Annotated in this window: 52 protein-coding genes and 4 pseudogenes (1 of these 56 only partly in view); 20 read left to right on the top strand and 36 right to left on the bottom strand. The window is 57.1% G+C overall.

What is annotated here, in order from left to right; genetic code table 11:
* Positions 1–245: 245 nt before the first annotated feature.
* The 8 genes and pseudogenes from CGA21_RS07495 to glaH all read right to left on the bottom strand — a co-directional run bounded on the left by CGA21_RS07495 (position 246) and on the right by glaH (position 9,208).
* Positions 246–962: an ABC transporter ATP-binding protein gene (locus tag CGA21_RS07495; RefSeq protein ID WP_024075421.1), complete on the bottom strand. Its 717-nt coding sequence runs from the start codon at positions 960–962 to the stop codon at positions 246–248.
* Complete coding sequence (locus CGA21_RS07490; protein ID WP_023048108.1) at positions 962–1,720, bottom strand: ABC transporter ATP-binding protein; 759 nt, start codon at positions 1,718–1,720, stop codon at positions 962–964. Before CGA21_RS07490 ends, CGA21_RS07495 begins: the two co-directional genes overlap by 1 nt.
* Positions 1,717–2,670: a branched-chain amino acid ABC transporter permease gene (locus CGA21_RS07485; RefSeq protein ID WP_024075422.1), complete on the bottom strand. Its 954-nt coding sequence runs from the start codon at positions 2,668–2,670 to the stop codon at positions 1,717–1,719. Before CGA21_RS07485 ends, CGA21_RS07490 begins: the two co-directional genes overlap by 4 nt.
* Positions 2,652–2,963 (bottom strand): annotated as a pseudogene (locus CGA21_RS29905) (endonuclease); the annotation flags it as partial. The gene CGA21_RS07485 and the pseudogene CGA21_RS29905, both read right to left, overlap by 19 nt.
* A gap of 786 nt (positions 2,964–3,749) precedes the next feature.
* On the bottom strand, positions 3,750–5,201 hold the full coding sequence (gene gabD / locus CGA21_RS07480) for an NADP-dependent succinate-semialdehyde dehydrogenase (protein WP_024075423.1): 1,452 nt from the start codon (positions 5,199–5,201) through the stop codon (positions 3,750–3,752).
* A 109-nt stretch (positions 5,202–5,310) separates the two neighbouring features.
* Entirely contained in the window at positions 5,311–6,678 is a 1,368-nt protein-coding gene (locus tag CGA21_RS07475) for an aspartate aminotransferase family protein (protein ID WP_023048105.1), read from the bottom strand.
* A gap of 238 nt (positions 6,679–6,916) precedes the next feature.
* Positions 6,917–8,146: an L-2-hydroxyglutarate oxidase gene (lhgO, locus tag CGA21_RS07470; protein WP_023048104.1), complete on the bottom strand. Its 1,230-nt coding sequence runs from the start codon at positions 8,144–8,146 to the stop codon at positions 6,917–6,919.
* An 84-nt stretch (positions 8,147–8,230) separates the two neighbouring features.
* Positions 8,231–9,208 (bottom strand): glutarate dioxygenase GlaH, encoded by a 978-nt coding sequence (gene glaH, locus CGA21_RS07465; RefSeq protein WP_023628647.1) that lies wholly within the window; start codon positions 9,206–9,208, stop codon positions 8,231–8,233.
* Between the two features lie 192 nt (positions 9,209–9,400).
* Here glaH and csiR point away from each other — a divergent pair, with 192 nt between their 5' ends.
* On the top strand, positions 9,401–10,120 hold the full coding sequence (gene csiR / locus CGA21_RS07460) for a DNA-binding transcriptional regulator CsiR (protein ID WP_023048102.1): 720 nt from the start codon (positions 9,401–9,403) through the stop codon (positions 10,118–10,120).
* Positions 10,121–10,497: 377 nt separating this feature from the next.
* Here the strand turns inward: csiR and CGA21_RS07455 are convergent, their stop codons facing one another.
* The 12 genes from CGA21_RS07455 to CGA21_RS07400 form a co-directional block, all read right to left on the bottom strand.
* Positions 10,498–11,457: a helix-turn-helix domain-containing protein gene (locus CGA21_RS07455; protein ID WP_033902870.1), complete on the bottom strand. Its 960-nt coding sequence runs from the start codon at positions 11,455–11,457 to the stop codon at positions 10,498–10,500.
* A 97-nt stretch (positions 11,458–11,554) separates the two neighbouring features.
* The gene (locus CGA21_RS07450; protein ID WP_024075426.1) at positions 11,555–13,645 is read right to left on the bottom strand and encodes a hydantoinase/oxoprolinase family protein; all 2,091 of its coding nucleotides are present in this window, start codon (positions 13,643–13,645) and stop codon (positions 11,555–11,557) included.
* A gap of 35 nt (positions 13,646–13,680) precedes the next feature.
* On the bottom strand, positions 13,681–15,426 hold the full coding sequence (locus tag CGA21_RS07445; RefSeq protein ID WP_024075427.1) for a hydantoinase B/oxoprolinase family protein: 1,746 nt from the start codon (positions 15,424–15,426) through the stop codon (positions 13,681–13,683).
* 300 nt (positions 15,427–15,726) lie between these two features.
* Entirely contained in the window at positions 15,727–17,100 is a 1,374-nt protein-coding gene (ltrA, locus tag CGA21_RS07440) for a group II intron reverse transcriptase/maturase (protein ID WP_049950174.1), read from the bottom strand.
* 499 nt (positions 17,101–17,599) lie between these two features.
* Complete coding sequence (locus tag CGA21_RS07435) at positions 17,600–18,772, bottom strand: porin (RefSeq protein WP_031637015.1); 1,173 nt, start codon at positions 18,770–18,772, stop codon at positions 17,600–17,602.
* A gap of 153 nt (positions 18,773–18,925) precedes the next feature.
* Positions 18,926–20,287: a purine-cytosine permease family protein gene (locus tag CGA21_RS07430; RefSeq protein WP_041025104.1), complete on the bottom strand. Its 1,362-nt coding sequence runs from the start codon at positions 20,285–20,287 to the stop codon at positions 18,926–18,928.
* 646 nt (positions 20,288–20,933) lie between these two features.
* Positions 20,934–21,878: an electron transfer flavoprotein subunit alpha/FixB family protein gene (locus tag CGA21_RS07425; protein WP_023662939.1), complete on the bottom strand. Its 945-nt coding sequence runs from the start codon at positions 21,876–21,878 to the stop codon at positions 20,934–20,936.
* Positions 21,879–22,643 carry an electron transfer flavoprotein subunit beta/FixA family protein gene (locus CGA21_RS07420; protein WP_023048095.1) on the bottom strand — a complete coding sequence of 255 codons (765 nt, stop codon included), beginning with the start codon at positions 22,641–22,643 and terminating at the stop codon, positions 21,879–21,881.
* Positions 22,644–22,699: 56 nt separating this feature from the next.
* Positions 22,700–23,938, bottom strand: a complete 1,239-nt coding sequence (locus CGA21_RS07415) for a CaiB/BaiF CoA transferase family protein (protein ID WP_023048094.1) — start codon at positions 23,936–23,938, stop codon at positions 22,700–22,702.
* 26 nt (positions 23,939–23,964) lie between these two features.
* A complete protein-coding gene (locus CGA21_RS07410) occupies positions 23,965–25,167 on the bottom strand; it encodes a 3-oxoadipyl-CoA thiolase (RefSeq protein WP_023048093.1) in 1,203 nt (400 codons plus the stop codon).
* 9 nt (positions 25,168–25,176) lie between these two features.
* Positions 25,177–26,718, bottom strand: a complete 1,542-nt coding sequence (locus CGA21_RS07405; protein ID WP_023048092.1) for a 3-hydroxyacyl-CoA dehydrogenase — start codon at positions 26,716–26,718, stop codon at positions 25,177–25,179.
* A 3-nt stretch (positions 26,719–26,721) separates the two neighbouring features.
* Positions 26,722–27,507 (bottom strand): enoyl-CoA hydratase, encoded by a 786-nt coding sequence (locus CGA21_RS07400; RefSeq protein ID WP_023628973.1) that lies wholly within the window; start codon positions 27,505–27,507, stop codon positions 26,722–26,724.
* Between the two features lie 236 nt (positions 27,508–27,743).
* Here CGA21_RS07400 and CGA21_RS07395 point away from each other — a divergent pair, with 236 nt between their 5' ends.
* The 4 genes and pseudogenes from CGA21_RS07395 to CGA21_RS07380 all read left to right on the top strand — a co-directional run bounded on the left by CGA21_RS07395 (position 27,744) and on the right by CGA21_RS07380 (position 30,927).
* Positions 27,744–28,610 carry an IclR family transcriptional regulator gene (locus CGA21_RS07395; RefSeq protein ID WP_023048090.1) on the top strand — a complete coding sequence of 289 codons (867 nt, stop codon included), beginning with the start codon at positions 27,744–27,746 and terminating at the stop codon, positions 28,608–28,610.
* Between the two features lie 61 nt (positions 28,611–28,671).
* Positions 28,672–29,826: an acyl-CoA dehydrogenase family protein gene (locus CGA21_RS07390; RefSeq protein WP_023048089.1), complete on the top strand. Its 1,155-nt coding sequence runs from the start codon at positions 28,672–28,674 to the stop codon at positions 29,824–29,826.
* A 214-nt stretch (positions 29,827–30,040) separates the two neighbouring features.
* Positions 30,041–30,496, top strand: a pseudogene (locus CGA21_RS07385) (IS5 family transposase); the annotation flags it as partial.
* A 233-nt stretch (positions 30,497–30,729) separates the two neighbouring features.
* Positions 30,730–30,927, top strand: coding sequence for a tautomerase family protein (locus tag CGA21_RS07380; protein ID WP_023048087.1), 198 nt, complete (start codon positions 30,730–30,732; stop codon positions 30,925–30,927).
* A gap of 39 nt (positions 30,928–30,966) precedes the next feature.
* On the opposite strand, the gene CGA21_RS07375 is transcribed toward CGA21_RS07380, so the two are convergent.
* Entirely contained in the window at positions 30,967–31,911 is a 945-nt protein-coding gene (locus tag CGA21_RS07375) for a LysR family transcriptional regulator (RefSeq protein WP_023048086.1), read from the bottom strand.
* Positions 31,912–31,999: 88 nt separating this feature from the next.
* On the opposite strand from CGA21_RS07375, the pseudogene CGA21_RS07370 reads away from it, so the two are divergent.
* The 3 genes and pseudogenes from CGA21_RS07370 to CGA21_RS07360 all read left to right on the top strand — a co-directional run.
* A pseudogene (locus CGA21_RS07370) lies at positions 32,000–32,644 on the top strand (NADPH-dependent F420 reductase); the annotation flags it as partial.
* Positions 32,645–32,727: 83 nt separating this feature from the next.
* Positions 32,728–33,132, top strand: coding sequence for a DoxX family protein (locus CGA21_RS07365; RefSeq protein WP_023048084.1), 405 nt, complete (start codon positions 32,728–32,730; stop codon positions 33,130–33,132).
* A 291-nt stretch (positions 33,133–33,423) separates the two neighbouring features.
* Positions 33,424–33,598: pseudogene (locus tag CGA21_RS07360) on the top strand (transposase); the annotation flags it as partial.
* A gap of 308 nt (positions 33,599–33,906) precedes the next feature.
* On the opposite strand, the gene CGA21_RS07355 reads toward CGA21_RS07360, so the two are convergent.
* Both CGA21_RS07355 and CGA21_RS07350 read right to left on the bottom strand, forming a co-directional pair.
* Positions 33,907–34,701 carry an SDR family NAD(P)-dependent oxidoreductase gene (locus tag CGA21_RS07355; protein ID WP_023628975.1) on the bottom strand — a complete coding sequence of 265 codons (795 nt, stop codon included), beginning with the start codon at positions 34,699–34,701 and terminating at the stop codon, positions 33,907–33,909.
* A 94-nt stretch (positions 34,702–34,795) separates the two neighbouring features.
* Positions 34,796–35,152: a putative quinol monooxygenase gene (locus tag CGA21_RS07350; protein ID WP_023048080.1), complete on the bottom strand. Its 357-nt coding sequence runs from the start codon at positions 35,150–35,152 to the stop codon at positions 34,796–34,798.
* A gap of 162 nt (positions 35,153–35,314) precedes the next feature.
* Here CGA21_RS07350 and CGA21_RS07345 point away from each other — a divergent pair, with 162 nt between their 5' ends.
* From CGA21_RS07345 to CGA21_RS07325, 5 genes are all read left to right on the top strand, one after another.
* Positions 35,315–36,214, top strand: a complete 900-nt coding sequence (locus CGA21_RS07345; RefSeq protein ID WP_023048079.1) for a LysR substrate-binding domain-containing protein — start codon at positions 35,315–35,317, stop codon at positions 36,212–36,214.
* 462 nt (positions 36,215–36,676) lie between these two features.
* Positions 36,677–37,492 (top strand): DODA-type extradiol aromatic ring-opening family dioxygenase, encoded by an 816-nt coding sequence (locus tag CGA21_RS07340; protein ID WP_023048078.1) that lies wholly within the window; start codon positions 36,677–36,679, stop codon positions 37,490–37,492.
* Positions 37,489–38,160, top strand: coding sequence for an alpha/beta hydrolase (locus CGA21_RS07335; RefSeq protein WP_023048077.1), 672 nt, complete (start codon positions 37,489–37,491; stop codon positions 38,158–38,160). Before CGA21_RS07340 ends, CGA21_RS07335 begins: the two co-directional genes overlap by 4 nt.
* A 9-nt stretch (positions 38,161–38,169) precedes the next feature.
* Positions 38,170–38,502, top strand: a complete 333-nt coding sequence (locus CGA21_RS07330) for an ArsR/SmtB family transcription factor (protein WP_223194054.1) — start codon at positions 38,170–38,172, stop codon at positions 38,500–38,502.
* Between the two features lie 10 nt (positions 38,503–38,512).
* Positions 38,513–38,797, top strand: coding sequence for a LysR family transcriptional regulator (locus CGA21_RS07325; RefSeq protein WP_071576115.1), 285 nt, complete (start codon positions 38,513–38,515; stop codon positions 38,795–38,797).
* Between the two features lie 298 nt (positions 38,798–39,095).
* Here the strand turns inward: CGA21_RS07325 and CGA21_RS07320 are convergent, their stop codons facing one another.
* Complete coding sequence (locus CGA21_RS07320; RefSeq protein WP_023628979.1) at positions 39,096–40,085, bottom strand: site-specific integrase; 990 nt, start codon at positions 40,083–40,085, stop codon at positions 39,096–39,098.
* A 117-nt stretch (positions 40,086–40,202) separates the two neighbouring features.
* Between CGA21_RS07320 and CGA21_RS07315 the strand changes: the two genes are divergently transcribed.
* On the top strand, positions 40,203–41,321 hold the full coding sequence (locus CGA21_RS07315) for a site-specific integrase (protein ID WP_028688847.1): 1,119 nt from the start codon (positions 40,203–40,205) through the stop codon (positions 41,319–41,321).
* 329 nt (positions 41,322–41,650) lie between these two features.
* Here CGA21_RS07315 and CGA21_RS07310 read toward each other — a convergent pair whose 3' ends face one another.
* The 4 genes from CGA21_RS07310 to CGA21_RS07295 form a co-directional block, all read right to left on the bottom strand.
* A complete protein-coding gene (locus tag CGA21_RS07310) occupies positions 41,651–41,884 on the bottom strand; it encodes a hypothetical protein (RefSeq protein ID WP_023048074.1) in 234 nt (77 codons plus the stop codon).
* Between the two features lie 232 nt (positions 41,885–42,116).
* Positions 42,117–43,361 (bottom strand): ATP-binding protein, encoded by a 1,245-nt coding sequence (locus CGA21_RS07305; RefSeq protein WP_023628980.1) that lies wholly within the window; start codon positions 43,359–43,361, stop codon positions 42,117–42,119.
* Positions 43,362–43,601: 240 nt separating this feature from the next.
* On the bottom strand, positions 43,602–43,802 hold the full coding sequence (locus CGA21_RS07300; RefSeq protein WP_370694611.1) for a hypothetical protein: 201 nt from the start codon (positions 43,800–43,802) through the stop codon (positions 43,602–43,604).
* A gap of 401 nt (positions 43,803–44,203) precedes the next feature.
* The gene (locus tag CGA21_RS07295; RefSeq protein ID WP_023628983.1) at positions 44,204–44,641 is read right to left on the bottom strand and encodes a hypothetical protein; all 438 of its coding nucleotides are present in this window, start codon (positions 44,639–44,641) and stop codon (positions 44,204–44,206) included.
* Positions 44,642–44,723: 82 nt separating this feature from the next.
* On the opposite strand from CGA21_RS07295, the gene CGA21_RS07290 reads away from it, so the two are divergent.
* The gene (locus CGA21_RS07290) at positions 44,724–45,014 is read left to right on the top strand and encodes a helix-turn-helix domain-containing protein (RefSeq protein ID WP_023628984.1); all 291 of its coding nucleotides are present in this window, start codon (positions 44,724–44,726) and stop codon (positions 45,012–45,014) included.
* A gap of 897 nt (positions 45,015–45,911) precedes the next feature.
* Here CGA21_RS07290 and CGA21_RS07285 read toward each other — a convergent pair.
* The 7 genes from CGA21_RS07285 to CGA21_RS07265 all read right to left on the bottom strand — a co-directional run bounded on the left by CGA21_RS07285 (position 45,912) and on the right by CGA21_RS07265 (position 52,258).
* Entirely contained in the window at positions 45,912–46,229 is a 318-nt protein-coding gene (locus CGA21_RS07285; protein ID WP_024075430.1) for a DUF3325 family protein, read from the bottom strand.
* Positions 46,230–46,325: 96 nt separating this feature from the next.
* Complete coding sequence (locus tag CGA21_RS07280; protein ID WP_196448527.1) at positions 46,326–47,156, bottom strand: PepSY-associated TM helix domain-containing protein; 831 nt, start codon at positions 47,154–47,156, stop codon at positions 46,326–46,328.
* Between the two features lie 11 nt (positions 47,157–47,167).
* On the bottom strand, positions 47,168–47,308 hold the full coding sequence (locus CGA21_RS30115; protein ID WP_196448528.1) for a PepSY domain-containing protein: 141 nt from the start codon (positions 47,306–47,308) through the stop codon (positions 47,168–47,170).
* Entirely contained in the window at positions 47,295–47,684 is a 390-nt protein-coding gene (locus tag CGA21_RS29895) for a PepSY-associated TM helix domain-containing protein (protein WP_090515957.1), read from the bottom strand. The genes CGA21_RS30115 and CGA21_RS29895 overlap by 14 nt, the downstream gene beginning before the upstream one ends.
* 278 nt (positions 47,685–47,962) lie before the next feature.
* Positions 47,963–48,121: a TonB-dependent receptor gene (locus CGA21_RS07275; protein WP_023628987.1), complete on the bottom strand. Its 159-nt coding sequence runs from the start codon at positions 48,119–48,121 to the stop codon at positions 47,963–47,965.
* A 1,462-nt stretch (positions 48,122–49,583) separates the two neighbouring features.
* On the bottom strand, positions 49,584–50,444 hold the full coding sequence (locus CGA21_RS07270) for a TniB family NTP-binding protein (protein WP_024075431.1): 861 nt from the start codon (positions 50,442–50,444) through the stop codon (positions 49,584–49,586).
* The gene (locus tag CGA21_RS07265) at positions 50,441–52,258 is read right to left on the bottom strand and encodes a Mu transposase C-terminal domain-containing protein (RefSeq protein ID WP_024075432.1); all 1,818 of its coding nucleotides are present in this window, start codon (positions 52,256–52,258) and stop codon (positions 50,441–50,443) included. Before CGA21_RS07265 ends, CGA21_RS07270 begins: the two co-directional genes overlap by 4 nt.
* A 329-nt stretch (positions 52,259–52,587) precedes the next feature.
* Between CGA21_RS07265 and CGA21_RS07260 the strand changes: the two genes are divergently transcribed.
* The 5 genes from CGA21_RS07260 to grxC all read left to right on the top strand — a co-directional run bounded on the left by CGA21_RS07260 (position 52,588) and on the right by grxC (position 54,829).
* On the top strand, positions 52,588–52,848 hold the full coding sequence (locus CGA21_RS07260) for a hypothetical protein (RefSeq protein ID WP_146235737.1): 261 nt from the start codon (positions 52,588–52,590) through the stop codon (positions 52,846–52,848).
* 166 nt (positions 52,849–53,014) lie between these two features.
* Positions 53,015–53,482: a cyanase gene (gene cynS / locus CGA21_RS07255; protein ID WP_110750117.1), complete on the top strand. Its 468-nt coding sequence runs from the start codon at positions 53,015–53,017 to the stop codon at positions 53,480–53,482.
* 104 nt (positions 53,483–53,586) lie between these two features.
* On the top strand, positions 53,587–53,835 hold the full coding sequence (locus tag CGA21_RS07250) for a DUF2790 domain-containing protein (protein WP_188263871.1): 249 nt from the start codon (positions 53,587–53,589) through the stop codon (positions 53,833–53,835).
* A 37-nt stretch (positions 53,836–53,872) separates the two neighbouring features.
* On the top strand, positions 53,873–54,535 hold the full coding sequence (locus tag CGA21_RS07245) for a carbonic anhydrase (RefSeq protein ID WP_188263870.1): 663 nt from the start codon (positions 53,873–53,875) through the stop codon (positions 54,533–54,535).
* 30 nt (positions 54,536–54,565) lie between these two features.
* A complete protein-coding gene (grxC, locus tag CGA21_RS07240) occupies positions 54,566–54,829 on the top strand; it encodes a glutaredoxin 3 (protein ID WP_110750122.1) in 264 nt (87 codons plus the stop codon).
* A gap of 17 nt (positions 54,830–54,846) precedes the next feature.
* Here the strand turns inward: grxC and CGA21_RS07235 are convergent, their stop codons facing one another.
* A protein-coding gene (locus tag CGA21_RS07235) for a pyridoxamine 5'-phosphate oxidase family protein (RefSeq protein ID WP_188263869.1) crosses the window boundary here: on the bottom strand, positions 54,847–56,677 show its 3' portion. Its footprint extends 242 nt past the window's final position; 1,831 of the gene's 2,073 nt are visible here — the last part of the coding sequence; its start codon lies off the right edge, out of view; it ends in the stop codon at positions 54,847–54,849.

The raw sequence follows: 56,677 nt of genomic DNA, 5'->3' as shown, positions 1-56,677 counted from the left end.
CGGCGCTGGCGCTGGCGCTGGTGGCGGCAACTCGACCAGGATCGGCGGCAACCTGTGGTAGAGCAGGCCGGCCAGGGCGACGCCGGCCAGCGCCAGGGCCGCCAGTGGGCCGTGCAGGCCGCTGTCCAACAGCAGCAGGCCGGCTGCGGCCAGCGCCGCCGTCGCTTGCAGCAACGCCGCCAGCGGCTTCTGCCAGTTTCGGGCAGGGGCGTCGGTCTTCTCGTTCATCGTCAGTCTCCCCGGCGTCACAGGCCAATATGTTCCTGGAGGATCTGCGGCTGGCACTTCAGCTCGACGCTGGGCCCGTCGAACACCACCCGTCCCTTGACCATGATCATGCTGCGGTCGGTCAGGTCGAGCAGCACGTTGACGTTCTTGTCCACCACCAGAGTGGCGATACCGCTGGCCTTGATCAGGCGGATCACGTCCCAGATCTCCTTGCGGATCAAGGGCGCCAGGCCCTCGGTGGCCTCGTCGAGGATCATCAGTTCGGGGTTGGTCAGCAACGCGCGGCCGATGGCGACCATCTGCTGCTCGCCGCCGGAAAGGTTGCCGCTCAGGTGGGAGAAGCGCTCGGCCAGGCGCGGGAAGGTCGCCAGCACCCGCTCCAGGTTCCAGTCGCGGCGCCCGTCCAGGCCCGGGCGGGCGGCCATGATCAGGCTCTCGCGCACGCTCAGGTTGGGGAACATGCCGCGGCCCTCTGGCACATAGCCGATACCGCGGCGGATGATCTGGTGGGTGGCGCGGCCGCTGCAGCGCTCGCCGCGGATCAGCACCTCGCCGCGGCGCGCCGGCGTCAGGCCGAGCAACGAGCGAATGGTGGTGCTCTTGCCCATGCCGTTGCGGCCCATCAGCGCCAGGGTCTCGCCCGGCTGGATCTGCAGGTCGACGCCATGCAGCACATGACTGTTGCCGTAATAGGTGTGCAGGCCGGTGGCCTGCACCAGGGCTTGTGCGCTCATCAGAATTGCTCCTCGCCGTCGCCCAGATAGGCCTGCTGTACCGCCGGATCGTTGCGCACCTGGTCCAGCGGGCCACTGGCCAGCAGCTCGCCGTTGACCATCACGGTGAGACGGTGGGCGATGCTGAACACCGCATCCATGTCGTGCTCGACCAGGACCATGGCGTACTGCTGCGACAGTCTGGCGAGCAGTTCGACCACCCGCGCCGATTCGTCCTTGCCCATGCCGGCCATGGGTTCGTCGAGCAGCAGGAAGCTCGGCTCGGTGGCCAGTACCATGCCGATCTCCAGTTGGCGTTGCTCGCCATAACTCAGGGCATCGGCCAGGGTGTCGCGGTGGGCGGCCAGGCCGCAAAGCTCCAGCGCCCGTTCGGCGCGCTCGCGTACCTCGACATAGGCCTCGCAGCGGCGGAAGAAACGAAAGGAGTTCTTCAGCCGCGACTGCGCCGCCAGCCAGCAGTTTTCCAGGCAGGTGAAGCTGGGAAAGATGTTGGTGCGCTGGAAGCTGCGGCCGATGCCCAGGTGCGACACCCGGTTGGGCGCCAAGCCGGTGATGTCGCGGCCGTGAAAGAGGATCTGCCCGGCGCTGGGCTGAAGATGGCCGGACAGCAGATTGACCATGGTGCTCTTGCCGGCGCCGTTGGGGCCGATGATCGCGTGTACCTCGCAGGGCGCCACGCTCAGGGAAATGTCGTTGACCGCACGCAGGCCGCCGAAGGCCTTGCTCAGTCCGCGGGTTTCTAGAACATGGGCGGTCATACGCCGGCCTCCTTCTTCATCGCGTCGGGGGTGGATACCGTACTTGCGTCGCAGGCCGTGGCTGTGCGCCGGTCGCAGAGCTGCAGCAGCAACCCGGCGAGACCGCGCGGCAGCAACAGAACCATGGCGATGACCACCAGCCCCATGGGCAGCTCCCAGTGCGGGGTCAGGCCGGCGAACAGATGGTGCAGGCCCTCGAAGGCGAAGGCGCCGAAGATGGCGCCGAACAGGCTGCCCATGCCACCGAGGATGACCATCACCAGGGCGTGGGCCGAGAGCTGCCAGCCGACCTGGTCGGGGCTGACGAAACCGTATTGGGTGGCCGAGAGCATGCCGGCGTAGCCGGCGATGGTGCCGGCAATGACGAAGGCCGCCAGCTTGTAGAACAGCGGGTTGTAGCCCATGGAACGGACCCGTTCCTCGTTGTGCTTGATGCCCAGCAGCACCCGGCCGAACGGCGCGCGCAGGAAGGTGCGCAGCAGCAGATAGACCAGCACCAGGGAGCCGAGCACCAGGTAGAACAGGCTGCGCGGGTTCTCCAGGTCGAGCAGATGCACCCCGGCGATGGCCACCTCGGGCTTGAGGAACAGGTAGATGCCGTCCGAGCCGCCGGCGAAGGCCGAGTCGTGGAACAGGTAATAGAGCATCTGCGAGAAGGCGATGGTCGCCATGATGAAGAAGATGCCCGAGGTGCGGATGATCAGCAGGCCCATCAGCAGCGCAGCTGCGGCGCTGACGCCCAGGCACAGCAGCAGCGCCAGCCAGAAGTTCACCGCCTCGAACTCCGGGGCGAACAACACCAGGCTGTAGCCGGCGATGCCGAAGAAGGCCGCCTGGGCCAGGCTGACCATGCCGGTCACGCCCACCAACAGGTCGAGGCTGAGAGCGACCAGGGCGAGAATCATGATGTGGGTCAGTTGCTGCAGGTGGAAGGATACTGTCGATCCCAAGCCATAAGCAATTGCTGTTGCTGTTGCTGTTGCTGTTGCTGACAGGACATGGACATGCCATAGCGATCCTACGTGTAGAAGGTCGGGCAAGCGACCAAGCCTTTCACTTCATCACGCGGCACTGCTGCTCGCCCTACGAAATCAATGCGGGTACTACACGTTCCGTAATAAGGGACTGTGGCACCATGCCATAAAGGAAGTTGCTTCGCCTCACCGACTGACGGATAGCGGTTGGTCAGGTCAACTTTCATGGCACGGAAGACGGGGTCACCAGCTACGCAGTTCTTACGACCTTATGTGCCTCTGCTTGAAGATTTCTGCCAGTGGCTATTACGACTGGAGGGATCGTGATCCAAGCCCCGAATGCTCGCCTGATTGCGACCGAGCGAATTCAATGATGGTAAGTACGCCAACGGCCTGCTTTGCCAACTGCCCTACCCGACCGATGACACGCGTTTGATCATTGCAGCGGCACAGGAGGGAATCAAAAGGCTGTAACGAGAGGGTTTCAGCTATGCCAAAGCCCAAGTGTTGCTGCTAGACCTGTGTAAGCGTGATGAGTACACACAGGATCTATTCGCACAGGAACAGCCAGCTCGAACAGAAAAGCTAATGAGCACATTGGATGCAATCAACGGTCGCTGGGGCGCCTTAAATCATCGCACCAAACCATCTTAGAGAGAGTTCACCGTCGCCCCTAACATGGCATAGGTGATGGATATCACCTTTATCCATACCAGCAGGACTGGCTGTGAAGGCAGCATTACTTCGCCTAATCTAGCGCGGCGGGATTAAAAAGGCGCAGAGCCTAGGTGTAGGACTCCGCGCAACGCTCAATCGTTAGAAATGTTAGGCACCTAGCTCGAACAGGGGGCGCTGTCGACGCGGATACAGGCCTCCAGACTCTGGTTGCGCGGCAACAGCCGTGAGAAGTAGACGGTGACGTAGAAATAGCCCGCGTCAATCTTTGTCTGCGCCACAACCGATGTAGCATGCCCGGGTTTTATAGACCGGGCCAAGATTAATGATGCTCGCCAAGTGGGGCCTGAGCGAGAATCACGTGCCTATTCGCCGGGCTCTTAGATACCACCCAGGCAGAGGTACTTGATCTCCAGGTAATCCTCAATGCCGTACTTGGATCCTTCGCGACCCAGGCCGGATGCCTTGATACCACCGAAAGGCGCAACTTCATTGGAGATCAGCCCAGTATTGACGCCGACCATACCGTATTCTAGGGCTTCGGCCACACGGAACACGCGCCCCATATCGCGGGCATAGAAGTACGAGGCCAGGCCGAACTCGGTGTCATTGGACATCGCGATCACGTCGGCCTCGTCCTTAAAACGGAACAGCGGCGCCAGCGGACCGAAGGTTTCTTCCTTGGCTACGGCGGCGTTATTCGGTACGTCAATGAGGATGCTCGGCTCGAAGAAAGTGCCACCGAGGGCGTGCGGCTTACCACCAGCGAGTAGCTTGGCACCCTTGCTAATGGCGTCGGCAATGTGCTCCTGGACCTTGGCCACCGCCTTGGCATCGATCAGAGGGCCGGTGGTGATACCTTCGTCCAAACCGTTACCAATCTGCAACTTAGCTACCGCGATTTTCAGCTTCTCGGCGAAGGCATCGTATACGCCGTCTTGGATATACAGGCGGTTGGCGCACACGCAGGTCTGGCCATTGTTGCGGTATTTGGAGATCAGTGCGCCTTCCACTGCCTTATCAAGGTCGGCATCATCGAATACGATGAACGGCGCGTTTCCGCCCAGTTCTAGCGACACCTTTTTAATGTCCTTGGCACATTCGGCCATTAGCTGGCGACCAATTTCGGTGGAGCCAGTAAAGCTCAACTTGCGCACGATCGGGTTGCTAGTCAGTTCGCTGCCGACTTCGCCAGCACTGCCAGTGATTACACTGAACACGCCTTTGGGGATCCCGGCACGCTCGGCCAGCACTGCCAACGCCAGCGCCGAATAAGGCGTTTGCGACGCTGGCTTGAGCACCATGGTACAACCGGCGGCCAGGGCCGGGCCGGCTTTACGGGTGATCATGGCTGCCGGGAAGTTCCAGGGTGTAATCGCTGCCGTTACGCCGATGGGCTGTTTGATCACGATCAGGCGTTTGTCCGGTTGGTGGCCGGGAATTACGTCGCCATACACGCGCTTGGCTTCTTCGGCGAACCACTCAAGGAAGGACGCCGCGAAAGCAATTTCGCCCTTGGCTTCGGCAAGTGGCTTACCTTGCTCCATGGTCATGAGACGACCCAGGTCGTCCTGGTTTTCAATCATCAGTTCAAACCAGCGGCGCAGTTTGTTGGCGCGGTCTTTAGCTGTCAGTGCACGCCAGGCTGGCAGGGCATGATCTGCTGCTTCGATGGCTCGACGGGTTTCCGCTGCCCCCATCTTCGGCACACTACCCATAACTTCGTTGGTGGCCGGATTGGTGACCTGAATGGTCTGGCCGCTGTCCGCGTCCAACCAGGTTCCGTCGATATAAGCCTGTTGGCGGAACAATTGGGTATCTTTGAGTTGCATGGCGTGCTCCTTCGCAGACTGCATTCAGTGCTGCTCAGCTATTTTCCAAGCTATGAATTTAAGCCGAGGAGAGCCACATAAAAGCAATTCTCTCCTCCCCCGGATTGATCTAACCAACCCACTGAGTGGTGTCGTCCAGCGCCCTGGCAAAGCGCTCTACAATCATTCCGACTTCCTGTTCGTTGACGATTAACGGCGGGCAGAAGGCCACGGCATCACCCATGGCGCGAGTAATCATGCCGTGTTCCTGGGCTCTGCCGGCCATGTAGCGTCCGAGGGTGCCTAGCGCCTGATACGGCGCCTTGCTCACGCGATCGCCAACTAGTTCTACCGCAGCGATCAGTCCACAACCGCGAATTTCGCCCACCAAGGGATGATCGATGAAATGCTGTAGGCCGCTGCGCAACAACTGGCCCATTTGCGCCGCATGCTCGACCAGGCTCTCCTCTTCAATAATCTTCAGGTTCTCCAAGGCCACGGCAGTAGCTACCGGATGACCGCTGCCGGTGAACCCATGCCCAAGCGCGCCAAGCGCTTGGCTCTGATCAGCGATGCCCTCAAATACTGGGGCATTGATCAGAATCGCCGCTATCGGCTGATAAGAAGATGACAGTTGCTTGGATAACACCATGATGTCCGGCTGGATACCAAAGGTCTGGCTGCCAAACATCTGCCCGGTACGCCCAAATCCACAGATTACCTCATCGGCGATAACCAGGATGTCGTACTTACGGCAAACTTTCTGGATCTTCTCCCAGTAGGTACGAGGCGGCACTATGACACCGCCAGCGCCCATCAATGGCTCGCCAATGAACGCTGCGATAGTCTCCGGGCCTTCGGCGAGAATCTTCTGCTCGAGCTCGACGGCAAGGCGGTCAGCGAAATGCTCTTCACTTTCACCGGCAAGGGCGAAACGATAATGGTGCGGGCAGCCGACATGCAGGAAGCCTGGAAGCGGCAGGTCGAAACCGCGCTGGTTGCCTGGAAGGCCAGTCAAGCTTGCGCTGGCGACGGTGATGCCGTGGTAGCCGTTGACCCGACTGATGAACTTCTTCTTGGCTGGTTTGCCTAGAGCGTTATTGAGGTACCAGACCATCTTCACTACAGTATCGTTAGCCTCGGAACCGGAGTTGGTGAAGAACACCTTACTCATAGGCACCGGCGCCATCTCGATCAGCTTTTCGGCTAACTCGATACTCGGGCGATGCGATTTGTGACTGAACAGGTGATAAAACGGCAGGGTGTTGAATTGCTGCTCAGCTGCCTTGATCAGACGTTGATTGCTAAAGCCAAGCGCGGCGCTCCACAACCCAGCCATCGCCTCGATATAACCCTTGCCCTGATCGTCATAAACATAGATACCCTCCCCGCGCTCGATGATCAGCGGGCCAAGCTCCTGATGAAGGCGAGCATTGGTGTAGGGGTGCAGTTGATACTGAATGTCTTTTTCTGGCAGCGAGGATACTGACTGGTTCATGGGGCGCTCTCAATATGACTAACAAGCATGGTTTCTGGGAGTAGCCTTATAAGTAGGCATCCGGCTTTTGATCACAATCACACACTTCAATTCGGTAACGAGTTCAGTAACGATGACTTGGCTCGGGGACGTTAAGTGCACTAGCCGATAGCCTATTAGACTGAGCCGGTGCGGGGCTTGTCGTCTTGCGCACAGTCTTGTTCGTTCCAGTGCACTGCCGAATTCGCCCCGCACTGCCTCATGCGGGATGTTGGTTTTTTACAAACCTGGGTAGCCCCTGCAGCTGTGCATCAATCTGCTTGATGATGTAGGCGCCTATGGGAATTGCAGAGGTAGCCGCCGGCGATGGTGCATTGCAGACGTTGACGCTACGGCGGGTATTGCGGAACAGGAAGTCCTCGATCAACTTGCCGTCCGCTGAAACCGCTTGGGCGCGGACGCCGGCCGGGTAAGGCTTGAGATCCTGCAGCGTTAAGCTGGGGCAGTACTTGCGTACTTGCTGTAGATAACCACGCTTGAACAGCGAGTTTTTCATCTCGATCAGGCCGGGCCGCAGATTGTCCTTGAGCACTTTAAGAATGCCCGGATTGGTGAGCATTGCGAACGTGTCGGACAAAGATATGTCACGCTTGCGATAGCCCTCACGCTTGAGTGCCAGCACAGCATTGGGACCGACTGTCACACTGCCGTCGATCATTCGCGTCAGGTGCACGCCGAGGAACGGCATGGAGGGATCGGGAATCGGGTAGATCAGGTGATTGACGATCCGGTTGTGCTGCTCAGGCAGCAAATAGTATTCGCCACGGAACGGGCAAATGCTAAAGCCAGGATCTAAGCCCAGTAGACATACAATGCGGTCGGCCATCAGACCCGAGCAGGTCACCAAAAAGCGTGCAATGACTTCTTCATGCTGGGTTTTAACCCGCATCTCCGTGGCGCGCTCTTCCAGGCCGATGACTTCGCTGTCGTAGCGAATCTCGCCACCGTGCCTCTGGAACTCGCGAGCCATGGCAGCGGTGACCTCGGCATAGTTAACGATACCACTGGAGGGCACGAAGATCCCGCCGATTCCGGTGATGTTCGGTTCGCGTTCCTTCAGTTGCTCCGCAGACAGCCACTCGCGCTCCAGACCATTGGCTGCAGTGCGCTCCCAAAGCGCGCGCATGCGCTGCATTTCCACCTCATTGGTGGCGACCAGCAACTTACCGCACTCATCGTAGATAATGCCGTGCTCGTTACAGAACGATTTGGTAGCACGGTTGCCTTCCAGGCAGAACTTCGCCTTCAAGCTACCCGGCGTGTAGTAGACGCCGGCGTGGATGACCCCGCTATTGTGCCCCGTCTGATGCTTAGCTGGCCCGGACTCTTTCTCGAGCAACAAGATTTTCGACTCTGGGTAGGCCTTGATTAATTGCATGGCAGTCGACATGCCGATAATGCCGCCCCCGATGATCACAAAATCGTACACCGCTATCACCTCTACTCGATCTGTTTTGCCCCGTGGACAAACGACAAGGGCTAAACCGCGCAGCCCCTGTTCAATTAATGGCAATTATTGGCCTTGCTGATGGCCGAGTTTGGGGTAACTGAAGTAACCGCGCTGGCGCATCAGTTCACGGCGCAGCCCAGGGTGAGGGGTGAAACGATCGCGGCCATGCAGCCAATACAGGTTATTAATCAGCAGGAAGCAGCCAACTGGCACCGGCACGGAAAGCTTCTGTTTACTGCCCTCCAGGGAGATAGACAGGTCGGTCAGCCAGTTGCCCTCGTCGAAGTCTTTGGGCTGAACAAATTGATCGATATAGCGAATAGTCGGCCGCCCTTCGGCGTCGACATCAAAGATCGAATGGAACACGTCCGTATCGACCCTTTTACTCGGCGGCGCGGTCCAGCGCATGACGCGCCGTGCTAGCGGATGATGGAAGAAAGCATGGCGATCCTCCCAGTCGTCCAGATGCAGGATCAGCGAGTTGCCACCTTCGATATTCTGCTCATCGATCTTCATCATCAGCACGTAGTCGGTGATCTGATCGACGAAAGTACCATCGTTGTGCAACTCCATTACCCGGTGAGGTTGGCGCAGGTAGCTGTCCGAATTATCGACGTTCTCGACCACGAAGCGTGCGTAGAACTGGCCGCTCATCGCATCAAAGTTCGACCGCCCCAGCAGGTGGGCCACAGCAGTCGAGAATTTGACCATATCATCAGCTTGTGCCACATCATTCAGGGCCTCCTGCTTGATTAACAGCCCTCCGGTGGCACGATCCATTAGGGCGTTGAGTAGCACCGGGCGCAGGCTGTTACCGCAGAGATCGTCAAGAATTTTGGCGAAGCGAAATCGCAAGAAGGACTTGTATTCCAGCGCCTGCACCGGCCACTCGGCCACTGCTACACAGAAAGCCTCTATCGTCGCCTTAGTGAAGGTCAGCTCGAACAAACGGGGCGACTGAGCGGAGGGTGAAAGAGAAAACCCCTTAACGGCGGTCGGTAGCGGCATCACAAGATCTTTGAGCTGGGTAAAGGCATTCATGGCAGAGTCCTGACGAAAAAATTGTCTGTACGCCGCCCCGAGATTTACCAGAACAGCCGGACTAAAAATATAGCTATTTTATAAAAATGTCTACGCTTTTATAAAATAGCGACACTCGGCAACTGCATCTCCACTTAGTAAATATTTCTGCAGTTGCGTATGATGGATAAAACCCGTTGAGGAGCATGGTTTATGGATACGCTCGCCCCCCGCCAAAACTCAGCAGTCAGCGGCTATGAGTGGCTCAAGCGGGACATAATTCAGGGCATGTTCAAGCCCGGAGAAAAACTGCGAATGACTGCGCTTAAGGAGCGCTACGACCTAGGCGTAGGCCCTCTGCGTGAAGCGCTATCGCATCTGATTGCGGAAAATCTGGTAGTAGCTATCAGTCAGCGTGGCTACCGCGTCGCTCCTATGTCGCTGAGCGAAATGCAGGACATCTATGACGCACGGGCCAATCTCGAAGCGCTGGTACTTAAGCTCGCCATCGAACGCGGCGATGACGCCTGGGAGGCCCAGGTGTTGGCCTATTCGCATACATTGGCCAAGGTAATGGAGGTCAAGACCCAGGAGCAGATGCTGGAAATATGGGATGCCCGACACAAGGCCTTCCATACAGCTATAGCCTCCGGCTGTGGGTCTAGACACCTGCTGCAGGCGCGCGCCTATCTGTTCGATCAGGCCGAGCGCTATCGCCAGCTGTGGCTGCGGCGCACGGTGCTATCCGAGGAGGCCTTGTCCCTGAAACGTCAAGAGCACAGCGAACTGGTAGAAGCTATCCTTGCCCGTGACGCAACGCGAGCAAGCGCCATGATGCAGGCTCATCTGATGACACCAGTACCGATCATCGAAGGGATCATGCGCAACAGCAACCTGAGAGCATCCCAGTCCGCCCCTGAAATCATGGGATAGTTACCGTGTCTCGCCCTTAGAGGGGGTGCCTGCGGAATTTCAGCATGTTTTTTGCAGGACAGACCTGAAGCAATTACTACCCAACACCATAGCTTTGCACCTAGCATGGTTCCGTCTTACGCTTGTGAAGCCTGCGCCGCTCTCAGCCCGCTCGCGTGAACCTAAAACAATAAGCTTGGCTTGATCAGCAACACCAGCTACGCATGAGTTTGCCAATGCAGACGACAAAGGCTTACCCAAGTTAGCGCCCGTATGGAATATCAGACGCCGATATATAACTGGTACTCCCGCAACGGTGAAAAGGCGTGGAGCCTTTATGGGGAGCTACGCCGAGTGACTTCTAATCCCCCAGAGCACATTGACAATAAAGTAACCGGCTACGGCTTTAACGAAACGGCTCGGGCTTCACTGGCAGTACAACTAAAGTGCTGGCGAAAATGCCGGGAAAATTGTGCCTGATCACTGAACCCCCAACGATATGCCAGCTCACCGATTGATAGGTGGCAGTGGGGATCACGTAGGCGTTGATATACAGCCTCCAATCGTTTCAGGCGAATCCATTCACCGAGACTGTAGGGCGTACTGAAAAATAATTTATGCAAATAGCGAACCGATAAGCCGCAGGCCTGAGCAATATGCTGCGGGTTTAGTTCAGCTGAACACAAGTTTCGGTCGATGTAGTGCTCGATACGCTGCAAATGCAGGGCAGCTAGACTCGAACTCTCACTATTAAGGACGCGCTCATCTTGGCGCAGAGCCATTAACAACGTCGAAAGCACCTGTTCCAGCAGCATATGACGGGCATCCGCATCGCATTCGTCGAAGCGCGCGGCACACATCGCCAGTTGATCAACAAAAATTCGTCCCAATCCACGCCGAGCCTCGAAACAGAAACGGGTGTAGCGCTCGGCTCCACGTATCTGTCCATGTAGCGCGCGCTCAGGCAGCTTGAATACCCAAAGGTCGTTGTCGCAGGAGTAGTGAAAACGATAAGGCGCATCGCCTCGCTCGAAGATGAACCCACCTGGCTTACAATGGAGCTCACGACCGTCTTGCTCGAAGTGTACTTCGGTAAGGCGCGGCACTGTTACAAGGTAACAGGGTTCAGTATCTTCGCTAACCTGGCTCTCGCTGCGCGAATAGCCTAGCTGACTGGAGCGCAGGCGCGATAACGCCAACGGCGTACTGCCCGTTTTCCAAATTTTCAGGCTGCCTTGGAAAATGGCGCTGGAATTGAACTCCAACGACAATGGAAAATATGTATTGCCGATGGCTTCGGCCCAACGCGATTGCCTTTCTCCCTCAGGCCAATACCGCGTAGACAATTGATCTGTCATGAAAGGTCCTCAATTTGTAGTTATTATGAGGGCGGCACCAACGGTGAATGCCGTCGGTGCCGTTGTTACACAATCCTTTGTTAAAAATCCCTGACGGTCAATGACCGGGAGTCAGTTCATATGTGGCCGAGGGATCCAGACTGACCCGCCAGCCCGGTGGAACAACGATGTTTGTGGTCGCTTCCTCAATCACACAGGGACCTTGAATAATCTGCCCTACTTCTATGCGGTCGCCGTTGTACACAGGCGTGTCCTGCCAATCGTCTTGCGCATTGAACAGCATCGGACGATGACCAGCCGGAATCGCGGCCGTTGCCTTGAGCGGGGTTGCAAGTTCAGGCATTGGTGGACGCTGTAACCGCGCGATCACCGAGCACTCTAGATTAACTAGTTCGACCGGGCTGTTAGGCTCACTGAAGGAAAACAGCGCCTTGTGCCGCTGGTGGAAGGATTCGCGCAGGGCCGCCAGGCTGCTACGGTCGAGCCGGTCGCAGCTCAGTTCGACGCTGCACTCGTGGATCTGTCCGAGGTAACGAATCTCCAGGCTGTACTGGCATTCAATACGATTGTCACCACCGAAACCATCGTCTCGCAGGTTCGTCATACCACGCTCGCGTAACTGCTGCAGGGCCTGGTTTAGTTGCTCCAAATCGACGAACTCGTCATCCAAACGCATCGGCAAAGTAGTCAGCTGATCATAGCGGATGTCAGAGAGAATCTGGCCGAAGGCGCACAGCCCCGAAGCCACCTTGGGAATCAGCACAACCTTGCTGCCGATTTCCTCAGCTAGTCGCATCACGTGCATGCCCGCTGCACCACCGGCACCGATCAGGGCGAAGTCACGGGGATCATAACCACGCTCAATGGACACGCGGCGGATACCACTAACCATGTTCAGGTTAACCAGGGTAATGATACCGACGGCCGCGCGCTCGACACTGATACCCAGCGGTTCGGCAATTTTACTGCGGATCGCATCGATCGCGGCTTGTCGATTTAGACGGATGCTGCCACCGAGCAGTGCACCATCAGCCAGATAACCGAGCGCCAGGTTAGCATCGGTTACAGTCGGCTCGACCCCACCCTTTCCATAACACACAGGCCCGGGGTTAGCCCCGGCACTGCGTGGACCGACCTGGAGCATGCCGAAGTCGTCAAGGTGGGCGATCGAGCCACCGCCGGCGCCAAGGGTTTCCACCTGAATCATTGGCACGCCGATACGGTAACGGAGGAAGTCGCTGTCTTTGCTGAAGTTGGTGCGACCGCCTTTGCTAAGAGTGATGTCGAACGAGGTACCACCCATATCGACGGTGATTACGTTGTCGATACCGAATGGCTGGGCCACGCACAAGCCGGCTTGCGGGGCAGATGCCGGACCGGAGTTGATCGCGTTGACCGCCCGCTCACGCATTACCACGCCAGGAGCCAGACCTCCGTTGGACTGGAAATAGCGGGTAGGCTGCTGCGCGCCCAGCTCCTCGAACAGCGCGTCGATGCGTTCGATATAACGACCCATCACTGGGCTAAGGTAGGCGTTGACCACGGTTGTCGAGGTGCGTGTGTATTCGCGAATCTGCGGGAACACCTCGTGGCCGCTGCAGACAAATACGTCAGGTAAAGCCGCACGCACCATAGCCATAGCGCGCTGCTCGTGACTAGGGTTGCGCACCGACCAGACGAAGGAGATCGCCACCGCCTGCACCTGTTGTTCGCGGAAGTAGTCGATGGCGGCATGAATCGCCGCCTCGTCTAGCGGGCTGAACTCGCTGCCGTCACTGATAATACGCCCGCCGATTGGACGGCGCAGGTGGCGCGGCACTAACATATGCGCCGGTGGATAAGTGGCGTCATAGCGATGGCCATCTTCTTTGTGGCCAAGGCGAATTTCCAGGCTGTCTTCATGGCCATCGGTACACAGCAGGCCCACCTTGACCCCGGTCTTTTCGATCAGTGCGTTGAGCGCCACAGTCGTCCCGTTGATGCACAGATCGCAGTCGGCAATGATCTCGGCTGGTGTACGGCCGAGGGCATCGGCGATTTGCGCCAGACCGTTGCGTATGGCCAGGGTGCCGTCATGTGGGGTGGACGGCGCCTTGAACAACTGCACGTTGCCCTGATGGTCGGCGAGGATGAAATCAGTGAAGGTGCCGCCGGCATCGATGCCCAGGCGATATTGTTGTTTGCTCATTTTCGAATTCTCTGCATTGCTCAAAGGGGCTGTGCTCAGTGCGCGGCTCGGTGTGCGTGGGTTGCGGCTTCATCGAGTTGGCCGTTGCCGTCAATCACTACGCCGTATTCAAGGCGCGCGCCGTCAATCGAGACCAAGCCGTTGCGCACATCGGCTAGAACCGTGGCCAGCGGACGACGTAGTGGGTCGCCATAGCCACCACCGCCCGGGTTGACGTTGATTACGCGCTCACCTGGTTGTGCGGTCAGCAGAGTGTTCTGGATGTAATGGTCTTCCTCACCGTCGACATGTCTATGGATCAAGCGGCCGAGCTTGGGCTCGAGCAGAACATTCTTCGCCCCTGCCGCACCGGCGGTAGGCAGCTGCCGGCCCTCACCGAAACCGACCACGGTCATGGCGTGCTTCAGCGGCTCGAGCTCCAGGCGAGTACCAGAGCCACCGCGGAATTCACCGGCGCCACCACTGTCGGTCATCAGGCTGTAGCGGTGTATCAGTACCGGATAGGAGTACTCAAGCAGTTCGATATCGCCGGACATCAGCGCGCCGAAGCAGCACAGCGGGCCGCAAGCAGGCCAACCATCCATAGCCTTGTTAGCGCCAGCGCCGGAGATGACCGAGGCCAGCACCATGGTCACATATTCATCGTTGTTGTTGCGTGGGTCGTGCCCAGCGATATTGATCCCGCTGGCATGCCCCCAGGAGGCGGTCACACGCTCCGGAGCCGCCTGTTCAAGGGCCAGACGCACGGCATCGGCGAGGGTTTCCATCGGAGTAGTGGTGCAGTTGACGTGCGGTGCCGGCTCCTGGGCGTTGCACAGAGTACCGGACGGGCCAAGGTCTACACTCACGCAGCGATAGAGGCCTTCATTGTAGGGCGGTGGCACCTGGGCGAACATCATCAGTCCGAGGTAAACCCCGGAGATCGAATTGCCCGCGTAGGAGTTGATGAAGTAAGGCACCTGCGGCGGGCTCTCTATCAGAACGTGCGCCTCGTCGCCGCGAATTTCCACCTGGGCAGTGATCGACAATTCTCCCAGACCATGACCGGAGTCTTCGAGAATGGCAGTGCCGCTGTAGAAACCGTCTGGCACATCACGCAACAATGCGCGCATATGACGGTCTGCCATATCTTTCAGCTCGGTAATGCACGCTCGGACCTGGTCGACGCCATAGCGATCGAGCAACTCGATCAGGTGACGCTCGCCCACGCTGCAAGCACCGTACTGGGCATTCAGATCGCCTTCTTGATAGGCGCGGGCGCGCATGTTGGTCAGCAGCAGGTTGATTACGTCTTCCCGGCGCTGGCCCTGGGCCCACAACTTGACAGGCGGGATGCGCAGGCCCTCTGCGTAGATTTCTTTTGCGTCCGGGTTGTAGCCGGCCGGTACCGGGCCGCCAATATCGGTCAGGTGGCCCTTGCAGACCGTCCAGAACACCAGCTCGCCCTTATAGAACACCGGTTTGTACATGCAGCAGTCGAGGATATGACTGCCCATGTAGGCTGGATCGTTATGATAAATAACATCGCCCTCGGCAATCTCATCACCGAAGAAGCCAGCAACGCATTTCATCGCTGGGATAAGCGAACCGAGATGAATAGGAATGTCCTGGCCTTGCAGGATCATTTCCGGGAGGTGATCGAAGAGTGCGTTGGAATAGTCGTGGGCGAGGTTGAACACGCTCGAGCGACTGGTCTTTTCCAGCGTCAGGGTCATTTCTCGCTGGGCTGTTTCGAGCGCACCGCGCACGACTGCCAGGGTGATCGGGTCTACTGTGTTCATGGGTCACCACAAATCTTGTTTTTGTCTGGGGAGGCGTGACGGATGTCTTGCCCACATCGCTAATCTACGCGCGGGCCTAGCGGCTGGCTTGTCTTCAAGCGCACCGTTTTTTGGCCTGAAGTGAACTGTTTCTACTGGTGCATCTACTCAAGATCTAATGCCGGGAGGCCGGAACGCTGCGATCGGGTAGGAGGCGGCCTCACGGCCGCCGTCCTCCCACACCACCGTGCGTACGGTTCCGTACACGGCGGTTCAGGCCATGCGGTTAAGCCGATTGATCGTATCCAGTATCGAGACCAGTCAAAGTCTGTCCCATAGCTTCTTCGGCAGCGCCTGATTCATATGCGGCGCTCCTGAGTTCCACCACGGGCCTCGGCCATTGAAGGCCGACTTGCAGGCACGCTCCTCGCTCAATCCCAGGCGCATCAGGTTGCGCGCCCTCGTAGAGGGCTGCTTCCATTGCCGCCAGATGACACAGCGAAGTTTGTGCCTGACCCAGCCATCCAGCTCTTCCAGTGGACGCTTGCTCTGGCTGAGCTTGAAGTAGCCTGCCCAGCCTCGCAGCACCGGGTTTACCCGCTCGATGACATTCGCCATCTTGTGGCCCCGCACCCCTCGCAGCAGTTCCCTGAGACGGTCGCGCACACGGCGCAGGCTCATGGTTGCCACTCGCAGTCTAGGCTGCGAGTGCCAACTCATCCCATACCCCAGGTAGTCGCATTTCCACGACCCAGCCACGCGACTCTTGTCCCGATTCAGTCTCAGTTTCAGACGGTGATTCAGGAACCGCTCGACACTGGCCAGCACTCGTTCGCCAGCACGCGGACTACGGACATAAATGTTCGCGTCATCGGCATAGCGCACGAAGCGATGGCCTCGCCGCTCCAACTCACGGTCGAGTTCATCGAGCAGGATGTTCGACAGCAGCGGCGAAAGCGGGCCGCCTTGCGGCGCCCCCTCCTGCCGATGGCTGACAACCCCGCCCGACATGACGCCCGCTTCGAGGTAACGGCGGATGAGTCTGAGCACCTGTTTGTCTTCGACATGGCGCTCAACACAGAACATCAGGATGTCGTGGTTGACCCGATCAAAGAACTTCTCCAGATCGAGTTCCACGCAACACCTATGACCCGCCGCCACATGGGTGCGGGCCATCTCGACAGCCTGGTGAGCGCTTCTGCCCGGACGGAAGCCGTAGCTATAGTCCGAGAACAGCGGATCGAAGATCGGCGTGAGCTGTTGCAGCAGGGCTTGCTGGATCAGGCGATCCACGACACTGGGAATGCCCAGTTGCCGCATACCGCCCTGCGGTTTGGGAATTTCGACCGCCCGCACTGCCTGGGGATGGTATTCACCTGCCAGCAGCCTGACCTTCAGGATGGGCCAATACTGTTTCACGTAGCCTGCCAAGTCGGCGACCGTCATGCCATCGGCACCCGGCGCCCCCTTGTTGCTGACCACGCGCTGATACGCACGCTTGAGATTGAGCGGCGCAAGCACCCGCTCCATCAGCGTGTCCGGCTCCGCGTTCATCCACGTCACCGACGCCGCCGATACCTCTGCGCTGTCAGGCGTCATCCTCGGCCTCTGGCCGGGACTCGGGGTGACAGTCTTCTCTTGGAGAAATTTCTGCATTTCGGTTATCGACGAGACGCTGACGCCTACTGGCGGCATGACCTGTTCGGCCCTTGATGGCGTGGTTGACCGCCACTTACTACGGCCTCGGCTGACTTCTGCACGCCCATCCCGTCGCCTCTCGACAATCGGTAGCACAATGGCAAGCGTACAGATCTCCCAGGGTAATTCGCGCGACCTTCCTGCTTATGCCTGTCGGATCTACGTCGCAGCGTTCCGTGCAAGTATCGGGCTTTGGCGATTATGGCCACCTCACCCCGCTGCGCCGCCTCATCCGCTTCCTGTTCGTCAGGCCAGCATTTTGTCTCGGGCTTCCTTCAGATTCGCAGTCGCCCGCGACACCCTTGCCTTCAGCTAACACTTCCCCTTGCCGGGTGTGTAGAGGACTTTCACCTCCAAGTCGCCAGGCTCACCACCACAGTGAACCCGACAGCGCCAGTCACGGCGCTACGCGCCATGCCTGGCGCACCATAAAAAAACGCCAGCACATGGCTGGCGAAAATAGGAGCGTGAGTGGTTGCTAGGGGCGCTTATTGCCTCAGAAGTAGTAACCGATATTGGTATACAACTGGTTTTCCCAGCGTTCGCTACCGCCGGCGCCCAGGCTCTGGGTGTAGCTACCGCCACCGATGTAGGGATCGTGCTTGCCGTGCAACCACTCGACGGCGATCCATAGGTCTTTCAGCGAGAAAGATGTGCCAAGGATGAAGCGCTGGGAATCCTCGAAGCTGGACTCATCCTTGTCGAACAGGCTGTAGTTACCGTAAACCTTGACACCAGAGAGCCACCCGAGTGAGCCAGGAATGTCATAGCTGAGGTCGGCTACATAGAGGTTACCCTTGGCGGCAACGTTAAAGGTGCCGTCGAAGCTGCCGAAGCTAACCAGCTTGTCTCTGCCGGGATTCTCCGGGCTCATGTCCTGGCGAGTGGCTTGCAGTTGCACGCCCCAGGGGCCATTCTTGCCCGAGTAGTGGACTGCTAGGGCATTTCGGCGGCCGCTATCACGACTGTCCTGGTTCTGCAGCGTCGAGGTCAATGCCGAGGCGCCGATCTCCGACTGCCAGCTCCCAAGCTTTAGGTTGCGGGCCAGACGCCCGACTAAGATGTCGCGCTCGTGGTTATCGCTGCCGTCGACGACGTAGTCATCTGCCGTAGCAACACTGGTTGCATAGGTCCGCCCGCCGCGGCTTGTACCTTGACCCTGATCAGCCGGGCTTAGGTAGTAAGCGAGTTGGAAGTTCCAGTCATCCTGCTGCTGGATGTATTTAACACCAAGGTTCGCAATGTCTTCCAGGCCGATCACGCTGCCCAAGGTCAAGAAGAAAGTGCTGCCGGCATAGGGCAGCAGGCCGAACGGAATCTTGTTTAGTCCCACCTGAATCTGACGCGACTCATCGAACTTGTAGCCGATCCATGCATATTCGGCGAAGGCGATGTCACCGATCTTGTCGGTATAGTCGAAAGGGTAAGCGTCGCCATAGAAACGGTATTTAGCCGCGCCGATCCAACTATCGGAGTTGTAGGTAGCGGTGAGAAAGGCAGTATCGAAACTCAGCTTCTCGATATCCCGGTCGGGGTCGTAGTCGATACGCGCACGCACGGCGCCGCCAATGTCCAAGTTGTCATTGATAGCCACCGCACCTGCGGGTAGCGCGAGCGATGCCAACAATGGAAGTAATATGAGAGTTGCTTGTGGGTGCAGGTTGATCATTTTCATGAATTGGCTCTTAGCATTGTTAGTCTTTTTTTCAGCTACGCAGCACTAAGCCGCTGCGGTGTTGCGGCTTAGTTTTGGATCGGGTTTGGTAGCTGCAGCAAGTTGCCGGAGCCGAATACATCGGCCCGGTGGGCGCCGATATTGGTTTCAGCTGCAGCTGGTGCGGACAAACCAGCTGCGTTTGGCGCTGTTGAGTAGCAGCCAGTAGCTGGCGAACGCGCAGACAAAGGTCACCGGCGCTGAGAAGGTCGCCAGCGTTGCTCCGCCGAAATTCAGCAGCACTATCCCCAGGCCAGCGGCAAAGAACCAGGCGATCAAGCCGCACGGGTTGAAGGCGTTGACTCGTTCGAGAGCGAATTCAATATTGCCCTCGAACAGCTGGGTATATTTCGGCGAGAAAATATGCGCCAAAGCGATCGCTACCCAAGCCACTACAAAGATGCTCTGGTATGCCAGGGCTTGCAGAATGTAGCTGAACACATTGAGCAACATCATTGTGTAGACCACGATGCCAACTACTACGGCCCATGCCATATAAGGCACAGCCGCCAAGCCAAAACGGCCGAAGAACGCATGCATGTTGCTAGCGGCCATGAAGAAATTTGCGGTATTGATACGGGTCTGGCTGACCCAAACGAACAACAACCCCCAGATACCCATCAGCTCGACAATGGCCAGCACCACCGAGACCTCAGACAGGCCGCCCTCTGTGGGAATGGTGGCGGCGAGAAAGATGCCGACCAGACCGTTAATAAGAAAGGTGAAGATATAGAATGGTAGGCCGAAGTTAAATTTAGCGTGGTAGCTGGCGTCCTGCTTACGACCGAAGCGTGCGTAGTCCCAGGTGTACATCATGAGAATCCACACTCCCATGAAATAGGTGAAACAGTCCCACCAGCCATTACTTACTGGCCCGCTCTCAGGCCCCATTTCCAACCAGGCAGAACTGTAGCCGTATTCACCGACGGCCATCGCTACTACGGCAATCAGACCAATCAGGTAGAGCGGCAGCAGCACGCCATTGAACTTATCCAGCCAGGTCTGCACGCTACCGAACACCAGTGGCACGCTGTATAGCACCACTATTAGGCAGGCTTGATTGAGCGTGATGTCGGACACGTAGTGTTGGATAGCAATGGCGATCACCGAGCCTTCAAACACGCTGTAGTAGATCGCCGTGGCGAAGAAAATCAGGGTGGCCAGTGCTGCGCCGGCGCGTCCGAATAGCACCCGGGAGAAGAGTGCGACCGATAATCCGGTCTTAATGGCGTAGCGGGCAATGACCCCGTTGATGGCCGCATAAGTTACGACCGACAAGAGTAAGCCGATTATGGCATTCATCGTACCAAAGCTCATTGCCAGGGTGGCGGACACCACCAGCCAAAACATAGCACTGCAGATGGCCCACCAAGCCATCGTCAGTGAGCCTTTGCTCATGCGGTGTTCTTCCGGAACCGCGACGGTGCTGTAGTCGATACTATCGACCTGTTTTTTGATGTTTCCGGCCATGGCTCTTCTCTTGTTTTTGTAATGAGTGGAGTCATGATCATAAGTACTTCAGGCGGGCGACCACTTGCTGCTGAGCGCACTCTCTTTTGTCATACCTGAAGCTTCTTGCTCTCTGGAAGATGGCCCACCCAGACGAAACTCCTCCAGCGGAAAGCGATGAGAAAATCTCTCAGGCTGTCCAAGTCAGAATAAAAGACCTCAATGACGCTATGGCTTACATCTCTTTCCGAGAGAGCGTTATTAGCGAGCGAGTCACCTAACAACACCTACACTCAGCGTGATAGCCAGACAGACAACATAGCGCTTAAACGTTTCAAGCCAGTAGGACTACAAGCAAAGCACTCAATGACGGGCTCGAGGCCGATTCAATCTCGGCACAACCACCCTAAGCCAGCAACCAGCACTACATGCTACAAGAAGTCAAAACCGGGTACAAAACCGGGTACAAAGAATAACGAAAACAACCAGAATGCCTAAGCTCAAACGCTCAAGCATCAGACTTACCGCATAACGTGTAAGTCAAAAAATTGTCTTTCCCGCACGTCAACTCTATGTTTCAAATGCATTAGCCCTGAAACCCGCACGCCACTTGAGTATGCACGCATAGCACAATTCTATAGGTATTGCAACACATTCCTTTAGGGCTTCAGATCACTTGCTGCAACTGCGGCACGACCTCGAACAAGTCACCCACTAGACCGTAATCCGCCACCTGAAAAATCGGCGCCTCTTCGTCCTTGTTGATTGCCACGATGACCTTGGAGTCTTTCATCCCGGCCAGGTGCTGGATGGCACCGCTGATGCCGACGGCGATGTACAGCTGCGGCGCGACGATCTTGCCGGTCTGGCCAACCTGCATGTCGTTGGGCACGAAACCGGCGTCGACCGCAGCGCGCGAAGCACCGACGGCGGCGCCGAGCTTGTCGGCCAGGGCATACAGGTGCTTGAAGTTGTCGCCGTTCTGCATGCCGCGACCGCCGGAGACGACGATCTTGGCCGCGGTCAGTTCCGGACGATCGGACTTGGCCAGCGCCTCAAAGACGAAGGCCGAGATGCCGGCGTCGCCGCCAACGGCCACGGCTTCCACGACAGCACTGCCGCCTTCGCCGGCCACCGGATCGAAACCGGTGGCACGCACGGTGATCACCTTCACCGCCGCCGAAGACTGCACGGTGGCGATGGCGTTACCGGCGTAGATCGGCCGCTTGAAAGTGTCGGCGCTTTCCACGGCGATGATTTCGGAGATCTGGTCGACGTCCAGCTGGGCGGCGACGCGCGGCAGGATGTTCTTGCCGTTGCTGGTGGCGGCGGCGAGGATGTGGCTGTAACCCTTGCCCCCTGCTTCTTGAACAAGAGCAGCTACCAGCGGCGCAACGTTTTCCGGCAGCTGATGGGCGAAGGCGGCGTTGTCGGCCACCAGCACCTTGGCCACGCCGGCGAGCTTGGCAGCCGCTTCGGCGGCGGCGCCACAGGCGGCACCGGCAACCAGGAGGTGGATGTCGCCACCGATCTTCTGCGCAGCGGCCACGGTGTTGAGAGTGGCCGGCGCCAGGGCGGCATTGGTGTGTTCAGCGATAACCAGGATAGTCATTTAGATTACCTTCGCCTCGTTCTTCAGTTTCTCGACCAGTTCCGCCACCGACTTGACCTTGATGCCGGCCTGGCGGGCAGCCGGCGCTTCGACTTTCAGGGTCTTCACGGTGGACGCGGTGGCAACGCCCAGGGCGTCCGGGGTGAGCACCTCCAGCGGCTTCTTCTTGGCCTTCATGATGTTCGGCAAGGAGGCGTAGCGCGGCTCGTTCAGACGCAGGTCGGTGGTGACGATCGCCGGCAGGTTCAACGCCACGGTCTGCAGGCCGCCGTCGATCTCGCGGGTCACGTTGACCTTGTCGCCCGCCACTTCGACCTTGGAGGCGAAGGTGCCTTGGCCGAAGCCGGTCAGCGCGCCGAGCATCTGGCCGGTCTGGTTGTTGTCGCTGTCGATGGCCTGCTTGCCGAGGATCACCAGCTGCGGCTGCTCCTTGTCGACCACGGCCTTGAGCAGCTTGGCCACGGCCAGGGAGTTCAGCTCGTCAGCACCCTCTTCCTTGACAGCCTCGACCAGGATGGCGCGGTCGGCACCGAGGGCCAAAGCAGTACGCAGCTGCTCTTGCGCCGCCGTCGGGCCGATCGACACCACGACGATTTCACTGGCAACGCCCTTCTCTTTCAGGCGTACGGCTTCTTCCACGGCGATTTCGCAGAAGGGGTTCATCGACATCTTAACGTTGGCGAGATCGACGCCGCTGTTGTCCGCCTTGACGCGAACCTTGACGTTGTAATCGACCACACGCTTGATCGCTACGAGGACTTTCATAAAGGCTCCATGGGAAAAATTGCCCCGGCAAGCTGGCTGGCCGGGGCATGGCAGGTTCAGCGTTCACCAAGCTGTTCGATGATGCCTTGTGCCTTCAACTCGGCCAGGCGCTCATCATCGAGACCCAACTGGCGCTTGAGCACCTCATCGGTATGCTCACCCAGCATCGGCGCGGGGCGCAGGTACTCGACCGGTGTGCGAGACAACTTGATCGGACTGCCGACCGTGACGAAGTCGGCTTTCAAGGGATGGGGAATGTTGACCAGCATGTTGCGCGCCAGTATCTGTGGTTCGTCCAGCGCCTGGGCAATGCTGTTGATGGCCCCTACCGGTACGCCCTGCGGGTGAATGCGCCCTACCCACTCATCGGCGAGCCCTCCGAGAAAGTGACGCGACAGGATGGCAACGATCTCCTCGCGGTTGCTGACTCGGTCGGCGTTGCGCGCGAAACGCGGATCTTTCGGCAGCTCTGGCAGGCCGATGGCGTCGCACAGTGCGACGAACTGTGAGTCGTTGCCGCAGGCAATGATGAAGTCGCGATCACTGGCGCGAAACACCTGGTACGGCACAATGTTGGCGTGGGCGTTGCCATAACGCCCGGGCGGCTTGCCGGAAGCCAGATAGTTCTGGCTCTGGTTGCACAGTGTGGCGACCTGAACATCCAGCAACGCCATATCGATATGTTGACCAAGCCCGGTCTTTTCTCGGCTGAGCAGCGCAGCTTGGATAGCCACCGTCGAGTACAGGCCGGTCATCAGGTCCGCGAAGGCAACGCCTACCTTTTGCGGGCCGCCACCGGGCAGATCGTCGCGCTCGCCGGTGATGCTCATCATTCCACCCATACCCTGAATGATGAAGTCGTAACCCGGTTCTGCGGCGCGCGGCCCGGTCTGGCCGAAACCCGTCACCGAGCAATACACCAGGCGTGGATTGAGCGCAGCGAGGCTAGCGTAATCCAGCCCGTACTTGGCCAAGGAACCGGCCTTGTAGTTCTCGATCAGTACGTCGCAACTGGTAGCCAGGGCCCGCACCATTTCCTGCCCCTCGGGGCTGGCGATGTTTAGCGCCACCGACAACTTGCCGCGATTGGTGGACTGGTAATAAGAAGCCTCGCCGGTGGACTCGGCGTTCTGCCCCTTCATCCATGGCGGCCCCCAGCCACGGGTGTCATCACCCGCGCCCGGCCGTTCGATTTTGATCACTTCGGCACCCAGATCGGCCAGAGTTTGGCCGCACCAGGGACCAGCCAGAATGCGGCTCAAGTCGAGCACGCGATACCCAGTCAAAGCACCCATTTCATTTCACCTTTGCTTGCGCGCACTTACACACGCTCCATCACCATGGCGAGGCCTTGGCCCACGCCGATGCATAGGCTCACCACAGCGTAGCGTTTGCCGCTCTGTTGCAGCGCGCGAGCGGTGCTCAGGGCCAGGCGCGCACCGGATGCACCTAATGGGTGGCCGACGGCGATGGCGCCACCGTGTGGGTTTACCCGCGGGTCGTTGAACGCAACACCCAGACCTTTCAGGCAGCCCAGCACCTGGCTGGCGAACGCTTCGTTGATCTCGATAATGTCCATATCCGCCAGGCTGAGCTGCGCGCGAGCCAATGCCTTATGAATAGCCTCCACCGGGCCGACGCCCATAATGCGCGGGGCCACACCCACGGCGGCGGCCGACAGAATGCGCGCCATCGGAACCAAGCCGTGCCGTTCGCCCGCCGCGGCCGAGCCAATCAGCAATGCCGCCGCGCCATCGTTGACGCCTGATGCGTTGCCGGCGGTAACCACACCACCTTCGGAGAGAGGATTCAGGCGAGCCAAAGCGATCAGGTCCGATTGCGGGCGCGGGTGCTCGTCCTGCTCCACCACATTGGGTGGCGTCTTGCGCCCGGTGGGCACGCTGACCGCGAGCAGTTCTTCCTGAAAGAAACCTGCGCTACGTGCGGCTTCATAACGGGCCTGAGAGCCGGCAGCAAAGACGTCGGCCTCAGCACGGGAGATGCCGTACTCCTGAGCCACGTTATCGCCCGTTTGCGGCATGCTGTCGTTGCCAAACTCGGCGACGATCTTCGGGTTGGGAAAACGGGCGCCAATGGTACTGTCGAACACCGTCAGTTCGCGGCTATAGGCCGCTTCTGCTTTAGCCATGACAAAGGGTGCACGGGACATACTCTCCACCCCGCCGGCGACAAACAGTTCGCCTTCGTTACAGGTCACTGCGCGGGCGGCATCGATCACCGCCGCCAGACCACTGGCGCACAGGCGGTTAACTGTCTGCCCAGGTACGGTCACGGGCAAGCCTGCAAGCAGTGCGGCGTGACGCGCGATGTTGCGGCTGTCCTCCCCTGCCTGGTTGGTATTGCCCAGAATCACGTCCTCGATGGCTTCGCCAGGGATGGCGTGGCGAGCGAGCAATTCGTGGATCACATGGGCGGCGAGGTCGTCTGGGCGTACCGAAGCGAGTGCGCCGCCGTGGCGGCCAAATGGCGTGCGCAGTCCCGCGAAGATGTAGGCGTCGAGCATGGGAAAATCCTAGCGTTGAGGTTCAGTCGGGAGTGGTTCGTTGTGACGCAATGAAAGGCCCAAGGCGGCCCGTCGCCGCAGCCAGGGACCCGGCCGATAACGGGGATCGCCCGTCAGTTCGGTCATGCGTTCAAGAGTGGTGAGCAAACGCTTGGGCCCGACACTATCGCCCCAGGCCAGCGGACCTTGCGGATAACCAAGACCACGGCGCACGCCTTCATCCAGGTCATCGACACTGGCGATACGCTGCTGAACGATATCGCCCGCCAGGTTGACGATCATGGCCAGTACCCTTTGGGCCACAAAGCCGACACTGTCATTGATCACACTGACGCCCACGCCATCGCGGCCCAACAGCGCATGGGCGGCATCGCGCATGTCGGCATGGGTAGCGGGATTTAGCATCAGCGTGCGGTAGCGGGCGATATCCAGCAGCGGGTCGATGCACACCGTGCGCTCAGGATCGGTGCCAAACAGGCCGACGGCGCCGGTGGCATCCAGACCGTAAGGTGCCAGCAAACACAGGGCCTCGCTGCTTGGGACCGTGCCCTCTTCGACCCGCGCGCCCACCTGCTGAAGAAGCTCGGTGAAACGTGCACGATCCTCGGGGTTTTCAGTGCCAAGCCAAACCGGCGGAAATGCTTCCAGCGCAGGTACTGCCTGTGCGGCGGGTGGATCGATCATCTGGCCGTCGGCGTATCGGTAAAACCCACGCCCGACCTTGCGCCCGACGTAGCCGGCATCCAGCATCTGGCGTGTTAGCGCTGCAGGCCGATACCGCGGTTCCTGGTAGAACTGGTTGTAGATCGACTCAATGACTGGATGGGAAACATCAAGAGCCGTCAGATCAAACAGCTCCAAGGGCCCCATGCGAAAACCCAGACCCTCGCGCAGGATACGGTCTACCTCGGCGGGTTCGGCTACGCCTTCCTTGAGAATTTGCAAAGCCTCAGTGCTATATGCACGGCCGGCGTGATTGATGATGAACCCTGGTGTGTCCTTCGCCCGAATACCCCTATGCCCCATGCGGGCAGCCAGGGCTCGGAGGCTGTCGCCTACCTGCGGGTCAGTCGCCAGACCATCGATGACTTCCACCACTTTCATCAGCGGCACAGGGTTAAAAAAATGAAAGCCAGCGATGCGTTGGGGAAGTCGGCAATTGCGAGCAATGCTGGTGACGGAGAGCGATGAGGTGTTGGTAGCCAGAATGCAGTCATCGGCAACCACGGCTTCCAACTCGGCGAGCAAGCCCTGCTTGGCGTCGAGGCGCTCGATAATGGCTTCCACTACCAGGTCGACGTCGCTCAGTTCCGTAAGGGCGCTCGCCACTTGCACGCGGGAGAGCGTGGCCAGCGCATCGGCGTTGGCAATCTTGCCTTTGTCGACCAGCTTGTCCAACGTGCCTTTCAAGCTTTCGCGGGCGCCCTGCGCAGCGCCTTCGCGACTATCAAACAGCGTGACGCGAATGCCCGCCTGAGCGGCGATCTGAGCAATACCTGTACCCATGACTCCGGCGCCAACAACCGCCATCCGGTTAATTTCACGTGTCATCGCTCATTCTCCTGAGAAGATCGCTTTGCGTTTTTCCAGGAAGGCTTGAGCGCCCTCTTTCTGGTCGCTCGAATCGAATAGCAATTGGAAGGCCTTGCGCTCCAACACCAGCGCGCTCTCCAGCGGCAGGTCAGCACCGGCCAGCATCACTTCTTTGATCTGCGCGACGGCTAGCGGCGGCAAGGCGGCGATTTCAGTGGCCAGCTCTAGTGCACGGACAATGGTCTGCTCGTCGCCCACCACTTCACTCAGCATGCCCATGGCCAAGGCTTGCTGGGCCGAGACCAAGCACCCGGTAAGGGCAATGCGCATTGCCTGGAACTTGCCGACCGCGCGGATCAGACGCTGAGTACCGCCGGCGCCCGGCATCAGGCCGAGTTTGACTTCTGGCTGGCCAAAGCGCGCCGACTCGCCGGCGACGATGATGTCGCAGTGCATGGCCAGCTCACAGCCGCCGCCAAGGGCGAAACCATTCACTGCAGCGATGACCGGCTTGGGGCAGCGGGAGATGGCTTCCCACAGCAGCTCGGTATGGCGCAGGTACATTTCAATCGGGCGCGCTTGGGCAAACTCGCGGATATCGGCTCCGGCCACAAAACAGGTGTCACCGCCGGTAAGTACAATCGCCCGCACCTGCCCATTGCGAGCCAGTGCCCGAAAGTGCTCGGCGAGTTGTTCACGCACCGCGCTATTGAGCGCGTTCTTGGCTTCTGGCCGGTCGATGCGTACGACGGCAACGCCGTCTTCTCGAATTTCCAGGTTCACTACAGATTCAGGTTCGTGACTCATACCCACCTCTAAACACGTTTCGCTATACGAAATTGCATTTCGTATTTACGAGATATCATAGGTAGGGTCGCGAATTCATGTAAATCAGAAATCTGAACTATTTTATTATTTCTTTATTAATCAATATATTATCTATCTAAAAATGAGCGTTTTGCATTTCATCTCGGCTCAAATATAATTTCGCCTGACGAAACGTACTTTTATTTGCTTGCAATTTCCAAAAATGAGGTTCTACCATGGCACGCAACAAAGCGGATCAGCAGAAGGCTGAGAGCAGCACTGGAGCGGATGAAATCGCTTTACTGAAGATGGGCATGCTCGACCCGGCCAGTGCGTCGAGTGAGGACGAAACCAGCGGCCAGTTCGTGACTGCGCTGGCACGTGGGCTGGAGCTGATGCGGTGCTTTACCCCGCGCGACAACGTGCTGGGCAATCAGGAACTGGCGCGGATGACCGGGCTACCCAAGCCGACCGTGACGCGCTTGACCAACACCCTGATGCGCCTTGGCTGCCTCAAGCGTGAGGTGCACTCGGGCAAGTACCAGCTGGATGTCGGTGTGCTGGGGTTCGGCTACGCCATGCTGTCGAATCTGTCGATTCGCTCGGTGGCGCACCCGCTGATGGAAGAGCTGGCCAATCACGCTCAAGCCGCAGTGGCAATGGCGGCCCGGGATCGCCTGCAGATGGTTTACCTGGACGTCGTTCAGGGCCAAGGCAATACCACGATGCGGCGGCAGATCGGCAGCTACTTGCCACTGGCGCAAAGCTCGGCGGGACGCGCATGCCTGGCGGCGATGCCAGAGAGCGAGCGAGAGTTTCTCCTCGACCACATGCGCCAACGCGAAGCAGCACAGTGGCCGGTGATCCGCAAGGGCCTGGATCGCGCGTTTCGCGATTACACCGATTACGGCTTTTGCCTATCGATCGGCGAGTGGCACCGCGACGTCAACTCAGTCGCCGTGCCGCTGTTACACCCGCAGTTCGGGTTACTGACCTTCAACTGCGGTGGACCGAGCTTCCAGCTTCCACGGGACAAGCTCACTGACGATATCGGGCCTCGCCTGATCAACATGGTTAACAACATCGGCGCCGCCGCTCGGTAACCCTTCAGGGTGACGGTGCACCGTACTACATCGGCCCACTTCCGGGCCCAGAGGAGCGCACATGATCCGTGATACCGAAACCCTGCAGATTCTGCTGGATTCTCTTCGCCAGTTCGTCGGTGAGGTACTGATTCCTCGGGAAAACGAGGTGGCTGAAACGGATGCGATCCCTAAGGACATCGTCGATCAGATGCGCGAGATGGGCCTGTTCGGGTTAACGATTCCGGAAGCCTATGGCGGCCTGGGCGTGACTATGGAGGAAGAGGTAAACATCGCCTTCGAGTTGGGTCGCACCTCACCGGCTTTCCGTTCCTACATCGGCACCAACAACGGCATTGGCTCAATCGGCATTTTGCTTGACGGTACAGAGGAGCAGCGCAACCAGTACCTGCCGCAACTGGCAAGCGGCGAGCTGCTCAGCTCGTTCTGCCTGACCGAGCCAGATGCCGGCTCCGATGCGGGCTCGTTGAAAACCAATGCTGTGCGTGACGCTGACAGCTACATCCTCAACGGTACCAAACGTTACATCACCAACGCGCCACACGCGGGCATTTACACGGTGATGGCCCGTACCAACCCGGAAATCAAAGGCGCCTCCGGTATCAGCGCCTTTATCGTTGAGCGCGGCACACCCGGCGTGTCGCTGGGCAAGACGGACCACAAGATGGGCCACAAAGGCGCCCATACCTGCGACGTGATCTTTGAAAATGCGCGAGTGCCCGCCAGCCAGTTGATAGGCGGCGTCGAAGGCGTTGGTTTCAAGACCGCGATGAAGGTGCTGGATAAGGGCCGCCTGCATATCGCTGCACTGAGTGTCGGCGCAGCCGAACGCATGCTGGACGATGCCCTGCACTATGCGCTGGACCGCAAACAGTTCGGCCAGCCCATCGCGGAGTTCCAACTGATCCAGGCGATGCTGGCTGATAGCAAAGCCGAAATCTACGCGGCCCGCTGCATGGTGCTGGATGCCGCGCGCAAGCGCGACGAGGGCAAGAACGTCAGTACCGAAGCCTCCTGCGCGAAGATGTTCTCCACCGAGATGTGCGGTCGTGTCGCCGACCGCTGCGTGCAGATCCACGGTGGCGCCGGCTACGTCAGCGAGTACGCCATTGAGCGCTTCTACCGTGACGTGCGGCTGTTCCGTATCTACGAAGGCACCACACAGATTCAGCAGGTGGTTATCGCCCGTAACATGATCCGCGAAGCGCAGCGGTGACACGGCACCTGCTCTGACACCAGTTGGGCTCCAGTCGCGCCGAGACTCAATAGCGCCACATCCTGGCTTCAAGGTAGTTGTTCGACATGAGTGCGTGTTCCACTGGTGTGGTCCCGAAAGCCTCAGCCTGCGAGCTTCCCGTCAACCTACCCCCAGATGAACTGCGGGGTAGCTGCACGAAACTGGAATTCCAACTACGCCACAGTAGGTCGCACAGCACAGTGCAGGCGCTGCCAGCGGCAACGATGAGGCTATAGGGAAAAGTCGAGCTGGCAATACCAGCAAGATTCACCTGGCGGTGGACGCCCACGGCTTGCCCATCGAGTTTGAAATCACAGGTGGCCAAATCAATGACTGCACTCAGGCACCCGCGTTGATTTCCAAGCTCCCGGCGGCAGAAACCATCGTCGCGGATAAGGGCTATGACAGCGAGAGAATCCGGGAGCAGGTTGAGCTACAAGGGGCCAAGGCCGTGATCCCGAGAAAGCGTAACTCCGTGAAAGGCAACGCGGATCTGGACAGAGGTCTTTACCGCAATCGGCACCTGGTGGAAAACGCCTTTGCCCGGCTGAAGCATTACCGGGCGGTGGCATCTCGATTCGACAAGCTCAAGAGAAATTACGAGAGCGTGGTGGCCATGGCCTGTGCCTTCCTATGGCTACCCATGTGAAATGGCAACAGCCCCTAGCGGTACTTAGCAACTGTTGATCGCCGGTGCGCCGGTAAATGGCGGGCTGATTGGAGAAATAATTTCTACATATAGGCGATTTACAGCGTGTTTATCGCCTTCTGTATCTCTCCTATTCTCTCTCGACTGCTCTGCTGCATTGATTGGCTGAGCCCGGACTGACCGCATGGTTAGCCCTAATCGCGCTAAACCCAACCTGAATAGAGGATCACTCCATGCCCGTTGTACGAGTCAGCTGGTTCGAAGGAAAAGACCACGCCGCGAAGGAAGCTGTCGCTGCAGAAATCACCCAGAGCATCGTGAAAAACACCGGTACCGATGCCAATTACATCTACGTCATTTTTGAAGACGTGGCGCCATCGGATTGGGCCGGTGCAGGCAAGCTGTTCGGCGACGATCCGAAGAAGACCTAAGGTCATTCGGCGTTAATGGCCAGTGGGCTGCAAGGAGTGTTACATCTTCTTTGCAGCCCGGGCTTGGCTCTTTTGTGCTGGGTAGCCGGACTCCCAGTCGACCTGCTCAAACTGTTCGACCAGAAAATTGATAAATGCCCGCACCTTGGATGCCAGGTGTTTGCGGGTTGGGTAGACGGCATAAATACCCAGTTCTACCGAGCGATACTCCGGTAGCAACTCCACCAGATCACCCCGCCGAAGATCCTCACTTACCATAAAGCTTGGCTGCAGCAAAATGCCGCCAGCAGTCAACGCAATAGATCGGCATGTATCACCGTTATTGCAGCGAATGACCGAACGCGTGTTGACCTTATGCTCGCCATCGGGCCCGGTAAAACTCCATTCGTTCCCACTGGAAAAGTTGCTATAGGCAATCACCCGGTGCTCGGCCAGGTCTTGCGGCACTTCTACTGGTGCATGGCTTTTGATGTAGCTCGGGGCTGCACACAGGCGCATCCGCGTGCTGGCAAACCGGCGCCCCACCAGTGAAGAGCTTTCCAACCGGGCGATGCGCACCGCGACGTCATACCCCTCCTCCACCAAATCGACCTGGCGATCGTTCAGGCTGATATCCAGCTCAATCTTCGGGTTTTGCTCCAAAAAGGCAGTCCACAGCGGCGCCAGGTGCAACACACCAAAACTCACCGGCGCATTGACCCGCAGCACGCCGGCAGGCTCATGGTTGCCCGAAGAAACAGCGCTTTCCGCCTCCCCCATCAACGCCAGCACTTCCCGCGCTTGCTGGTAGAAAACCCGTCCTTCTTCGGTCAGTGATAAGCGTCGCGTGGTGCGTTGCAGCAGGCGTACGCCCAGGCGTTCCTCCAGCGCATTTACATGCCTGGAAACGGCGGCCTTGGACATTTCCAGCGCATCGACGGCACCGACAAAGCTGCCCTTGTCGACCACGGCGCAAAACACCTGCATCTCCAACGCGCGATCCATTATTGCCTCACTTATCGGAACTATAAGTCACATTAAATCATGTTTATCTCGTAAATCGAATCTTTAAACTGGATCCCATCACACACAGCACGAGGCAAAAGACATGAACATTACCCTTATCGGTACCGGCAACATGGGCTCGGCTTTCGCTCAACAGTTGTCCCAGTTTGGACACCATGTTCGTATCACCGGCCGTGATCTGGACAAGGCGCACGCCCTCGCCGCGCAGCATCAAAACGTCGAAGCATTCGCCGCTGATCAGGCCCTTGGCCAGAACGAAGTGGTGATCGTCGCCACTGCTTACCAGGACGCCTTAACCGCGCTGAAAAGTCTGGGCAGTCTCGAAGGCAAAGTGGTCATCGACATCACCAACCCGCTGACAGCCGACTACATGGGTCTGACCATCGGCCACAGCACCAGTGCAGCGGAGGAAATCGCCAAGGCGCTGCCAGGTGTGGAGCTGGTCAAGGGCTTCAACACCCTGTTCGCCCAAGTGCTGGCCAGCGGTCCCACATTTGCCAACGAGCAGCAAGGCAGCGTGTTCCTGGCCAGCGATAGCGCACGAGCCAAACAAACCGCCGTTGCTCTTGCGCAAAGCCTGGGTTGGAAAACCGTGGATGCCGGCGGTTTGGTAAACGCGCGTTATCTGGAAGCGTTGGCCGGGTTGAACATCTACCTCGGCTATGGCGCAGGGCTCGGCACGCAGATCGCGCCGGTCTGGCTCAATCGTTAATTCCCACTTACCCAATGCCTGGCGCCACGGCCGAAACAGCTGTGGCCCCGGGCAACCCACACTCCCCGTATTGGAAAACACCCATGACCGCCGCTAGCCGCACCCTCCCCTATGCCGCCCTGGTACTACGCCTAATCCTTGGCGTGATGTTTCTCGCTCATGGCCTGACCAAGCTGCTGGTGTTCACCCCGGCCGGCACAGCAGGTTTCTTTGAGTCCGTTGGCTTCTCCGGCTTTCTTGCCTATCCGGTCATTGCCTTTGAAGTGGTCGGCGGCCTGTTCCTGATCCTTGGTGTACTCGCTCGCTGGGTAGCGGCCCTAGCCACCGTGCAACTGCTGGTGGCAGCAAGCGTGCACTTCGGTAATGGCTGGAGCTTCACCAACGCCAATGGTGGCTGGGAATACCCGGTCTTTCTGGCATTCACTGCACTGGCCTTGGCGCTGCTGGATGACGGAGCCTTCGCCTTGAAACGTTCAGCACGTAACTAACCGCTCGCTGCTTTCGGCCAGGTTGCCTTTGCCGGGTTCTCGCCAAACTTGGCAAGGGTAAAATCCAGAAAGCTTTTCAGCCTTGGTGTCATGCCCCGGTCCGGCGTACGCAGCACATGAAAGGGTCGAGTGGGCATGGGATATCGAGGCAGTTGGACGATCTATCCGCTTGGCTTTCAAGTCTTAAATAAACAAGGTAATCCCCCGGCTTAGCCGAGGGACTCCTTGAGGTTGACCGTGTGATGCGGTCATCAGGAACCTTCTATCTCGACCAAGAGATAGGGGTACCCAATGAGAGATTACCAAAGCCTTGCTCACACGAAGTGGGACTGTAAGTACCACGTTGTATTCATCCCGAAGAGGCGTAAGAAGGCGATCTTCGGAGCGATCCGCAAGCACCTGGGGGGAGGTGCTACATGAGTTGGCGAGGCAGCGTGAGTGCCGGATCGTGGAGGGTCACTTGATGCCAGAGCCGAGCCCGAACGATAATTTCAAGATGGAGCCGGACTAATGCGACGCGTCGTTCAGCCGACGCGTATCCGGACTTTCAATCCGTAATTCACTAACCCACCGACTTCAGTCGGTGGTTGTTTAGTGCTACCACCGGCGTAGACGAACTGATGATTGATGCGCGCATCTACGACCCGACGGCGCGTTGCCGTTCGTATCAACTGGCAGCGGAATCGATTGGAGATCTGCTCACTCACTGACAGCGTGCGCGCCGGTGACCTTCAGGTCACCCGTGCGGAACACACGTGCCAGGTAGTCAAGGGTTCAGAGGATATCGTCCACCACGCCGCCATCGACCCGCAGCGCAGCGCCGCTGGTGGCTGACGCCTGGGTGGAGCAGATATAGACGACCATATTGGCGACCTCATCGACCGTGGCCGCACGTTGAATCAACGAGGTGGGACGGTGGGTCATGACGAATTCGGCAGCGACGGCCTCCAAGGATTTGCCGGAGCGGGCAGACTCTCCTTTGAGCAGCTCAGCCAAGCCATCAGACAGTGTCGGGCCTGGCAGCACGCTGTTAACGGTTACGCCGCTGCCGGCCACACGTTTGGCCAAGCCACGCGACAACGCCAGTTGCGCCGTCTTGGTTACGCCGTAATGAACCATATCGGCCGGGATATTTCGGGCTGACTCCGAGGAGATAAACACCACCCTACCCCAACCTCGTTGGACCATGGCTGGAACCAACGCGCGGCTCAGGCGAACACCGGACATTACGTTAGTTTGCCAATAGTCTTCCCAGCAGTCGTCATCGGCCTCGAAGAAATCGGCCAAACCATAGATGCCGGCGTTGTTGACCAGAATGTCGATGGTGGGAAGCGCAGCTGTAAGAACGCCAACGCCGTCGGCATTGCCCAGATCAGCCGCGACTCCGCTGAAGGTGGCCTGCGGTACCGCTTCGCTCAAACGTGCCAGGGCTTTTTCGACCGAGCTGTCACTCCGCCCGTTGATGATCACGATAGCGCCGGTGAGCGCCAGGCCATGGGCAATGGCGAAGCCGATGCCGCCTGTGGAGGCAGTAACCAAAGCGGTCTTGCCGGCAAGATTGATGTGCATGCGTATTGACCCTCTAGCGCCAGGTAGTACCCGGCAGGTTAGATCGGTTGCTGAATAGTCAGCGGTCTTGTCCGCCGGCTACTGACTGGCGGTGTCAGGTCCGGGTAAACCCATCAAACGGATTCATGTACACCGCGCCAAAGGCATCCAGGTGCTTGCGCGTCGGCGCGTCTGGGTTGCCATAAACTAGCAGGCTGGTGATTTTCACCAGCTCGAGAAACTTTTCGCCGAACGGCGCGAAGGTTTCTTCAATATGGTTAACGACAGCATCGGCACGGTAACGCTCGATAATGTGCACCTCAGTGCGAGCCTCGTTGACGCTGTATTCGTACATCAAGGTGCCAGGCTCTTCGCTCGTAGCGGCGACAATCTTGGCAACCAGCGTTTTAAATTCAGGGAAGTCTTCCGGAGCCAGGCTTAGGGTAAAAATGCTGATGACTTCGTCTTTCATGGGGCGTCCTCACAGAAGTAAATGACCAACCCCATGCGATAGATGCAGAGGGTTGCTGAGTCAGCAGCCATGCTAAGGTAGAGCAGCAAGCTGATAAACAACCTTGAAATCACAGATAGGTAGCGTAATTTGCTACCAACTCTTGCGCCTAGGAAAACGGCAATGACCTCCGAAGATTCCTTCAGCGGCATCCATATTTTTCTCGCCACCGCCCGCTCTGCGACCTTCACAGAGGCAGCCGAGCGCCTGGGGCTGTCCAAGTCGGCCGTAGGTAAGGCGATTGCACGGCTGGAGGCACGGGTGGGTACCAGCCTGTTTTATCGCTCGACCCGCCGCTTGTCCCTGTCTCCGGATGGCGAGGCCTACTTCACCGTGTGGTCCAATGCGCTGGAGGAGATCAAGGCCACCGAGAGCAACCTCGGCAACAAGTTAGGCGTGCCCACAGGGCGCTTGCGGGTGGACATGCCGGTCGCGTTCGGTAAACAGGTGGTACTGCCGGTGCTACTGGAGATGAGCAAACGCTTCCCGCAGTTGCAACTGACCTTGACCTTTAGCGACCAACTGGTGGACCTGACGGAAGAAGGTATCGACCTGGCCATTCGTTTTGGCAGCGTCGACAACGTCCCCGGCCTGGTGGCCAGACGCCTGACGTCACACCGCTGGGTAACCTGTGCAGCGCCGGGTTATCTGGAAGAATATGGTACGCCGTTGACGCTCGAGGACATGGGCCAGCACCGCAGCATCGTCGGCTATCGCCGCGGCAGCCTAATGCCCTGGAAAATGGCCCAGGCCGGGCAATCCTTGAAGTTCTCGCCACCACCGACCTATCAGTTTGACGATGCCGAAGCGATGATTGAAGCCACGCGAGCCGGCCTCGGTATTTGCCAGATGCCGCTCTGTCTATTTGAAAAGGACATCGCCCAGCAGGTTGTTGTTACGGTACTCGAGCCCTTTGAACCGGCGCCTGTCGAGGTCCACGCACTATGGTCGAAGAGCAATCATCTGCGGCCCAAAATTCGTTACCTGGTCGACGAGTTATTGAAGCTGTATGGCCACAGCTAACGGCAGAACGGACAGCTACTGCGCGACCTTGGCGCGGGGTTGATCAACGCCAGCCCCATTAACTCAGGGTGCCACTCAGCAGCCATAGCGATGAGCGCGGACTGATCTGTAACAAAGCCAGGGAGCCCCCAAATACTAGAGCCCGCCGACCAGGGATCTACTCACCAACCTGCGTTCTGGCCAGGCGCAGGGGGCAATATTGGCACCTTGATGTGTAGCTCAGCGCTCCGGCTGGCAGCGGCCTGAAGAGTCGACAAGTGACCGCCAATTATCCCGGTTTTCGAGATAGTTATTCACCAATATCTGAGTTTATCTCCAAAATCGAATCTATAAACTTTGAGCCATCCCCAGCCAATCAGTGCGCTGTGGGTAGGCAGGTCAGTGAGCGGCGCACACGCTTTGCAACGCCGATCAGTCCACCTCTTGCTGCTGCGGCCCCAATATCTAAGCAGGATTTCAACCATGAGTCTGGCCTATCCAGTGTTGTTCGTGTCCCACGGAGCACCAACCTTTGCCATCGAACCCGGCCAGGCCGGGGCACGCCTGGCTGAGCTAGGCCGAGCGCTGCCACGGCCTAGCGCCATCGTAATCGTCTCTCCTCACTGGATGACCCGTGGGAGCGTGCGTGTAGGCAGCAGCAAGGCGCCGGAAACCATTCACGACTTCGGAGGCTTTCCGCAAGCACTGTATCGCCTGCAATACCCTGCAACCGGCAATCCTGCATTGGCCGAGCAAATCTGCAACCTGCTTTCCCGCAATGGGATTGCCGCAACTACCGAATCGAATCGAGGCCTGGACCACGGCGCCTGGGTGCCGTTGCTGCACCTATTGCCCACTGCGGATATCCCGGTGGTCCAAGTGTCCATGCCCCACCCGCTCAATCCATTGGGTGCCTGGCAGCTTGGCCAGGCACTCAAGCCGCTGCGCGATCAGGGCGTGCTGATCATTGGCTCCGGCAGTCTGACCCATAACCTTTATGAGTTCCGTAGCAACTACGGCGACCCGGCTGAGTACGTAGCGCGTTTTTCCGACTGGATCCGTGACGCCCTGCAAGCCGGTGACCTGCCAGCGCTGCTCGCCTACCGCCGCAATGCCCCGGAGGCCGAGCGTGCGCACCCCAGTGAAGAACATTTGTTGCCGCTATTTCTGGCGCTCGGTGCCGCAGGCGAGCACTACGCCGTGGATGTGCTAGAGGGCGGTGTCGCCGACGGCGTACTGGCTATGGACAGCTACCTGTTCAAAAGCCCAACCGCCACTCAGGAGATTACTCAAGCATGAACCTGCCACTAGCCATTTCAGAACTGCAGCAAGAACCGCAATCCGGCCTTGTCTATCGTCGGGTAATCCGTGCTGCTGCCCCTCGTGCACGTCTCCTGCTATTGCATGGTGTAGGCGGTAATGAAACCAATCTGGCAGGCCTTTCCGGCTTTATCCCAGAAGGAATTGAAATATTGCTGGTACGCAGCCGCCTGCAAATCGCAGCTGAGGGCTTTGCCTGGTTTCAGGTAAATTTCACCAACGAAGGCCCGGTGATCGTTGAAGAGCAAGCGGAAACCAGCCGCCAGAAACTAGTGGAGCTTGTAACTGCCTTACCACAAATGCCTACAGTGATAGCTGGCTTTAGCCAGGGCGGTATTCTCAGTGCAAGCGTCGGGCTTAGCGCCCCTCATTGCGTGCTAGGCTTTGGCTTGTTCAGCGGCAGAATTCTCCCTGAGCTGGCACCACACATTGCCAGCGCTCAAGCATTGAGTTCGCTATCGGCGTTTATTGCTCATGGCTATGGTGATAACAAGCTCCCCGTGTCTTGGGCACAAAAAGCGGATGCCTGGTTGCACCAACTGAACGTGCATCATGAAACATACCTGTACGACATGGGCCACGAAATCACCAATGAAGAAGTGGAAGATTTCATTCAGTGGCTGAAGCCTGTATTGAACATCGCCTGAGCGACCTTGATGGTGAACTCCCGCAGTAAACTTACGGAAGTGGATCTACTTCTTAAAGCGTTAGCCAGCCCCCAGCGCCGGTTGATCCTTGAGTGGCTCCGTGACCCAGAGAAACACTTTCCGCAGCAGGAACATGCATTCCTGCTCGGTGTGTGTGCCGGCCAGATTGAGCGCAAGTGCAAGTTGGCCCAATCGACCGTGTCCGATCACTTGCGCACGCTGCATCGCACAGGATTGATTACTTGCCAAAAGCTCGGCCCGATCCATTTTTTTCAAACGCTGCGAATACACCATCGAAATGCTGGTGAAAACATTGAAAGCGATGCTGTAAAGGGGATTTGAGAGCTCTGCCATGACTATTCGCGAGGACACATTTGCATCCATCGATCTCAATTTATTGGTGGTTTTTATGTGTATTTACAAGGAACAAAGTATAACGTTAGCAGCCAAGAGTCTTGGCGTAACACAGCCAGCCGTAAGCAATTCGCTGGTCAAGCTACGTGACAAATTTAATGATCCGCTCTTTACTCGTTCGGGCAGGGGTATTGTGGCAACACCGAAAGCGAAAAAAATTGCTTCTGAATTATGTCCAGCGATGAGACTGATTACAGCCACACTAGCATCGAACTTTAGATAATCCTCTTTGCAGCAGAGCACTATTGGCCTGCTCTAACCTCTCATGACTGGCGGTGTCAGGTGGACTGACAGATGACTGGAGTCTATGTCGCTGGTGGCATCATGTTATGCCGACGCAAGCTGAACATTCCTGTCTGTAATTGAGCAATCATCTGATGGCGAACTCTCATGGTTTACCGTCGCCCTTTCGATACGTATCAATAACACCAGCCACATCAAGGCCAAAGCCCAGCATTGGGTGTAATTGCTCCGCGGAAACAAAGCAGCCATCACCGGAAGTGCTGAATGGCTTGAGGCGGTCAACTGCCCGGCAGTGCAATTGGACGAGGCAAACTCGACAAAGCCTCCGCCTCCAGGCCTGGCACCATCGGCCGCAGTTGCCCGGGGAAAAAGCCGGTGCTGTCCACATAGAGCAGTACCGACTTGGCATCGCGCCAACCGACATAGCCCATCAACGCCTTCTGGTCCCAGCCACTGCGCGTGGCCCAGGTGGCAAAGCCACGGCGTAGGGAGTGGCTGCTATACAACTCGGCGGGCAATCCGGCCGCTTTCAGTACCGCCCGCAGCAGCGGGATGACGCTGTGCGGGTGCAGGCCCTGCTCGCGCAGGTGACCCCAGCGGTCAATGCCGCGGAACACCGGACCGCGGGCGATGCCGGCGACACAGATCCAGTCGTTGTAGGCCTGCACCGGGCAGAGGCGGGCCAGCGCCGGCGCACTGTAGGTCTGTCCCTGGTTGTCACGGTCGCCCTTGCTCCACGGCAGGAACAGCTGCATGCCCTCCCCCGGCCGTACCTGGATGTGCTCGACCTGCAGGCGGCACAGTTCGTCGCTGCGAAAGGCGCGCCAGAAGCCGATCAGCAGCAATGCGCGATTACGCCAGCAGCGCAACAGCTGCGGCAGGTCGCCCTCGTCCAGTGCTTTCTCGCCCGCCCGCTCCAGCCACGCCACGCACTGCTCCAGTTCGCGCAGCTGCAGCGGTTCGGCCTGCTTCTCCGGCTTCGGGTGCAAGGTACGAATGCCCTTGAGGATCTGACGAACCAGCGGGGTCTTGGTCGGATCCGGGAAGCCCTGGCTGACATGCCACTGCGCCAAGGCCGCCAGGCGCAGCTTGAGGGTGTTGCTGGACAACGTGGCGGCGTGATCGACCAAGTAACGCACGATGGCATCGCTGGTCGCCGGCAGAAAGCCGCCCCAGGCGACCTCGAAGTGCTCGAGCGCTTGCCGGTAGCTGCGCCGGGTGTTGGGGCGGGTACCGGCCTGCAGGTACCGCTCGATCTCGTGGCTCATCGACGCACATCCCCTTGATGTACTGGTGAGCGACTGCCAAACGACGAAAAAATCGCCTCACCTTGGATAATTAAAGATTATCCGACCTTATTTATTGGATAGTGGAAATATAATACGTTGGACGTATCATATATTACTGATCAGATGCCGTTGATCGACGAGCCCACCCTAGACCCCAGTAGATTGGCGTTGAAGGCTCAGGAGGCGGCCGCAGGCTTTGTTGCCAGCGGCACCGCCGAAAACACGGTACGGAGCTATCGCAGCGCCCTCGCCTACTGGTCGGCTTGGCTGCACCTGCGCTACGGCGTTGCGATGGGCGATGCGCCTGTACAGTCGACTGTAGTCATTCAGTTCGTGGTGGATCACCTGGCGCGCCCACTGGCAAATGGTGCATGGACCTATCTGCTACCGCCGACCATCGATGCCGCGTTAGTCGCGGCACGTGTGAAGGCAAAGCCGGGACCTCTGAGCTACAACACGGTATGTCATCGGCTTTCGGCACTGGGCAGGTGGCATCGCTTCAACAACTGGGAAAGCCCAACTGAAGCACTGGCAGTGAAAACGCTGCTGCGAGATGCGCGAAAAGCCCAGGCGCGCCAGGGGGTAGTTGTCCGCAAAAAGACGGCAGCTGTGGTGGAGGCTCTGGAGGCCATGTTGGCGACCTGTACGGATGGCATTCGCGGTACTCGTGATAGCGCCCTCCTCCTGATGGCGTGGAGTGGCGGCGGGCGTCGTCGATCCGAGGTGACCGGCCTGCAGGTCGACGATGTGCGCAAACTGGATGAAGACACTTGGCTCTATACGCTGGGCGTCACCAAAACAGACACCACGGGATCCCGTCGCGAAAAACCTCTGCTGGGTCGCGCTGCACACGCGTTGACGGCTTGGCTCATCGCCGCGCCCGCCGATACCGGTCCGCTTTTTCGGCGCCTCTACAAGGGCGGCAAAGTCAGCCCGTTCGGACTATCGTCTGATCAGGTAGCACGGATCGTTCAGCGCCGCGCCAAATTGGCTGGCCTCGACGGCGACTGGGCCGCGCACAGCTTACGCTCGGGCTTTGTAACGGAAGCGGGTCGCCAGGGGGCCCCATTGGGTGAAGTGATGGCCATGACTGAACATCGCAGTGTCGAAACCGTTATGGGCTACTTCCAAGCCGGAGTGCTGCTGAGCAGCCGCGCCTCGATGTTGCTTCAACCCCTGCCCGCCCCATCAGGCCCAACCAACCAGCCTGACTAGCGGTCGACGCACCGCGTCGGAAAATGCCGCGCACGCGTGTCCTATTGAGAGGTGGAGCTCCTGGTTATGAGTCCATTGCACGGTAGCGGAATTGATGCGCAACCCCAGCTGGGCACTCGCAACTCCGGGTGTAACCAATACATGACCGCATGGCGACGCCCAAGCAGCCAGCATCTCAGCATGCTTCGTCTACTCGGGTAGTTAAGCAAACAGCTGGCGGCCCTGCGCTAGACAGCGAAGGCTCCGTCGCAGGGGCAAGATAGTCAAGTGCTTACCAGTCGCTGTGGCCTGCGCTCGCCTTATGAATACGCCTGGTCGGCAGGTGCGCTTCAAATACCCACACTGAAAGTCTTACCAGACTCGACCCTGTGCTTGCTGCACAAGTCGCGAAGCTTTTTTTCCGAACCGTCAGGATGAATTTGTACGAGCACGCCATCCTTCGCCATTATCAGTGAATGCCCTGCGGCAACCGCACGCAGATACGCAGCATTAGTGGCGACGGCGGCCAGCTTAGGAATCATTGCCTCTAGTCGGTCTATTTCATCATCACTGAGTTCGCTCATGCTCTGTTCTCTGCTCCTGCCAGCCTGATGTCGATGCTGCCCGTAGAAAAGATATCCATGAGCGACCCTACGCCCCGATCACAGGTAAGTCGATCCCATTTTTGACGCACACAGTGAAGCCTCGACTTAGCCGCTCAGCACTCCACAGCGTACGTGCAAATTCGAGTCGATGTGACAGCAGCCTTGATGTGAACAAACCATCGTAGCCGTAGCAAGATGAGTGCATTCGCTTCTAAGCATCTGAGCCCTCTTCAGGTGGACAAAAAATGCCGTCAGCCCTTGGAAGGCTAGACCGCCAGCTGTCACCGGGCATGATCCGGCACATGTACAGATCGAACAGCGGCGCGGTAAAAGCGGCGCCGTTGTGGGGCGGCGACCAGATCATCCCTTTGCTAATCAGGGAGTTGCGAATTGAGGTGAGAGATCGGCTTGTACGGCCCAGGGATGCCGCAATGTCGCCCGAACGATGAGGCCCCTCCCCAAGCGAAGCCATGGCGCGCAAATAAATGTGTTCTGCCACGGTCATTCGGTCGAGTCTTACCCTAAAAAAACCTTCGTCCAGAGCAGCAATAACGTGCCCGGACGCCTTCTGGACGTCTGCAAGCGTGATGTGGTTATTCTGCCCTGCGTCCCAGACATGACTGCCCCACTCTTGAATGAAATAAGGGTAGCCGCGTGTGAGGTGAGCAACCATGTCGGCCGCTTCTGAGTCTACAGTCACGCCCTCGGCCTCCGCTGGTTTTACAAAGGCCAGACGCGTCTGGTGTGGCTCCAGCGAACCGACCTCTAGGTAGTCGAAGAGGCGCTTCGCGTGGTTTTTCACATGTCCAGCAGGGTGTCGGAGTTGTGGGAGGCCTGCACCGACGAGGGCAACCGGCAAGATCAATCGCGAGACGCGATGCAGCGCTGCGATAAGCGCGGCGAGCTGTTCTTCTGCTACGTTTTGCAGCTCATCCACGAAAATAACAAGGACGGTGTGAGCTGCTTTGGCGGCTTCACCGAGTTTAGTCAGCAGGGTTGTAAATTCCTCCTCGAGATCACCTTTGCCCGCCAGAGCTGCCTCGGCTTCGTAGTCAATACCGACCTTGAGATCGCTGAACTTCGGCTCCAAAGCCTTGGCAAAACCGGCTAAGGCTCGCAGTCCAGTTATCGCTGCGTTCTTGGCAGGTACGATACAGCTCAGCCGCAGCAAGGCGAGACGGAGCTGTGGCGCGAGTATCGCTGGCAGAGAGCGATACTCGGATGACTCAACGTAGACGGCGAGATTGCCCGAGGCTTCGGCATCTCGCAGCATCTGGTTCAACAGTACTGTTTTGCCGACACCCCGCACCCCAACCAGGATTACGCTTTTGGCAGGTCGGCCCACGCGAATTCCCCCGATCGACTGACGGACCCGCTCGCGCAGTTGATCGCGACCTGCCAGCTCAGGTGGAGGCGTACCAGCGCCAGGGGAGTACGGATTGCAGACGGGGTCCATATGCACCCGCGTTAATAGGAATAGCGAACAGCGGGAATGGGCCGATAAACAGCTAAATCCAAGCTTTTCACCCCGCCATCACCTGCATACCCGAGACTCGGCAAATGTTGGTCCAGCTGGAGTTACCTATCAAGCCAAGCTGCCTCCGTCATTGAAAAAAATCATCGCGAGCGACCCGTCCGAAATTGCCTAAGTCTTCGTCGACGTCGATGAACATGGTATTCACCATCCGCGCGCTCTTCAGGTCGGCCATTGTTCTGAAAAAAAGGGTTCGCAGAGATGGACCTCATAACGCTCACCATCATGAACCGAGCCGAATCCCCAACTGCCCTGAAGGGTCCCAAATTGCAACCCATATCCTTCAACACGCGTACTATCGCCGCAAACATCACAAAGGACGTCACTGACGCATTCGAACTGTTCCGCCGCTGTGATTTTCATTGAGAGGCTCCTTTGGGTCCAGTGAATCAGCTTGCTGCAGCGAGCCTGCGACCCGCCAGCATCACTCCGGTAACCGCCTGTACGGTCAGGCGTCGCCAACGCCTGGCACAGGCGGACCACAATGAGCCCGGATCCCGCCCTATCTCGCCATGCGTACCTTTCGGCATGGCCTGTTGTACGGTCGGCAGATCGAGTTAATGGCGGACGCCATTTTGTGCAGCATTTGCGGCGCAGATAAGACCGCACTTGGGGCAGTGCTGATCGGCGACAGACGATCCAAGCTATCCGTTCTGGACGAACTAGCAAATTGCATGTGCGCGATGCGCGCCACTGATGCCATGGCGCTGACGTGGGCGTCTTTAGCACTCCTTCAAGGCTTGCTCCAGTCAGCGACCCCTCCTTCAAACAAGACGCATCGAAGAGCAGTAAATTTGTTGCTTTGCTGCAGCCAAGGTGTGGCGGCAGTCTCTTTGAGAGTAGGTATGGCCCGAGGCCGTCTTAAAGTCGTAACCCATGACTCGCTCGTCCTGATCATAGACCCTAACGAGCTCTATGAGCATCTCCATCGTCCAATTACCGGATCCATTCAGCCGCGATGGCAACACCACCTGAACTGCCTCAATCAGTGTTCCTTCAGCGCGTTTCACTAGCATCTGCTCGAACTCATCCTCCGTTGGAATCAAGAGCATCGTCCTCCATGCGGCTGCCTTCTGGCGGCGGTTAATCATCACGTAAAACCAAGGGCGATGATCATCGAGCTCGACGAATCGCCACATCTGGGAGTCGTCTCCAAACAGCGCTGGATACATGATTTCAGCGCGCTTGTACGTAATAAACATCAGCACACCCTCTTTTAAGCTGTATATAGCATAGCTCCAGAAGCACTAAAAAGGCTTCATCGTTCCTTTTGCGAGACAGCAAATGGAACTGAATGAAGCGCTTGGTTTGGTGATCAGGAATCTACGTATTTCGAAGGATATGCCTCAGGAAGGGCTTGGGCCTAGTCAGAGCTATATCAGTGCGATCGAGCGCGGCAAATGGAAACCATCGATTGAAAAGGTTGAGCAGATTGCTGAGATCATTGGCATTCATCCCCTAACGCTTCTGTTCCTGGCTTATCAAAGGCAAACACCCGAACTAAAACCCGAAGACTTACTGAAAAAAATCCATCGAGAAATCACGAGCTTGAAGGGTTGCCTGAGACTTGAGTAGGTTCGACATGGAATCGAATCGGCAACCGATCCCAAAAAGCATTTGATCGCAACGTCGCCAGTTGCTCTGCTGCCCGGCGCGCGGGCTTTCTTGCTCGCAATCAACAGCGAGCATGAATTCAGTCGCGAATAGCCACTGCATGAATTCGAGTGATAGACCTCGCCCATCGCAACAAACATCGATGACACGTGCTTAGCGTGACGCAAGCCTTGAAGAGTCACGCCTCCACTGATCCGGCAAGGCTACTCCCCAAGGGACCTTCGGCAGGCGTTCCATGCTGTTCCGGAGGGCCTGTGCACATGCGATGTCTAACCCTTCGAGGGCGCCTGAGATAGCGACACGCCGACCATCTGCTCTTGATATGGGAAGTGTTCGGTACCGCCGTTCTGAATGGTAAGGTGTGATGTCGGCCATTTTGCCGCAGGGAACAGGGTATTGAACGGAACATTCTTTCCCGATTGCGGCGGGTGCTCCAGCAGGCAGATCTGCCCAAGGGACGCTCTGACGCCTACGAACACTTTTCACCGTAACAGTGATCCTACTGTCGGGCTAAATACCTCTAGCTTCCGCAAACGGCCAGAAGCGGACGGTACAACCCGGATTGCGACTTCAACACAGTTCCTGCCAGAATGTCGTTCGGCTCGACCTGCATCGCGTCTAGCGCCTTTAAACGTTGGGGGCGGGTGTTAGCCGGAAACGAACCGAGGTCAGCCAACTGTTGCCGACGCTAGAGCGCAAATACGTTGGTAAGAGTTCGCGTCGCTCGATCCTGCAAGCATCCCACAACGAGGTGACATGGGATGGTCGGCGTATCCAGTGTGAACAAGCTCGCCCGGTTTGAGGTGAGCAGTACGATCGGATCAACCACAATGTTGCAGATACAGAAGCCGCGCACTCTTATCGAGTGCGCAGAAATAACGGGCAAAACAGGCGCAGCAGCCCCAGCCGGTAGCTCAGCGTTATGGCCGTTGCTACGGCGGCGACCGGCAACAGGGTGAGCCAGACCAGCACCGCCATCGACGGATGGTCAGCCTTGAAGCAGCACACAGCCGATACCATCAGCGCCAGCCAGCCCAGGCTGCGTAGATAGTCCGGCGCAACCTCGTCGGCGCTGAACACCTGGCGCCAGTGCGCCGGCAGGGACAACGCCAACCAACTGGTCGCCAAGCCCATGCTGGCGGCGGCACCCAGCAACCACAGACCTGCATTACTCATAGGCCACCCCACCGATGCGAGTCCGGTCCGCGACCTCAACCGGCCTTGCCAGACGACGCGCGGTGAGTAGCGCTATCAGCGCGCAGGCCAACAGGCTCAGATCGACGCCGGCCACGGCCCAGTAGGGTTCAAGCAGCATCCTTTTGACCAGGTGGTCCCCCGTGGTGATCCAGTTGAGCAGCACCGCAGCGACGCAGAGCAGCGCCAGGCCGGATTGTGCCGCGCCTGGGCCACTGGTGCACTACGCAACAGCGCATGCAGCAAACTCAGCAGCCAGGCACCCCAGAACACCCACTTTTCCCATTCGCCACGGCCAGGCATGGGCTCAGGCAGCAGCCGGTTGGCCGCCAGCATGGCGACCGCTGCCAGCAGCATGCCGGTAACCGTGGTGACTGCCATGGCGTCAACCAACCGACAGCCCTGCAGCCCGAGTCGGGCGTGCTCCTGCTTGCGTATCTCGACGAAGAACACAAAACCGCTGGCGATGCACACACAGCCGAGCAGACCGCCCGCCACGTACAGCCAGCGCAGCGCCCAGTGTTCGAAGTGCTGCAGGTGCAAGCCGGTGAGAAATTGATTGACGGAACCAACCGGGTCACTCGGCGGGTCGTTGCGCAGTAGCTCGCCGGTACTGGCCTTGAAGTGAATGCCCTCCCCGACCAGCGCCACACGATCACTGCCGGCGCGGTAGATGCTGACGTAGCCGTTGGCGTCATTTAGATGCTCGATAGTCAGCAGCCCGACCTCTCCCGGCATATCGCGCGTAGCCCAGATGCGCTTGGCCTCGGCCACCATGGCATTGGCGGAGGCCATCTTCGCGGGCACACCGGCCTCATCATGGGGCAAGCCGGTATGCGCCGCCTCGATCACCTCATGCCGATTATGCAGCGGTTTGAGCAAGGTCCCGGAGACCGGGAAGTAGTACATCGACGCGAAGATCACCAACCGGTGAAGGCAAAAAAGAAGTGGAACGGCAACGCCACCACGCCAGTCATGTTATGCAGGTCCAGCGCGCTGCGCTGGGTCCGCTTGCGCGGACGGAAGGTGAAAAACTCCTTGAAGATCTTACGATTGATCATCCGCTGGGTCCTTTGGCTGGTTGGGGATACCAAACTCGCCACCAATGCTCAGCACGGGATCTCGGTGGGTGGTGTAGGCATAGAGCGAGACCATGGGCATGGTTTCCGGCGCCGGCAGGTCGCCGATTACCCGCCCTTTGGTTGCCGCCATATCCACCGGATGCGGTTTGAGATCGGCAAATACCTGTTTCAGCAGGTTGTTGTAGGACGGCATAGGCTGCGGCTCGAAGCGCGTATCGGGGATCGCCCAACGATCGATCTCGCGGTCGAACACCGACAGTGCACCGAAAAAGAAGACGACCATCAGCACGAAGCCCAGCACCAAACCGAACCAGGTGTGTACCCAGGCCATGGATTGGCGAAAGTTGTTCAGCATGGCTCTGCTCCTATCCGATGATCATGCGCTGCAGCTGCCAGGCAACAGCCAGCATCAAGACGCTGCCGAGCGCCAGTACCATCGAGACCCGCCACAGACTGGCTGCGGAAACAGCGCGAGATACAGGACGAAGGCCAGCATCATCATCGCCTGCTCGGCGGCATGGTAATCGACCCCAACCCCATTCAGCGCCGCCACGCCCTAGACGAATGCATAGCAGCCGAAGATCGCGGCCAGAACACGAGATACCACCACAACAGGAGCCATTACTGACAGGCTCACCAGCTGTAGCTCAGCTTGGCGGTGAGTTCTCGGCCCGGATTGTAGTAATCCGCAGTTCCGGAGCCCACGACATGCTGCTCATCCAAAAGATTACTGACATTGACCGCCAGATCCGTGTCCTTGGCAATCTGGTAATTGAAGGCTGCATCAAACAAGGTCGTCGCCTCGCTCTCGCCGGTGTCATTGAAATACCTTGAACTGAACCGTCAGCCCAAGCGAAAGAGCAGGATTGCGCTGTTCTGGAAATCCAGCCAAGCTCTTCTGAGGAAACGAATAGCTGCGGAGTCGTGGGTATGCCGTTCTCTCCAAAGCAGCCATCGCTTAGCACCCAAGCATGCAAAAAGATCAGCATAGACGCTCGCAGGTATGACGCAGGAGGGGCAAGGCGCAAATATATAAACTGCTTTATATCAATAATATACAGGTCTTATGTCCTGATTTTCCTTAATCTCGGCATAATCCTTACATTAACTAGCAGGAAATTAAATGTTAAAAGCCCTGCGTGCATCTAGCATGTGGAGTTTTTCTCCTTGCAGCCAGCCGGCAACGATAGGCATGCGCATTTAATAGCTCATTGTGAGTATCCGAATAGACGCTTGCCAAGGACACCATCTTGAACATACGAATGTTCTTGAAGTTGAAGATGGCGATCTAGCAACGGAAAATCTTTCCTAGGGAAACCCCCTAAAAAACGGTACAAGGTTTCATAGCCTGCCCTGTTGATATATGGAAAAATCGCTGCCTTATGCAGGTCTCTTGGGATCAGCATCCCGCCCCTTCTTTTCTCACACAGTTTAGTAAATATCAAAAACCTTGAGTAGGGGATAATCTCCAGTAGTGATGCGGTTAAGACCAAACTACCAAATCTACTTGATGGATCGGCCGTGGACGCCCCCAATAATATACTCTGCTCAAAAGAGCTTGCGTCGGGTGCTCGTGCATCTTTCCTCGTTTGCAAGTGGATTCTAGCGATTCCGCCTCTACTACCACGAAAGGGACATTGAAGGAAAATATTGAATAGCCTATAAAATAAATCGTGCAATGTAGGTTGTTGATTGTCTCTACTGATCAGAGCATGCTCAATCTTTGTGAAGGTACTTGAGCAAAAACGAAAGAATAGAGTTTCCTCTATGGAGGCATTGTTTGATATCGAATTGCAGCTTTGGACAAACGCATCCCATGCCCTTGAGTAACGCGGTGTATCAACTAGTCTCACCAACTCTCGATCATGGGCAGCGCAGACACAAGAATAAATGTAACACCAGTCCTTCCGCCATATAGGCAAACGACCATTCGCCACATCATCGCGTAAGCAATCAGGGCAAAAAAAACGGCGATACCTCCATTCGACTAATTTATCGCCTCGAAGGCAAAAAAAATTTCGTAATAGTTCAGGGGTAATGTCCCCGGCTACACAACTTAATCGCTGGCTGGCGGATAAGAATTCTGAGTCTGGGTCCGAATATTTGATCTCCACACCCTCCCACCAATACGCTGGGCGTTCTGTTGATGATAATCGAGGGAAGCCAGCGGCGTTTGGATTAATGCTGCATCGAAACAACCAAGATGAAAGTGTTTCTTCAGAACTTGGTGTTGGCAAGCCAGAGAAACTCACTACTAATAGCCCCAAGGATTCTTGTTTGCTCGCCGCAGCATATCAACATCCACCTTCTCCCCCCCCATTTTTATGGCATAACAGGCAGCCGCCCTTATCAATTCGAGTGTTTTGTCCATGCGCCCATTCGACATAGATAAAATAGTGCCTACCATCTCCTCAGAGTACAAATGTGATGGCTGTTTTAGCGGTAGGGACTCCTCTACCTCCAAGAGGAATGACCTGAACTCCTCACTCTCTATCCAGTCATCAAGAGCAACTTCGTGAAAACGTCTCTTAAATTCATAATTGGATTTAAGTGCGTTGCGCGCACTAGCAGTGCCAAAGCAAAATAGTTTCAATCCATATTCAGGGCCGAGCAGCTTTTTAAGAATAGACATGTTAAAACGCTGCTCTTGCTTCGAGCGTAGCAGTGCATCATGAAACTCGTCGATCACCAGCCCCCAAATTTGCCTCAGCCTAATAACCTCTCTAATCTCGCTTGGCAGGTCAGAGCTACTTCGGCGACTTGAGCCAGAGCCAACTGGTATTCCGAGCGCTAAAGCTATCTCATCTTTAAGGCTTTTTTTGGTATCTATTTCTGGGGATGCAGCCAAGGAGACAAAAATCAACCCTGCACTCCTTTTTACATGGTTTGGAATCTTAGATATTATAGCCGTCTTTCCAGAGCCACCTGGGCCAACCACAAGCAAAGCAGGCGCACTCATACGATCTGGTACATCCGCGATATTATTCATCATGCGAAAAACAGCTGCACTAGAGTTATTGTTCACCCATATTTCTTGATGAATTAAGGCTATTCGCGTATCAATATTAGAAGACAAATATTTTCTGATGTCCGACCGGACGTGCTCATCACTCATGACTCATCCCCAGGTCGAAATTTTTTTGGAGAGGCTGAATAATTTGGCTTGATATGTTCCCTGTCAGCGTTAAAGCTACTACTTCTAGGATTTGGATTTGCCTCAGTATAGACTTTTTCAGCGGCCTCTCGGCGTCTTTCCTTCTGCGTTAACTTTTTACTTTCCTCTTCAATTTTTTGCTTCCCTCTGTAGGCTTTTAACCCGCCATCACTATCTATGGCTCCGATGCGGACTGGGTGACGATAGAGCTTGCCGGCACGATATTCCTCATAGGTAGGAGCCTCAACGGTTACGTCAGACAGGTGTATTGGGCAAAATTGGCCATCCAATTTCACCCATACAACATTCATATCGTACGGGTCATATTTGACTATGACATTTCTAGTCCCCACATGAGACCCCAATATAGGATCCCAATAAACTTGGCCATGCAAATTAATGCCACCAGGATTAATTTTTCGGTCTTCTTGAGGCATGAACCAAATCTTTAATTGCTCGGAATTCAAGCCTGCCGGGGGGTAAGGAAGCCCTCCGTTGGGCGCGAAATAGTTTGTCCACGCTTGTCGCGGGCTACACTTTAATGCGCTATGAACTGTTGAGTGATAGACAACTACTTCGCGAGAGAACCAGCGAAAAAAATCAGAGAAGGTCATGGTTGCATTTCTTTCGCTGTTAAGTCCTCTGCGCGCAACAGAATTTGACATTGTAGTCCCCGGCAAGAAATGCACCTTAGTAGTCATGAACGTGCCTATCAGCCGTTCAACATGACCGCCAAAATGTTTTCTTCCTACAGGTCGGTATTCGGGGGAAATCCCAAAAGATTCACACCCTACTTTAAATTTTGGGCTGGTGAACTCTGCGGCATTGTCCATATGAAGGACTTCAGGCTTTCCATAGTAGGGGTAGTCTTCTGGATCCAAGCCAACACTTGCCGAAAAGTTTACTTTAGGAAGGACAGAATGACTAAGAGCGCAAGCCACTGAAACAGTAGACGGGACGTAAAGGCTAAGATAGTAACCAAGAATAACCCTGGTATAGACATCAATTACAATTGTCAGCCACGGGCGTCCAATAATATTTATGCGATCATCAGCCAACAGAATTATATCGACGAGGGTGTGATCCATCTGTACCCATTGCAGCGGCCTTTCAAGATTTTTTTTACCCGGGCGAGCTGAAAATTCTTGCGTCGCGGCATCAGGACCTTCTTTAATTCTCATTCTTGTTTTTTCTGAGAGGATTAAGCGTACACGCCTCAATACCGTATCTTTGGAAGGGCATGAAAAACCTTGCTCCTTACATGCAACATCCACCTCGCTCCACACTTTGCTGTAGCTGGCTCCTTTCGACTTGAATTTTTTAGCAGCCTTGAAAATTATGACCTCAACCGACTCATCCAGTCTCGTAACGCCTTTCTTGACACCCCGTGTCTGCGCAATTAAAGATAGTGGGCCTACGTCAGCGTCAAAAATTTTAGCCAAACGATAGAAGTAACTCTTTGATACACCCAGTAAAGAACAGTACTTAGTGACTACCCCTCCCTCAACCTTCCACTTTCTGATAATTTCAAAACGCTCAGCTGCCAATGAAAGTTGATCAACGGTGTAATCATTGACATTCAAACCCTCCCCATGATCACTACCATTAATTGCCGTAACACTAGGGATTCGCTGAATGTCGCGCGCCGACACCAGTATTACTTCACCAGAGTCGACAATTGTTACCCTTATCGTTTTGTCACTAAATACCTGTTTGACTTTCGCAACTTTTCCCTTGGCGACAATGAGTTCCCCAGGGGTTAGCTGATTTGCCATGGATGTACTCTCCACAACGCTAATCTAGGCGAAGTCTGCCGAGCGGCGACTTACATCAGTCTCTATCAACGATCGAAATTGGCTGCCGAACACGATACGACGTCACGTTCAAAAAATAGACTATTGCTAGCTTTTCTGCCGCGTCAGTCTATTTTTTAAAAGTTAATCAAGGTATGTGATTGATTATTAGAGATAAATGATATTCTTTTTTTTGATCGGGCATCACAGATTAAACCCGTGATTCGACAAACCCGGCTCTGACGTCCACTCCTGTTCAATCGCGCCAGGCTAAAGCACTGCCCAACAGTGCCAGGCACAGGGCCGTACTGATGGATTCGGTAAGCGATTCCGGTATCGAGCTTTATCGCCTCGTCTTCCTCAAGCAACGCAATCCGTCGTCGACCAGCACGAATATCCAATCCGCCTTTAAGCGCCACCACCAGTTTGGTTTCCCGACGATGCAACAACGGCAAGTTGTGCGCATGCAGAGGCAAGACAAAACGCATGGCTGCGCCCGCCCCTCAGATGCTTGCCTCGGCTACATCAATCCAAACCGGATATCCGTTGGGAATCAACAGCAGCGCCTCTGAGTTTTCAACGTTCATGAGCACTTCGAAATGCATCTATAGGTAGGACTTATGCGAAGGATTGTATATCGGTCTTGGACGCTATCGAGATAACCGCAGAAGATTGCTTCACACCCAAGCAAAACCAACCTAGTAACGCCAACCAAGCAAACCCGATAGGAGAAACACCATGCAACAGTCCCACGCTTACAACGACACCAGCCTTGAGCTGACCGCGAAAATTCTGGACGCCAAAGCTCGCAAGAACCTGTCCTTTGAAGACGTGACCAAAGGCACCGGCCTCGGCCTGGCTTATGTCACCGCCGCCCTGCTCGGTCAGCACCCGCTGCCTGAAGCTGCTGCCAAAGTGATCGGTGAAAAACTGGATCTGGACGCCGACTCGGTTGCCCGCCTGCAAGTCATCCCGCTGCGCGGCAGCCTGTCGGGTGTCCCGACGGATCCAACCATCTACCGCTTCTACGAAATGATCCAGATCTACGGCACCACCCTGAAAGCTCTGGTTCACGAACAGTTCGGTGACGGCATTATCAGCGCCATCAACTTCAAACTGGACATGAAGAAAGTCGAAGACCCAGAAGGCGGTCACCGTGCGGTGATCACCCTCGATGGCAAGTTCCTGCCACTGCGTCCTTTCTAAGGATGCAACCGGACCTGTAAATCGGCCCGCAGCCTTGCGGGCCTGCTTCAACAAAGTTCTTAACCCTTTTCTATCAATCACCACATTTGAATGGAGGAATCGTCATGAAAAAAATTCTGTTTCTCGCCCTGGCCCTGACGGCTTCGCTGTCAGCCTACGCACAGGAAGCTGTTGTAGCACCTGAGGCCGTTCCATATGCGTATGGCATGCACCTGGATGTCGCCAAAGTCATTCACATCACCCCGACGGCTGATGTCTGTGGCCCGACGCCAGTGCAAATGACTTACCGCGATTTGCACGGTGAAATCCACATCCTGGAATACAACGTGATCGGTAGCGGCTGTACCAACTAATTGTCACTCACTCAGCACTCAATGAAAGGTAAACATCATGAAAGCGCTCATCGAAGGTTTTTTGAAGTTCCAAAAAGAGGCATTTCCGCAACGCACTGACCTGTTCAAACACTTGGCCACCACGCAACATCCAGGCACGTTGTTCATCACCTGCTCCGACAGCCGTGTTGTACCGGAATTGCTGACGCAGCAAGAGCCTGGCGAACTGTTCGTGATCCGTAACGCTGGCAACATCGTGCCGTCCTACAGCCCGCATTCCGGTGGTGTGTCGGCCACAGTCGAATACGCCGTCGCCGTACTGGGCGTGACCGATATCGTGATCTGCGGCCATTCCGATTGCGGTGCCATGACCGCTGTCGCCAAGTGCAAGTGCATGGATCACCTGCCTGCGGTCGCCGGCTGGTTGCAACATGCCGAGTCGGCGAAAGTCATCAATGAATTGCGTTCTCACGCCAGTGAAGCCGCCAAAGTCAGTTCCATGGTGCGTGAAAACGTCATCGCCCAGCTGGCCAATATTCAGACTCATCCAAGCGTGCGCCTGGCTCAGGAAAAAGGCCTGGTGAATCTGCATGGCTGGGTCTACGACATCGGGACCGGTTCAATCGACGCCCTGGATGCCGACAACAAGACCTTTAAGTCACTGGTCAAGCATCCGAACACCGTTGCCGTTCATGCCCGTCCAGCAAAAGCTGTTGCCTAAATCAGCCTCTGATTTTCAGGAGTACTCAACATGATTGAAGTCACTATGTACACCACCACGACCTGCCCGTACTGCCGTAGTGCCAAGCGCTTGCTTGATGCCAAAGGGATTGCGTACAAGGAAAACGATGTACGCTCAGCCGACGTGAAGAACGAAATGGTCAGCCGAAGCGGTCGCCGTACCGTCCCGCAGATCTTTTTCGGAAACTGGCACGTTGGCGGCTTCGATGACTTGGCTCAACTTGAAAGCGAAGGCGGCATCGACAAAGTACTCAATCCGCGCATGGCGGGATGAGCACCGATGACGCCAGCTCACAAATCCAGCACCAAGGGGGCGTCGCCCTCCTTGGCTTGCGCTGGCACCGCACAGCAAATCAGCACCTCCCCTTCGGCCGGCATCTCGGCCGGCATGTTCAGATAATGCACTTGGCCACTGACCAATCGGGTCCGGCATGTACCGCACGATCCGCCCCGGCAACTGAAGTCCGGATTCAAGCCACGGCTCTCGGCCAGTTCCAGTAAACTCCCGCCACCCGGCTCCCAACGAGCTTCCTTCGCCGATGCCGAAAACAGCACCTTGACCGGGCTGCTTGCCGCGGGCATCTGCTCGACCTCCGGGGTTAAATGATCCCGTTGGCGAACCAGGGTCGAAGGACCGAAAGTCTCCGCGTGGATACGATCATCGCCAATACGCAACTGACGTAGACCGTCGTACAGCGCCTGGGTAAAGGCACCAGGGCCACACAGGTAAAAGTCGTAATCGTCCAGGGGCAGCAATGCCTTGAGCAAATCGACATCCACACGCCCCGCCACCTCAAAATCCTCACCCACGCGAGCATCAGTTTCCGGCTGACTGAGTAGTCGCAGCGCACGAATTTTATCCTTGGCACGGGTCGCCAGTTCGTAGAGCTCATCGCGAAACCCGAGTTCACTCAGGCTGCGCGCACTTTGGATGAACCAGGTCGGTCGAGTGCGACGGATACGTTCGCCTTCATAAATCACTTCACGCAGCATGGACAGCAGTGGGGTCACGCCCACGCCCGCGGCCAGCAAAACCAACGGTCGACATTCATCGGCTTGGACCGTGAAGCGCCCTTGAGGGGCACGGGCTTCAACCAGATCCCCTACCTGAACGCGATCGTGCAGGTGCGACGAGATGAGTCCGTCACGCTTGACGCTGATGCGGAAAAAACTGTCCGACGGCGCACTCGACAGGCTGTAGGTTCTAACCAGAGGTGCCTGTCCTTCAGCAAGGCAAAAGCGCACCGGCAGATGCTGGCCAGCCTCGAACCGCGGTATGCCCGCGCCATCGGCCGGTTCAAAATAGAAGGAGCGAATGGAGCTGCTCTCGTCAACGATCCGCGTCACCCTCAGCGGTCGCCATTGATCGCGCAGGATATCGGCTTGCAATCGGCCCTCAGCTTGCTCCCAACTGCCCGTCATCAGGCTGTTAGGCGAAAAACCTTCAAACTGCCAACGGAGGGCCAACACAGCCTGACGTCGGACCACCTGTTCCACAGTCAGCGTCCAGAGTCGCTCGGCCCCCTGAAAGGCAGCAATCTGCGGACCCTCGAGAATAATCTCGGTACGCCCGCTGACTTGCAGCATGTCGCCTGTTTCAAAATCGATGAACACCAGCCCAGCGCGCGGGTTAAGCACGAAATTACCCAAGGTGTTGAAGTGCAGGTTGCCAGCAAAATCGGGAATGGTCAGCACGTTGCCTTCGATCCTGACGAAACCTGAATTGCCCCCCCGGTGAGAAACGTCCACCGAGCGCCGGGATGCATCGCCATCCAGGTCGACATAGCTGGCGATGAAAAAGGTATCGGCCTTGCTGATGGTCGACGTTGCGGCGTCATCCAGTTCACTGAGACATTCGGCTGCTACGTTTGCTGAAGTGTGGCCAAGGCTGACCGGATCAACGCCTCGCAACTGAATGTATTGCGGGCAGTTGCCGAAAGCGTGCACCACAGAAACGGTAAAACCGCCTGACGAGGCGGTACTGATGTTGCCGTTCATGCGATTGCGCCTTCGGGTCTTCAGGTCAATACCCAGCAGTCCCACCGCAGCGCCCTGCTTAAGGGCAGCCCGAACCGGATCACCCTCGGCGGGCAGTCGGTCGAGTTGCAGCATTCGCGGATCG

Origin of the sequence: Pseudomonas sp. PSB11, from assembly GCF_014596605.1 — a bacterium.
Taxonomy (GTDB): Bacteria; Pseudomonadota; Gammaproteobacteria; order Pseudomonadales; family Pseudomonadaceae; genus Aquipseudomonas; species Aquipseudomonas umsongensis.
Note: the sequence above shows the minus strand (reverse complement) of the source record. Positions and strands in the feature narration are given on the sequence as shown.

Excerpts from the sequence above, each read along its gene's own strand:
- CGA21_RS07270 (WP_024075431.1), bottom strand. The coding sequence starts at position 50,444 with ATGAGTGATGAGCACGTCCGGTCGGACATCAGAAAATATTTGTCTTCT.
- CGA21_RS07280 (WP_196448527.1), bottom strand. The coding sequence starts at position 47,156 with ATGTACTACTTCCCGGTCTCCGGGACCTTGCTCAAACCGCTGCATAAT.
- CGA21_RS07390 (WP_023048089.1), top strand. The coding sequence starts at position 28,672 with ATGATCCGTGATACCGAAACCCTGCAGATTCTGCTGGATTCTCTTCGC.
- gabD (WP_024075423.1), bottom strand. The coding sequence starts at position 5,201 with ATGCAACTCAAAGATACCCAATTGTTCCGCCAACAGGCTTATATCGAC.
- CGA21_RS07395 (WP_023048090.1), top strand. The coding sequence starts at position 27,744 with ATGGCACGCAACAAAGCGGATCAGCAGAAGGCTGAGAGCAGCACTGGA.
- CGA21_RS07435 (WP_031637015.1), bottom strand. The coding sequence starts at position 18,772 with ATGATCAACCTGCACCCACAAGCAACTCTCATATTACTTCCATTGTTG.
- CGA21_RS07430 (WP_041025104.1), bottom strand. The coding sequence starts at position 20,287 with ATGGCCGGAAACATCAAAAAACAGGTCGATAGTATCGACTACAGCACC.
- CGA21_RS07350 (WP_023048080.1), bottom strand. The coding sequence starts at position 35,152 with ATGAAAGACGAAGTCATCAGCATTTTTACCCTAAGCCTGGCTCCGGAA.
- CGA21_RS07425 (WP_023662939.1), bottom strand. The coding sequence starts at position 21,878 with ATGACTATCCTGGTTATCGCTGAACACACCAATGCCGCCCTGGCGCCG.
- CGA21_RS07355 (WP_023628975.1), bottom strand. The coding sequence starts at position 34,701 with ATGCACATCAATCTTGCCGGCAAGACCGCTTTGGTTACTGCCTCCACA.
- csiR (WP_023048102.1), top strand. The coding sequence starts at position 9,401 with ATGGATACGCTCGCCCCCCGCCAAAACTCAGCAGTCAGCGGCTATGAG.
- CGA21_RS29895 (WP_090515957.1), bottom strand. The coding sequence starts at position 47,684 with ATGCTGAACAACTTTCGCCAATCCATGGCCTGGGTACACACCTGGTTC.
- CGA21_RS07250 (WP_188263871.1), top strand. The coding sequence starts at position 53,587 with ATGAAAAAAATTCTGTTTCTCGCCCTGGCCCTGACGGCTTCGCTGTCA.
- CGA21_RS07410 (WP_023048093.1), bottom strand. The coding sequence starts at position 25,167 with ATGCTCGACGCCTACATCTTCGCGGGACTGCGCACGCCATTTGGCCGC.
- CGA21_RS07415 (WP_023048094.1), bottom strand. The coding sequence starts at position 23,938 with ATGGGTGCTTTGACTGGGTATCGCGTGCTCGACTTGAGCCGCATTCTG.
- CGA21_RS07495 (WP_024075421.1), bottom strand. The coding sequence starts at position 962 with ATGAGCGCACAAGCCCTGGTGCAGGCCACCGGCCTGCACACCTATTAC.
- CGA21_RS07450 (WP_024075426.1), bottom strand. The coding sequence starts at position 13,645 with ATGAGCAAACAACAATATCGCCTGGGCATCGATGCCGGCGGCACCTTC.
- CGA21_RS07345 (WP_023048079.1), top strand. The coding sequence starts at position 35,315 with ATGACCTCCGAAGATTCCTTCAGCGGCATCCATATTTTTCTCGCCACC.
- CGA21_RS30115 (WP_196448528.1), bottom strand. The coding sequence starts at position 47,308 with ATGATCAATCGTAAGATCTTCAAGGAGTTTTTCACCTTCCGTCCGCGC.
- CGA21_RS07330 (WP_223194054.1), top strand. The coding sequence starts at position 38,170 with ATGGTGAACTCCCGCAGTAAACTTACGGAAGTGGATCTACTTCTTAAA.
- CGA21_RS07335 (WP_023048077.1), top strand. The coding sequence starts at position 37,489 with ATGAACCTGCCACTAGCCATTTCAGAACTGCAGCAAGAACCGCAATCC.
- CGA21_RS07340 (WP_023048078.1), top strand. The coding sequence starts at position 36,677 with ATGAGTCTGGCCTATCCAGTGTTGTTCGTGTCCCACGGAGCACCAACC.
- CGA21_RS07260 (WP_146235737.1), top strand. The coding sequence starts at position 52,588 with ATGGATTCGGTAAGCGATTCCGGTATCGAGCTTTATCGCCTCGTCTTC.
- CGA21_RS07310 (WP_023048074.1), bottom strand. The coding sequence starts at position 41,884 with ATGAGCGAACTCAGTGATGATGAAATAGACCGACTAGAGGCAATGATT.
- CGA21_RS07245 (WP_188263870.1), top strand. The coding sequence starts at position 53,873 with ATGAAAGCGCTCATCGAAGGTTTTTTGAAGTTCCAAAAAGAGGCATTT.
- CGA21_RS07305 (WP_023628980.1), bottom strand. The coding sequence starts at position 43,361 with ATGGACCCCGTCTGCAATCCGTACTCCCCTGGCGCTGGTACGCCTCCA.
- CGA21_RS07285 (WP_024075430.1), bottom strand. The coding sequence starts at position 46,229 with ATGAGTAATGCAGGTCTGTGGTTGCTGGGTGCCGCCGCCAGCATGGGC.
- CGA21_RS07365 (WP_023048084.1), top strand. The coding sequence starts at position 32,728 with ATGACCGCCGCTAGCCGCACCCTCCCCTATGCCGCCCTGGTACTACGC.
- CGA21_RS07295 (WP_023628983.1), bottom strand. The coding sequence starts at position 44,641 with ATGTTTATTACGTACAAGCGCGCTGAAATCATGTATCCAGCGCTGTTT.
- CGA21_RS07420 (WP_023048095.1), bottom strand. The coding sequence starts at position 22,643 with ATGAAAGTCCTCGTAGCGATCAAGCGTGTGGTCGATTACAACGTCAAG.
- CGA21_RS07490 (WP_023048108.1), bottom strand. The coding sequence starts at position 1,720 with ATGACCGCCCATGTTCTAGAAACCCGCGGACTGAGCAAGGCCTTCGGC.
- CGA21_RS07445 (WP_024075427.1), bottom strand. The coding sequence starts at position 15,426 with ATGAACACAGTAGACCCGATCACCCTGGCAGTCGTGCGCGGTGCGCTC.
- CGA21_RS07265 (WP_024075432.1), bottom strand. The coding sequence starts at position 52,258 with ATGGCAAATCAGCTAACCCCTGGGGAACTCATTGTCGCCAAGGGAAAA.
- glaH (WP_023628647.1), bottom strand. The coding sequence starts at position 9,208 with ATGAATGCCTTTACCCAGCTCAAAGATCTTGTGATGCCGCTACCGACC.
- CGA21_RS07380 (WP_023048087.1), top strand. The coding sequence starts at position 30,730 with ATGCCCGTTGTACGAGTCAGCTGGTTCGAAGGAAAAGACCACGCCGCG.
- CGA21_RS07290 (WP_023628984.1), top strand. The coding sequence starts at position 44,724 with ATGGAACTGAATGAAGCGCTTGGTTTGGTGATCAGGAATCTACGTATT.
- CGA21_RS07475 (WP_023048105.1), bottom strand. The coding sequence starts at position 6,678 with ATGAACCAGTCAGTATCCTCGCTGCCAGAAAAAGACATTCAGTATCAA.
- ltrA (WP_049950174.1), bottom strand. The coding sequence starts at position 17,100 with ATGCCGCCAGTAGGCGTCAGCGTCTCGTCGATAACCGAAATGCAGAAA.
- CGA21_RS07375 (WP_023048086.1), bottom strand. The coding sequence starts at position 31,911 with ATGGATCGCGCGTTGGAGATGCAGGTGTTTTGCGCCGTGGTCGACAAG.
- CGA21_RS07300 (WP_370694611.1), bottom strand. The coding sequence starts at position 43,802 with ATGAAAATCACAGCGGCGGAACAGTTCGAATGCGTCAGTGACGTCCTT.
- CGA21_RS07325 (WP_071576115.1), top strand. The coding sequence starts at position 38,513 with ATGACTATTCGCGAGGACACATTTGCATCCATCGATCTCAATTTATTG.
- CGA21_RS07455 (WP_033902870.1), bottom strand. The coding sequence starts at position 11,457 with ATGACAGATCAATTGTCTACGCGGTATTGGCCTGAGGGAGAAAGGCAA.
- cynS (WP_110750117.1), top strand. The coding sequence starts at position 53,015 with ATGCAACAGTCCCACGCTTACAACGACACCAGCCTTGAGCTGACCGCG.
- CGA21_RS07320 (WP_023628979.1), bottom strand. The coding sequence starts at position 40,085 with ATGAGCCACGAGATCGAGCGGTACCTGCAGGCCGGTACCCGCCCCAAC.
- CGA21_RS07405 (WP_023048092.1), bottom strand. The coding sequence starts at position 26,718 with ATGACACGTGAAATTAACCGGATGGCGGTTGTTGGCGCCGGAGTCATG.
- CGA21_RS07400 (WP_023628973.1), bottom strand. The coding sequence starts at position 27,507 with ATGAGTCACGAACCTGAATCTGTAGTGAACCTGGAAATTCGAGAAGAC.
- grxC (WP_110750122.1), top strand. The coding sequence starts at position 54,566 with ATGATTGAAGTCACTATGTACACCACCACGACCTGCCCGTACTGCCGT.